This is a genomic window from Lactiplantibacillus garii, from assembly GCF_003885105.1.
Taxonomy (GTDB): domain Bacteria; phylum Bacillota; class Bacilli; order Lactobacillales; family Lactobacillaceae; genus Lactiplantibacillus; species Lactiplantibacillus garii.
The window spans coordinates 1-57,671 of record NZ_QWZQ01000008.1 but is presented as its reverse complement, the minus strand read 5'-3'; the positions used below and the strand labels follow the sequence as shown (position 1 = coordinate 57,671).

The following is a 57,671-nucleotide window of genomic DNA, read 5'->3' as shown; positions in this document are numbered from 1 at the left end:
GACGGAACTTGCACGCGCAAGGGGCGCGGAACCGGATAAGTATTTGATTGGGATTGGGCAGGCCCAAATGGCGGCCATCCCGCCGAGTCAAGACATCGTGACACTTGCTGCCAACGCGGCGTACCCGATGCTGACGGCGGAAGATATTCAGGCCATTGACCTATTGGTTGTGGCAACTGAATCGGGTATTGATAATTCAAAGGCCAGTGCAATTTACGTTGCGCACCTGCTCGGACTAAACCGTCGAACCCGAACAATTGAAATGAAGGAAGCTTGTTACGCTGGAACGGCGGGAGTTCAGCTCGCACAGGAACACGTCCGGGTACACCCGGATAAAAAAGCCCTCGTTATCGGCGCGGACATTGCCCGGTACGGACTGAACACCCCCGGCGAACCAACCCAGGGTGGCGGCGCCGTTGCGATGCTAATCAGTGCTGATCCGCAAATTTTAGCGTTGGGAACGGAATCAACGTTACTGAGTGAGGACGTCATGGACTTTTGGCGGCCACTGTACCATACAGAAGCGTTGGTTGACGGTAAATTCTCTTCAAATATTTATATTGATTACTTTCAAGACGTCTTTAAGGGTTACCTTGAGTCAACGGGGACTAGTGCCAGCGATTTGACCGCCTTAGTGTTTCACTTGCCCTATACAAAAATGGGACTTAAGGCGTTGCGGAGCGCCTTGCCATTAGTCAGTGAAACGCAGCAGGAGTCCTGGGTCGCCCATTTTGAATGTGCGCGGAAACTAAACCGGTACGTGGGTAACTTGTACACGGGCTCACTCTATTTAAGCTTATTGTCACAGTTGTTGACGGATCCGAAGCTTGAAGCCGGCGATCGGCTAGGTCTGTTTAGCTACGGATCTGGCGCCGAAGGGGAATTTTATACCGGAGTCCTTCAGGCTGACTATGCCAACGGGTTAGATACCGGGTTACCGCAATGCTTAGCGCGACGTCAACGGGTCAGTGTTACCGAGTACGAGCAGTTGTTCAAGTCACAATTAGCTTGGAAGGCGGATGATCAGGAATTGGACTACGCCAGCGACCCGCACCGTTTCGTATTAACGGGTCAACACGATGAACAACGACAATACCTAGATAAATGGGCATAACAAAAAAGCTTGGTCATACCAATAAGTTGGTATAATCAAGCTTTTTATTATTTGTTTAAGTTGTTGGTAATCACGTTGCCGTCCTTCAGACTGATTAAAGTGCGGTCAGTTTTTCCGGGTTCTAACAACCGGATCGTGTAACCGGCAGCTAGGTTTTTCTTTAAGGATTTGGACAGGGATTTAAAATTGGACGTAATGGTGGTAATGGCTTTTTGATTATCGTCCGGGTGTGCTTTGATGATCTTTAACGATTTGACGTATTTTTTACCAGTAGGCGTGATCGTAAAGGTCTTAGTCTTTTTATCAAAGGCAACGGTCCCAATGTCCTTATAGTTGGTCTGCAACTGTTTAAGAATATTTTCTTCTTTGAGCTTCGTGGTCGCAGCCGTCCGTTTTTGACTGTCTTCGTTAAAGATGGCCTGTGAAGAGCCTAGCTTGGCACTGCTGCTTGACTTGACACTCGAACTAGCAGTGCTGGAAGTCGTTTTTTTAGCAGTGGAAGTTGCTGACTGGTTATACGGCCAGTAGGGTAACTTGATGATGGCGTAGCCGGTGACTAGCACACTGACGACCGCGACTCCCGTTAGAAATTTCCACCCCCCGCCGTTTTGCCGAGCAGAGATGACGGAAAAGAGCGCGAGTAAAAAAACAATGAGGCCAATAATGGCTAAAAATAACATGAGACCAACTCCTGATGTTTGAAATAGTATAATCATTATACCATTGAACCATTCGCTCTCCGGTAACGATTTAGAAAATATCTGGTAAAATCGTAAAAAGTTAAAGACGGGTGGGGTGGCTGTGAACTTTACGGGTCACTATCAAAAAAAGACGCCCAATCCAAGGTAGATTGGGCGTTAAATAATCAAGTTTAGTAGAGCATATCACGGTAAAGGCCAACGACCTTACCTAGAACGGCAACGTTATTTAAAATGATTGGTGCCATCGTATCGTTTTCTGGTTGCAACCGGTAATGGTCGGCTTCTTTAAAGAATCGCTTACACGTGGCTTCGTTTTCGTCGGTCATGGCAATAATGATATCACCGTTGTCCGCCGAACTTTGGCGGCGCACGATGACCTGGTCACCATTTAAAATACCGATGTTAATCATACTTTCACCCCGAATGGTGAGCATGAACAAGTCACCCCCAAAGGATTCTAAATCCTTTGGAATCGGGAAATAGTCGGTGGCTTCTTGCACGGCAAGAATTGGCTGCCCCGCAGCGACGGTCCCTAATACTGGAATTTGGTGGGGCGTGGTTTCAACGCCTAAGGCTTCGAAACCGGCAGCGGTCACTTCAATGGCCCGTGGTTTTGTGGGATCCTTTTGGATAAAGCCCTTTTTTTCTAACCGTGCAATGTGTCCATGGACGGTGGAAGTCGAAGATAAGTCAACGGCTTCGCCAATTTCGCGAACGGTTGGCGGGTATCCTTTTTCATTGACACGTTCATAAATAAAACGCAGAACGGCCATTTGTTTGCTTTCCGATGTTTTACTCATCTTGGCACCTCATTTATTATTTTCATTAATTATTTAACCCAATTGTAGCATAGCTTTTCACGGCTTTCAAACAAATGTTCGGTTGACAAAATCTTTTGTTTGATTTAGGGTCATTTTTCGTGTATTCTATTCTTGTTTTGAAGGGAGCTGTTGAATTGATTTCAAAAGAATTACTTGATCGAATCAATGAACTAGCTCATAAGGCGAAAGCCGAAGGGCTAACTGAATTAGAAGAAATTGAACGTAAGGACTTACGGCAAAAGTACTTAAAAGAGTTTCGGGCTGGATTCCGTCAACAAGTGGAATCGTTGCAAGTCTTTGATAAGCAAGGTAACGAAGTAACGCCGGAAAAAGTTCGCCGCGTTCAACGCGAACGGGGATTACGGAACGATTAACCGGTTTCAGGAAAATTTGTCAATCGACAAATTTTCCTTTTCTTTTATTATTAATTTGTGTAGACTAGTTTATTGAAGACTGTAATAAGGGAGGGGAATGACTGTGTCTACTGGTATTTGGATCTTAATCGTGATCGTGGGTGTCTTAGTTGGCTTAACCGGTGGTTTCTTTGGTGCGCGGCACTACATGCAAAACTACTTAAAGCAAAACCCACCAATCAGCGAAGAGATGTTGCGCAGCATGATGATGCAAATGGGTCAACGCCCATCCGAAAAGAAATTGCACCAAATGTTAAATTCCATGAAAGCTGCTTCACGTAACGACAGCAAGTAGGGTAACGTTTTAAATAAAAAAAGTGCCGGAAATTATTTTCCGGCACTTTTTTTATTTAAAGCAAATTTAAGCTTGATTTCTACTATAATAATGACGTACTTTTTCTAAAGTTTATAAAGCACGGCACTTAGTGTGATTGCTTTTGACTAGCTGGATCCACGTATTTAAAACTGGGATCAATCTGTCGATCAAGTTCGTCAAATGCGGCCAGCATCTGAGTTTCAATCACTTTTTGGCCCGCCTCGTCTAGTTTGAGCTTACGGTCAATGTAGATTGGCTTGCCAAAACGGACGGTGATTTTTTGCCGGCTAAAAAGTCGCTTAAAGGTTAAGGGACCCTGGTAGACCGTGGGTACTAGCGGAACACCGGCCATTTTAGCAATGACGGTGGCGCCACCCTTAAGTTGTTGGGAATGCCGGGTACCGGACGGAAACATGATCAAGGACAACTCGCCCTTACGCAGAAATTTAACCGGGGTCTTGATTGCGGAGGGGCCGGGATGTTTCCGGTCGACCGGAAACGCGTTGGCGTGTTTTAAGATGAAACGTAACACGGGGTTCTTAAACAGCTCCTCCTTCGCCATAAAACTAAATTTCATGGGACTTCCGGCTAAGGCGTAGTAGAGCGGATCAAACCAAGTACGGTGCGGTCCCACGAGGATGTACGTGCCTTCGGGGAGATTTTCGCGACCCTGATAGCGGGGACGTCCATTAATGATGGTGATGATCAGCCGAACGAGGCCGCGCATAAATGAATAAAACATCACGATCTTCCTTTCGTTAAATAACTGCTCACAGTATGACGAAATTTTATGAATTCTGCAAGTAGATTGTATGGTATGCTTGCAGGGACGTTATAGAGAGGTGGCGGCAAATGGCCGAAATTACGTTAAACGCCGATGAGCGTATTGATCAACTATATAGTAAAAACATTCAAATCATTCAAAGTCCACACGTGTTTGCTTTTTCACTGGACGCCGTTTTGTTAGGGGCTTTTTCCCAGGTTGCCAGGGCCGCTAGCAGCCAAATCGTGGACTTATGTGCCGGTAACGGTGCGGTCGGCCTGTTTGTTAGTGAGCAAACTCGGGGACACATTACCGCGGTTGAACTGCAGCCCCGGCTGGCGGACATGGCTAAACGGAGCGTCCAGTTAAACCACTTGGAACAGCAAATGACGGTATTAAACACTGACTTATTAAACTTAACGGACAAACTTGCCAAAGATTCGGTGGATACGGTTCTGTGTAATCCGCCGTACTTTAAAAATCAACCGCAAAGTGTCAAAAATCCCAATCCCCATTTAGCGATTGCCCGCCACGAAGGAACGGCGAGTCTTGACCAAATTATGGCGGTCACCAGTGACCTGCTGAAGATGAATGGGAAGGCCTACTTTGTTCACCGGCCAGAACGGCTTGACGACTTGTTCCAGACGATGAAAACGCACCGCTTAGCGCCCAAGCGTATTCGGTTCGTACACCCTAAGGCCGACCGCGAAGCAAACATGGTCTTACTCGAAATGATCAAAGATGGTAAACCCAACGGTGTGCGGATCATGCCGCCCTTAACGGTTTATCAGGCGGACGGAACGTACGGAAAAGAGGTGCACCAGCTCCTCTATGGCAACTAAAACAACGACGTCTAAACCGTACTATTTTTACGTGCTACTGTGTGCCGACAACACTTTGTACGGTGGCTTTACGGACAATCTTCAGCGCCGTCTCGCAACCCATAACGCGGGGAAGGGGGCGAAGTATACCCGTCCCAAGACCCGCCGACCTTTACAATTAATTTATCATGAAGTTTTCAGTGACAAGTCTTCAGCCTTGAAAGCTGAATATGCCTTTAAACATCAGACTAGAGCTGCCAAGCTAAAATACTTGGCAGTTCACAATGTGAAAATTTAGCAAAGTTTTCACGATTTTGCATACTTTTTCTGATATTTACTGTTATAATATCTAATGTATCAATATATAGGAGGAATTCTTGTAATGAAAATTATTGCATATGCTGTACGTGATGACGAACGTCCTTTCTTCGACACTTGGATGAAAGAAAACCCAGACGTTGAAGTAAAATTAGTTCCAGACTTACTTACTGAAGAAACTGCCGAATTAGCTAAGGGCTTTGACGGTGCCGATGTATACCAACAAAAGGATTACACCGCCGCAGTTTTAAACAAATTAGCTGACGAAGGTGTTAAGAACATCTCACTTCGTAACGTTGGTGTCGACAACGTCGACGTCCCAACTGTTAAGGAACGTGGGTTGAAGATTTCTAACGTACCTGCATATTCACCAAATGCGATTGCTGAATTGTCAGTAACCCAATTGATGCAATTATTACGTCAAACGCCAAAATTCAACAAGAAGTTAGCTAAGCAAGACTTCCGTTGGGCACCAAACATTTCCAAAGAATTAAACACGATGACTGTTGGTGTTATTGGTACTGGCCGGATCGGTCGCGCCGCTATTGACATCTTCAAGGGCTTCGGTGCTAAGGTCATCGGTTACGATGTTTACCGTAACGCTGAACTTGACAAAGAAGGTATGTACGTTGATACCTTGGACGAATTATACGCCCAAGCTGACGTCATTACTTTACACGTTCCTGCTTTGAAGGATAACTACCACATGTTAAATGCGGACGCCTTCAGCAAGATGAAAGATGGTGCTTACATCTTGAACTTTGCCCGTGGGACGCTCATCGATTCAGAAGACTTGATCAAGGCCTTAGACTCTGGCAAGGTTGCCGGTGCCGCCCTTGACACTTATGAATACGAAACTAAGATCTTCAACAAGGACCTTGAAGGTCAAACCATTGATGACAAGGTCTTCATGAACTTGTTCGAACGTGACAACGTTTTGATTACACCACATACTGCGTTCTACACGGAACCAGCCGTTCACAACATGGTGCACATCTCAATGGACAACAACAAACAATTCATCGAAACTGGTAAAGCTGACACCCAAGTTAAGTTTGACTAATTTCTGATAAAATTAAGTTGAAAGTACCGCTATCGGTTAGGTAGCGGTACTTTTTTTGCCCAAAAACGCCCCGACATAACCAAATGACTGGCGTCGGGGCGTTCGGTGTCCATGTTAAAATAAATACAAATGGGTAAATATTTCGTGAATTACAGGGTCGCCGCTTGAACTAAAGCAAGTAATAATTCGTTAAGTTCCGCGGGACTCTGGATGATTTGGTCGGGAATCACCGTTGGTTTGACCTGATCATTTTGACGGTGATTAAACCAAAACGTTTGCCAACCGGCGTGTTTAGCGCTCGTCATGTCGAGCGAGGCGTTATCACCAACGTACACGGCTTCGTTGGCTTTGATTCCAACTTGGTGTGCCCAGGTGGTGAAAATTGACGGGTCCGGTTTGGCGATGCCCAATTCTTCGGAAATGAAGATGTGGTCGGGGTGGACGTAGTGCTGAATTTGTAGCTGGCGTAGTTTGTCGCGCTGAATTTGGGCCGGCCCGTTAGTAATGATGCCGATTTCAAAACAGCGACTGAGCCGAGTCAATGTGCCTGGCAGGCCGCTAAACAGTTGAATATGTTTTAGCGCGGTTTGGTAGGCCATTTCAAATTGGATTGCCCAATCGGTACTGATGGTGTCCGTGGTTAACTTAGCTAACGCGTGTCTAACACGGGCAGTTTGCCAAGCTTCGAGACTGAGTTCTTGATTTTTGACCTGGTTAAAAGTTTGATCGTTAAAATCATGAAACCGTTTAAAAACTTGTGCCGCTTCGTCGGTCGTCAATGTCCGGGAAAAAGTTTGGGACAGGGCGGCCACGAAGGGCGATTTTTGATCGTACAACGTATCGTCAAGATCAAAAATGATGGCTTTTATCATGTTGAGTTGAGCCTCCTATGCGAAATAGTATTTTATCACACTTCGGCCAAATCACAAATTCCCGGTAAAATAGCTTGCAAGGGCCCCGAATATTCGTTATACTAATTTTCGGTGTTAAAACCAATTTCACACCCAGCGTGATGGTTGCGGTTGTGCCCGGGAGGGTTCCGTAACCAAGTGAGCGGTGGGGATGAGCAAAACAAATTTTTGGAGGAACATTTATCATGGCTGTTATTTCTATGAAACAATTGCTTGAAGCCGGTGTCCACTTTGGTCACCAAACTCGTCGCTGGAACCCTAAGATGAAGCCTTACATCTTTACGGAACGTAACGGGATCTACATCATTGACTTACAAAAGACGGTTAAGATGATCGATTCAGCTTACAACTTCGTTAAGGATGCTGCGGCTGACGATGGTGTTATTCTTTTCGTTGGGACTAAGAAACAAGCCCAAGACTCAATCGAAGAAGAAGCTACCCGTGCCGGTCAATACTACGTTAACCACCGTTGGTTAGGTGGGACTTTGACCAACTGGAACACCATCCAAACTCGGATCAAGCGTCTTAAAGATTTAAAGAAGATGGAAGAAGACGGTACTTTCGATCGTTTACCTAAGAAGGAAGTTTCATTATTGATGAAACAACGGGCTAAGCTCGAAAAATTCCTTGGCGGTATCGAAGACATGCCTCGGATTCCAGACGTTATCTTTATCGTTGACCCTCGCAAGGAACAAATCGCGGTTAAGGAAGCTCAAAAGTTGAACATTCCGATCGTGGCGATGGTTGATACCAACACTGATCCAGATGACATCGACGTTATCATCCCATCAAACGATGACGCTATCCGTGCCGTTCGTTTGATTACTTCTAAGATGGCTGACGCTGTCATCGAAGGTCGTCAGGGTGAAGACGAAGACGTTACCGAAGACTCATTCAAGGGTGACAAGGACGCAAAGTCTGCTGACTCATTGGAAGACATCGTTGAAGCCGTTGAAGGCGACAATGACAAAAAGTCTGACAAATAATTAATTCGAAATAATTAGGCTGTCTTAAAAATCGCGGACCTTATCGGCCTGATTTTGAGGGCAGCCTTTTATCTAAAAAATGAGCTACTCAAAGGAGAGTAAACTATGGCAAAGATTTCTGCAGCACAAGTTAAAGAACTCCGTGACAAAACCGGTGTTGGTATGATGGACGCCAAGAAGGCGTTAGTTGAAACTGAAGGCGACATGGAAAAAGCCGTTGACGTCTTACGTGAAAAGGGCGTTGCCAAAGCTGAAAAGAAGAGCGGCCGCGTTGCTGCCGAAGGGATGACTGCCGTTGCCATTAAGGGTAATAAAGCTGCCATCGTGGAAGTTAACTGTGAAACCGACTCCGTTGCTTCAACTGATAAGTTCAAGGCTTTAGTTGCTGAACTTGCCGACAAAATTGCCACCGAAGAACCAAAGTCCGTTGACGACGCGTTAGCTTTAAAGACGGCTAACGGTACGGTGAAGGATGACATCATCGAAACGACCCAAGTGACTGGTGAAAAGATCAGTCTCCGGCGTTTCCACGTGGTTGAAAAGGGTGACGACCAAAACTTTGGCTCATACCTGCACAATGGCGGCCAAATCGGTGTCTTGGTAGTCTTAGACGGTGCTGACGAAGCAACTGCCAAGGACGTTGCTATGCACGTCGCTGCCATCAACCCAGAATACGTCAACCGTTCACAAGTGCCTGCTGAAACGTTAGCACACGAAAAGGACGTGTTAGTTAAGGAAGCCTTAAACGAAGGTAAGCCTGAAAAGATCGTTGAAAAGATGGTCGAAGGCCGTTTGAACAAGTGGCTCTCAGAAATTAGCTTGGACGATCAAGAATTCGTTAAGGATTCTGACCAAACCGTTTCACACTTTGTTGAATCAAAGGGTGGTAAGGTCAACACCTTCATTCGTTTTGAAGTTGGTGAAGGAATCGAAAAGAAGGCTGATAACTTCGTCGACGAAGTTATGGGTCAAATCAAAGACTAATTAACACACTGAAGGGGGATTATGGTGAAGCCTTGCCATGGTCCCTTTTTTTGTGAATACGGTTAATTTTTACCAGTCGTGCCGTGCGGTGCTATAACGGTTATTAATAATATGGTAAAATGGAGTCAGATAATTTCGAGGAGGACAAAACGATGTCGGAAGTTAAATATAAGCGCGTGATCCTAAAACTTAGTGGTGAGGCCTTAGCCGGTGAAAAGGGTTTTGGAATCAACCCGCCGGTAATCAAAACGGTCGCAGAAGAATTAAAGGACGTCTATGATATGGGCGTACAAATTGCCATCGTCGTTGGTGGTGGTAACATGTGGCGTGGTGAAGCCGGTGCCCAAATGGGAATGGAGCGAGCACAGGCCGATTATATCGGTATGTTAGCGACCATTATGAACGCCCTCGCACTCCAAGATAACTTGGAATCGATCGGTGTCCCGACCCGGGTCCAAACGTCCATTGAAATGCGGCAGATCGCTGAACCATACATTCGGCGCAAAGCCATGCGGCATTTGGAAAAACGCCGGATCGTAATTTTTGCCGGTGGAACGGGTAGCCCGTACTTCTCAACCGATACCACCGCTGCTTTACGGGCCGCTGAAATTAACGCGGACGCCATCTTGATGGCTAAAAACGGCGTGGACGGGGTCTACTCCGCTGATCCTAACAAGGATAAGAGTGCCGTTAAGTTCGACACCTTAACACACCTTGATATTATCAACAAGGGCTTACAAGTGATGGACACTACCGCTAGTTCATTATCGATGGATAATGATATTCCGGTTGTCGTTTTCAACTTGAATAAGCCTGGTAACATTCGTAAAGTCGTTGCCGGTGAACACATCGGTACGACGGTCAGGGGGAAATAACATGGCAGTGACAGAACCAATTTTAAAAGATGCACAGGAACGGATGAAAAAAGCGGAAGCCGCTTTGCAACGCGAACTCGGTAATATTCGGGCTGGTCGTGCCAACGCTTCCTTACTGAACCGAATCACGGCGGACTACTACGGCGCGCAGACGCCTTTGAACCAGATGGCCGCCATCACCGTACCCGAACCACGGGTTTTAATGGTCACACCGTTTGATAAGAGTGCCTTAAAGGAAATCGAAAAAGCCATTTTAGCTTCCGACTTAGGCATTAGTCCTGCCAACGACGGGACCGCTATTCGGTTAGTGATTCCACAATTAACGGAAGAACGCCGTAAGGAGCTTGCTAAGGACGTTAAGGCCGAAGGTGAACGGGCTAAGGTTGCCGTACGGAATGTCCGTCGTGACGCCATGGAAGCCTTAAAGAAGGGTAACAAGGATGGTCAGTTTACCGATGACCAGTTACACCAATTAGAAGAACAAAACCAAAAGATTACCGACCAAGCTGGTAAAGCGGTGGATAGCATCGTTGCTGACAAGGAAAAGGAAATCTTGGAAGGCTAATTCACTAGCCCTATTAATAAAAGCCCCATCCGCGGCCTTGAGCGGATGGGGCTTTATTTGATGGTGAGTTACCAAATTAGTTGGTAGCCACCCACGTTAGCGGTTAGTGCGAAGTCGGTGAACCAGTGATGTGCATCAAACTCGCTCTTGATTTTAGCGGCAACTAGTTTGCCAATAAATTTATCGGGTAATCCGCGACTGATGCCAAGCTGAGTTGCCATTGCGGAACGGGACAGGCCCACTTTACCGTGGGGTGTTTGCTGATTAGCAATAAACAGGTAGGTCAGCTGAGTATGGCGGGATTCCAATTCTCGCCACGGCGCACTGGCAAAGGCTTCAAAGGTCCGTTTGACCCAGGCGAACGCCAGCAACGCGGCCGGAGCCACTTCGATCGTTATTTGGCCCCGTGCGGCGTCGTAGTTTAAGTTTGCCAGCGCCGTTACCGTGGCGTGGCTGCCATCAAAATCAGTCGTTAAACGGAGCGCACGTAGTTGGTGTGCAGCCTGGTCAACTTCTTCCTTAATTTTAGCCATATCCTGAAATTGGTGTTCAACGGCTTCGATTGCAACCGTGATGACCGGACTATTTTTGGCGTTCAAAGTTTCGACCACCATCGACAGTAGGCTGGCTTCGAGCGGCAGCACGCTGGCAATGTAAGTTGAAAATGATTGGCCGTCCCACTGGGTCGCGCTGACCGGACCGGCCAACGTATCGGTTGAAGTGTAGCTTAATTCTTGCATGTTTGACATCCTTTAATCGTGATTTTGATCATACTGGTGTGGTTGGTTAACACACCCGCGTAACTTCGATTTTAGCATAATTGCCACGGCTGGTCACCGCCCGCGCTGGTTATAGCGCGCAACTCGTGCCCGGGCGGTGTACAATTAGCGTAACATTACGTTAAAATTACCTTTAAATTACGAGAAAGCCGGGCCTTTTTTAGCAGAAGATAGTTAAATCAGACTTTTTTTGGTAAAATAGTGCTTAGTTAAGCTATTTTTGTGGAGGTGCGATTTGTTCGCTTTTTTTAATAAAAATGATCCCGCGGATAAGACCGACGTGCAACTAGACCCCCAGCGGGTGCCTGCGCACGTTGCGATTATTATGGATGGGAATGGGCGTTGGGCCAAGGCGCGGCATTTGCCACGAATTGCGGGCCACAAGGAAGGCATGAACACCGTTAAAAAAATTACGGTGGCGGCCAGTGACCTCGGGGTTAAAGTGTTAACGTTATACGCTTTTTCAACGGAAAACTGGAAGCGGCCGAGTGACGAAGTCAATTACTTGATGCAACTTCCCGTTAACTTTTTTGACACCTTCGTGCCGGATCTGATTAAAAATAACGTCCGCGTAGCCGTCATGGGTTATACGGATAAACTGCCAGCTGCGACCCAAAAGGCAGTTCACGATGCAATCGAAGACACGAAGGACTGTGACGGGATGGTGCTTAATTTTGCACTGAACTACGGTTCCCGTGCTGAAATGGTCACCGGAGTGCAAAAGATTGCGCGGGCCGTCGCGGAGGGGCAATTGCAACCCGCCGATATTACGGAAAAAACGGTCGATCAAGCTTTGATGACGGCACCACTTGCACCATACAACGATCCGGATTTGCTGATTCGGACGAGTGGTGAGGAACGCATCTCAAACTTTTTGCTTTGGCAAATTGCGTACAGTGAACTGGTTTTCACGGACGTTAAGTGGCCAGATTTTACAGCGGCAACTTTACAAGCGTGCATCGCGGATTTTCAGAGCCGTGACCGCCGTTTTGGTGGGTTGACGGATAAAAAATAAGGGAGTTTTGTAGGATGAAACAACGGGTCATTACGGCGGTTATCGCTTTGATTCTTTTTATCCCGGTAATCTTTATCGGGGGCGTGACGCTGGATATCGTCGCGATGTTTTTAGGGGCAGTTGCCATGAGTGAACTGCTAATTATGCGCAAGAAACTGCTGATTTCATTTGAAGCCATTGTCAGCATGTTAGCGGTCATGATTCAAATTGCTCCTAACAAGTGGTTTAACGGGTTACCCGCACAGCTCAATAAAGAGTACGTGGTGTACTTCTTAGTGATCTTGTTACTATTGCACACGGTGTGGTCACGCAATCGCTTTTCGTTTGACGACGCCGGGGTGTTAACGTTAGGAATGTTGTACATCGGCATGGGCTTTAACTATTTCACGGCGGCCCGTGGCGTAAGTGTTTATATGTTACTTTTCCTAATGTTCATCGTGTGGGCGACTGATAGTGGGGCTTACATGGTTGGGCGTAAGCTTGGTAAGCACAAAGTTACGCCAATCAGTCCCAATAAGACCTGGGAAGGCTGCATTGGTGGTAGTATCATTGGTGTGGTTATTGCCGGGGCGTTTGCCATCGGTTTTCACGTGGGTTACGCTAACGCGTTCAGTATGATTTTAATTACCATTGTCTTGTCAATCGTTGGGCAATTTGGTGACTTAGTTGAATCGGCTTTGAAACGTTATTACGGTGTCAAGGATTCGGGGAAGATCTTACCCGGACACGGTGGTATCTTAGACCGTTTTGATAGTATGTTGCTGGTTTTCCCCATCGCACATTTATTCGGCCTCTTTTAACGCTGAACACCCCCAGTCATCCTGGGAGAAAGGAGCGTTTATTTGATAGTTACAATTATTACGTTCATTATCGTTTTCGGGATTCTAGTCATCGTCCATGAATTCGGCCACTTTTACTTTGCAAAACGGTCCGGTATCCTGGTCCGGGAATTTTCCGTTGGGATGGGGCCGAAAGCGGTCGCGTTTCGGCGCAATGCTACGACGTACACGTTACGGTTCCTCCCAATTGGGGGGTATGTGCGGATGGCCGGGGTGGCCGACGACGAAGATGAAGAATTAAAACCCGGTACCCCGGTCAGTTTAATGATTGGTGACGATGGGTTGGTCCACTCGATCAATGCCAGTAAAAAAACGACCTTGTTCAACGGCATTCCGCTCTCGGTAACCGCTAGTGACCTGGAAAAAGGCTTATGGATCGAAGGTTACGAGAACGGTGACGAAAGCGAAGTTAAACGTTACCAAGTCGACCACGACGCTACCATCATTGAAAGTGACGGCACCGAGGTGCAAATTGCACCGGTCGACGTTCAGTTTCAATCGGCAAAACTTTGGCAGCGGATGTTGACCAACTTTGCCGGGCCGATGAATAACTTCATTCTGGCCATCATTACGTTCGCCATCCTGGCCTTTATGCAGGGGGGCGTCACCACCGTTACAACCAACGTGGCTAGTACCACGGCTAACTCGGTAGCCCGTAAGGCCGGCATTCAGGCGGGGGACCAGATTACCGCGGTCAACGGTAAAAAGATGACCAGTGCGCAATCCATTTCAATCCTGATTCAGGATAGTCCCAAGCAAAAGATGGACTTGACGGTCAAGCGGCACGGCCAGGCCAAGACGGTGGCCGTCACACCAGCGGCTAAAACGGTTTCTGGTAATCGCATTGGTCAAATCGGAGTCGTGTGGGACACCACGACCAATAAGAGTTTGGGCGCGAAGTTGGCGTACGGCTTTACCGGATCGTGGGGCATCACCAAGCAAATTTTCCAAGTGTTGGGACGAATGGTGACCCATGGATTTAGTTTGAACGATTTAGGTGGCCCAGTCGCAATTTTTGCGACGACGTCACAGGCCGCCAAATCGGGGGTCCGCCAGGTGATCTACTTGCTGGCAGTCCTCTCAATCAACCTTGGAATTGTTAACTTGTTGCCAATTCCGGCCCTTGATGGTGGTAAACTATTACTGAACATTGTGGAGGGTATCCGTGGCAAACCGCTGCGGGTTGAAACCGAAAGTGTCATTACCCTGATTGGTTTTGGCCTATTAATGTTATTAATGATCTTAGTTACTTGGAATGATATTCAACGTTATTTTTTCTGAGTCACTGATTAAAATGGAACTATAAGGAGACGTTTAGTAGATGAAACAATCGAAACTATTAATCCCAACTTTAAAGGAAGTGCCGAATGACGCCGAAGCGCTTAGTCATCAAATGATGCTCCGTGCCGGCTACATTCGCCAGATTTCTGCTGGGATGTACGCTTATTTACCGTTAGCCTACCGGGTGTTAACGAATATTGAAAAAATTATTCGGGAAGAAATGGAAAAAATCGACGCGGCTGAAATGCTCGTACCCGCGGTTATTCCTGCTGAACTCTGGAAGGCGACCGGCCGTTACGACACGTACGGTCCGGAACTATTTAAGCTTAAGAATCGTCACGACCGTGAATTCATCCTGGGCCCAACCCACGAAGAAACCTTCACGTCCATTATTCGTGACGAAGTGAAGTCTTACAAACGCTTGCCTTTAACGTTGTACCAAATTCAAGCGAAGTACCGTGATGAAGACCGTCCGCGCTACGGGTTACTCCGGGGACGTGAGTTTATCATGAAGGACGCCTACTCCTTCCACGCCGATGAAAGCTCCTTAGACGATACGTTCCAAGACATGGCACAGGCTTACCAAAACATTTTTGAACGTTGCGGGTTACAATTCCGTTCAATTATTGGTGACGGTGGTGCGATGGGTGGGAAGGATTCCCGTGAATATTCCGCCATTGCGCCGGTCGGTGAAGACACGATCGTTTATTCCGATGCGAGCGACTACGCGGCTAACCTTGAAATGGCCCGGAGCCTCTACGTACCGAAGAAGTCGCACGCTTCATTAAAAGACATGGAAAAAATTGACACCCCCGGAGTCGGAACGATTGACGAACTTGCCGACTTTTTGAAGGTCGGTGCTGACCAACTCGTTAAGAGTATTTTGTTCATGGCCGACGACCAACCCGTAATGGCGTTGGTTCGTGGGGACCACGAAGTGAACGACGTTAAGTTGAAGAACTACCTGGGGGCCGACTTCTTGGAAATGGCAACGCCGGAACAAGCACAGGAATACCTAGGCGCCAGCTTTGGTTCACTGGGTCCGGTCAACGTGAGTGATGACGTTAAAATCGTTGCCGACGTGTACGTTAAGGACATGGTCAACATTACCGTTGGGGCCAATGAAGACGGTCACCACTTCACCAACGTTAATCCTGAACGTGATTTCCACGCCGAAGACTACGTGGACATTCGCTTCGCGCAGGAAGGTGAATTGTCACCAGACGGTGCCGGGGTCCTCAAGTTTACGAAGGGGATCGAAATTGGGCACATCTTTAAGTTGGGGACCCGTTACTCCAAGGACTTGCACGCCGAAGTCTTGGACCAAAACGGACGCAGTATTCCGGTAATCATGGGTTGTTACGGTATCGGGGTTTCCCGGTTATTGTCCGCCATCGCCGAACAAAAGGCCGATGAAAACGGCTTGATCTGGCCAAAAGCCATCGCCCCGTTTGACGTGCACGTGATTCCGGTCAACCCTAAGAAAACCGACCAAGTGGAAGTAGCTGACCAAGTTGAAAAGCAACTCGAAGCGGCCGGCTATAAAGTGCTTTACGATGACCGTAAGGAACGTCCCGGCGTTAAGTTTGCCGATTCGGATCTGATGGGGATTCCTGCCCGGATCACCATCGGTAAAAAGGCTAGCGAAGGAATCGTGGAAATTAAACTCCGTGAAACCGGCGAAACCTTGGAAGTTAAGACCGAAGAAATCGCCAATAACTTGGCTGTTTTACTTAAAAATATCGATTAGTCACCGCACCCTAAGCGTTGCATGTTGACTAAAAAATGCGTACACTTAATCTTTAGTGGATGCGGAAATCACCTAGTTTCGGCAACTTAGAAACTAGGTGATTTTAGTTAGGTAGTTGAAACAAAGGAGGAGCACGTGTGAGCTTAAATCAGCAGGAAATGTTTGAGAAACTCCTCGAACAAATTGAGATGCCCAAGGAAGCAGCGTTTGAAGACGCCGCCGTCACTAAGCTGACCGTTCACCAGGCCTCAAAAGTTTGGGAATTTCATTTGCATTTCCAACACGTATTGCCATATACCGAATTTATGACGTTTCAAAATAAATTACGGATGGCGTTTAAAGACATAGCCAACGTTACCATGGTCTTTACGACCGATGACCAGGAATTGAATGCGCGGGCGTTAGCCGATTATTGGGAGTGGATCGTTCAAAATAGTGGGATTTCTTCACCCCTAGTCCAATCCCTGTGTAATAGCAACGTTCCCACGTTAGACGACGGCCGGGTGATTCTGTTAGCCGAAAATGAAGTGATCCAGAACTTCTTGACCAACCAGGCGCTTGGCCCCATCGAAAGTACGTATCAACAACTCGGTTTTCCGAAGTTTTCGATTCATACGATGATCGACGAAACCGCGTCACAGGCTAAAATTCAGGAATTTCACGCTCAAAAGGCCAAGTCGGATCAGGAACTGGCTAAAAAGGCCGAAGCCGCCATTAAAAAAGCTAATGAAAAGCGGGCCAAGCAGGCGGATAATCCGGCACCCGTTGACGGTCCGGTCCAGTTAGGAAAACAAATCAACCCACAGGAACCGGCAAAACAACTGATTCAAATTACGGAAGAAGAACGGTCAGTCATCGTTGAAGGTTACGTCTTTGACATGGAAGTCCGGACGCTGCGGTCGCAACGGCAGCTGTTAATTTTAAAGATTACCGACTATAGTTCGTCAATGGTGGTTAAGAAATTCTCCAGAAACGCCGACGACGAAGCCCAATTTGCCGCGCTTAATACCGGTATGTGGGTCCGGGTCCGGGGGTCGGTTCAAGAAGATAGTTTCATGCGGGACCTGACCATTAACGCTTATGACATCAACGAAACGAGTCACGCGAGTCGCCAAGATAAGGCGCCCGCCGATGATAAACGGGTCGAACTGCACGTGCATTCCAATATGAGTACCATGGATGCGACTAACAGTATCAGCGACTACGTTAAACAAGCGGGCAAGTGGGGGATGCCGGCCATTGCAATCACCGATCACGCCGGTGCCCAGGCTTTCCCCGAAGCGTTTGCGGCTGGTGAGAAGAACCACGTTAAGATCTTGTACGGGGTTGAAGCCAACATGGTCGATGATGGGGTACCGATTGCTTATAACGACGCGCCGGTCGACCTGAAAAATTCGACTTACGTCATTTTTGATACCGAAACGACCGGGTTATCCGCGATTTACGACCGGGTCATTGAACTATCAGCTGTTAAGATGGAAAAGGGGAACGTCGTTGATCAGTTTGAAGAGTTTATTGATCCCGGGTTCCACCTTTCCGCGCAGACAACTAATTTGACCAGTATTACCGACGAAATGGTCCGGGGGTCTAAATCGGAAGAAGAGGTTTTCCGGTTATTCCGTGAATTTTACGGCGACGCCATCATCGTCGGGCACAACGTTACTTTTGATATGGGCTTTATGAATACCGGTTACGCCCGGCACCACATGGACCCAATCACGAACCCCATCATCGACACCTTGACGTTGGCCCGCTGGTTATACCCGGATTTTCGGCGTTACACGCTGGACTCACTGTCCAAGAAGTTTAACGTTAATTTGGAGCACCATCACCGAGCGATTTACGATGCCGAGTCAACGGGGCACTTAAACCACATTTTCCTCAAGGACGCCGAGGACCGTTACGGAGTGCAACGGCATAATCAGTTGAATGATCACATGAGTGAAAACGGCGCGTATAAACACGCCCGACCGTTTCATGCCACCCTGTACGCGACGACGCAGGCCGGGCTAAAAAACTTATTTAAAATCGTCTCGTTGTCCAACGTTGAATACTTTGCCGGAGTGCCACGGGTACCGCGAAGCGTGCTGAACAAGTACCGTGATGGTCTACTAGTGGGTTCCGGTTGTCATAACGGGGAAGTTTTTACCGCGATGATGCAAAAGGGCCGCGCCGAGGCCAAACAAAAAGCCAGCTATTACGACTTTTTAGAAGTTCAGCCGAAGGGTGTTTACGCCGATTTAGTCGAAAGCGGCTTAATTGCGGATAACCAACACCTTGAAGAAATTATTAAGAACATGGTCGATTTAGGCCACGAACTACACATTCCGGTCGCGGCGACCGGTGACGTGCACTACTTGAATAAAGAAGATAAGATCTACCGAACCGTTTTGATCAAGTCCCAGCCTAAAATTGCTTTAGGGCGCAAGCGGACCGAGTGGCCGGATGTGCATTTCCGCACTACGGACGAAATGTTAGCCGATTTTCGGTTCTTGGGTGAAGCAACCGCCCACGAGATCGTCGTTGAAACACCGCGGGCCATTGCCGACCAGTTTGAGTTTGTGCGCCCCGTTAAGGACAAACTGTATACGCCCCGGATGGCCGGTGCCGAAGCTGAAATCAAGAAGCTGACGATGGACCGGGCCCACGCCTGGTACGGTGATCCGTTACCCGAGATCGTTCAGGCCCGGGTCGATAAGGAACTAAAGAGTATTATCGGTAACGGGTTCTCGGTTATTTACCTGATTGCCCAACGATTAGTGTTTAAGAGTAATAAGGACGGGTACTTAGTTGGTTCCCGGGGATCGGTCGGGTCCAGTTTGGTCGCGACTTTATCCGGGATCACCGAAGTTAACCCGATGCCACCACACTACCGCTGTCCAAACTGCCAGTATTCGAAATTTTATACCAATAACGAGTACGGTTCCGGTTACGATTTACCGCCGAAGGACTGCCCGGAGTGCGGCACGAACATGGTACGTGACGGTCAAAACATTCCCTTCGAAACGTTCTTAGGGTTTTATGGGAACAAGGTCCCCGATATTGATTTGAACTTCTCCGGGGACTACCAACCAATCGCCCACAATTATACTAAGGTACTGTTCGGTGAAAAGAACGTGTACCGGGCGGGGACGATTGGTACGGTGGCCGACAAGACCGGTTATGGTTATGTTAAGGGGTATGAACGGGATACCGAGCAAAACATTCGCACGGCCGAAATTGACCGGTTGGCGAAGGGAATGACCGGGGTCAAACGGACGACCGGTCAACACCCGGCGGGGATCATCGTTGTGCCGGACTACATGGATATTTACGACTTTACGCCGGTCCAGTACCCGGCCGATGACCAGACCGCCGCTTGGCAAACGACCCACTTTGATTTCCACTCGATCCATGACAACATTTTGAAAATCGATATTCTGGGGCACGATGACCCGACGATGATCCGGATGTTACAAGACCTTTCCGGTATCAAGCCGGAAAGTATTCCGCCGGTTGATCCCAACGTTATGAAGATCTTCTCCAGCCCCGAAGTTTTGGGGGTGACGGAAGACCAGATCTTTTCGAAGACTGGGACCCTTGGTATTCCGGAATTTGGGACCCGGTTTGTGCGCGGAATGTTGGAAGAAACCCACCCGTCGACCTTTAACGAATTGCTTCAAATTTCGGGGTTGTCCCACGGGACCGACGTGTGGTTGGGCAACGCTGAAGAACTGATCAAGGACGGCACGGTTACACTGGCCGAAGTTATTGGTTGTCGGGATAACATCATGACCGACTTGATCCACTACGGAATGGAATCCGACATGTCCTTCCAAATTATGGAACACGTGCGGAAGGGTCGTGGGATCCCCGACGAATGGCAACAGGCTATGAAGGACGCTAACGTGCCCGACTGGTACATCGAATCGTGCTTAAAAATCAAGTACATGTTCCCGCGGGCCCACGCCGCCGCCTACATTTTGATGGCGTTGCGGGTGGCCTACTTCAAAGTGTACTTCCCACTGGTTTATTATTCCGCGTACTTCTCCGTACGGGCCGACGACTTTGACCTAGTTGCCATGGCTAACGGTAAGGACGCGACTAAGGACGCAATGAAAGTCATTACCGATAAGGGGATGGACGCTTCCGCGAAGGAAAAGAACCTGCTAACGGTTTTGGAACTGGCCAACGAAATGTTGGAACGCGGGTTTAAATTCAAGATGGTCGACCTGTATAAGTCGGACGCGTCGGACTGGCTGATTGACGGTGATACGTTAATTGCGCCGTTCCGGGCCGTCCCTGGTCTAGGGTTGAACGTTGCCAAGCAGATTGTCGCTGCCCGGGCCGATAAGCCGTTTTTGTCTAAGGAAGACTTGTCTAAACGGGGCAAGGTTTCTCAAACGCTGATCGATTTCATGACCGAAAACGGCGTGTTAAACGACCTTCCTGATGAGAACCAGTTGTCACTATTCTAAAATTTTAAAGTCGTGTCATTACGGGTAACCGTCGAAGCTCAGTCGAGTTTCAGCGGTGACCCGTTTTTAGTTACCGGATTTTTGGGACGTGATTAACTGGTTCCGTACTAGTCAGAACTGAGCGTGACCCGGTGAGTTAAAATCATTTTTAGTCATTATTGATGACGACGGGTCAAAATTAACGCTGGTTTTTCATTAATTTTTGCTAAAATAACGGGAGTAAACGGCGTAAAGTTGCGGTTTTGCCATAATTATGCTAATATATAAATGTAATTTAAAACTCGTTAACGAGTGAGCAGCGATGCTCACTCTTTTTATTGGACTAATCTGGACAGGAGGCGCAATCTTGAGCAATAACGTTGTTGAGACGATTCAGCCGATCGCACAGGCGATCGTCACTGCTCACCAATTTGAACTCGTTGATGTAGAATTTGTTCGTGAGGGCCAGAGTTGGTACCTGCGAATTTATATCGATAAACCAGGCGGCATTAACATTGAAGAATGTGCAATGGTTAGTGATGAATTAAGTGAAAAATTAGATACGATGGATCCGGACCCGATTCCCCAGGCCTACTTCTTGGAAGTTTCTTCACCTGGCGCGGAACGGCCGTTAAAAAGGGAAGCCGATTATGAAAATGCCGTGGGCCAATACGTCCACATCGGTTTATACCAAAAAGTTGACGGTAAAAAGGTTTTTGAGGGCGACTTAAAGGAAGTTACGCCGGAAACCTTAACGCTTGATTACTTAGATAAAACCCGGCACAAGACCATTACGGTTGACCGGAAACAAATCTCACAAGCCCGCTTAGCGGTGAAGTTCTAATTTAGTAAAGGAGTCTACTCATGAGTAAGGAATTATTAGGGGCCTTAGACACCCTTGAATCAGAAAAAGGCATCAAAAAAGAAGTCGTGATCGATGCTTTGGAAGCCGCGCTGGTCTCCGCCTACAAACGGAATTACGGCCAGGCGCAAAACGTGGAAGTTGACTTTGACCAAGTTAAGGGTAATATTCACGTTTACGCGGTTAAAGAAGTTGTTGAAGACGTCTTTGACTCCCGGTTGGAAGTTAGTTTGCAAGATGCGTTGGCCATTAACAAAGCTTACGAAATTGGTGATGACATTCGCTTTGAAGTAACGCCAAAGAACTTTGGGCGAATCGCTGCCCAAACGGCTAAGCAGGTCATCATGCAGCGGGTGCGTGAAGCCGAACGCGGGATCATCTACGACGAATACAGCCAGTACGAAAATGAAATCGTGACTGGGGAAGTGGAACGGCAGGACAACCGCTTCGTGTACGTGAGTTTAGGAAAGGTCGAAGCCGTCATGGGACGCTCCGATCAGTTACCAGGTGAAACTTATCGGATTCACGATAAAATCAAGGTTTACGTTTCTAAAGTTGAAAACGCAACGAAGGGGCCGCAAGTGTTCGTTTCACGGACCGCACCGGACTTGTTGAAACGGTTGTTTGAACAAGAAGTTCCTGAAATTTTTGACGGCATCGTCGAAATTGTTTCGATTGCGCGTGAAGCGGGGGACCGGGCCAAGGTAGCCGTTCGTTCGAATAACCCTAACGTGGACCCCGTGGGAACCTGCGTGGGACCAAAGGGGCAACGGGTGCAAACCATCGTTAACGAACTTCACGGTGAAAACATGGACATCGTTGAATGGACGGATGATACGGCGGTCTTCATCGCGAACGCGTTGAACCCGGCTGAAGTTTTGGACGTTATCTTTGATCCCGAAAACGAACGCGGTTGTACCGTCGTCGTTCCCGATTACCAATTATCGTTAGCCATCGGCAAGCGGGGCCAAAACGCCCGCTTAGCCGCTAAGTTGACCGGATTTAAGATCGATATTAAATCGGAAACCGAAGCTTCTGATATAATGGAAGCAAACCCTGATAACGTTGCGGCGGCTGAAACTGGGAACGACTCCCAGGTTGAAGACGACGCACCGGTCTCAGAAGCAGTTGACGCAACCACTGACAGTGAGGGTGCCGATACACCAGCCGCTTCAACGGAAGCAGCCGACGACGCAGCCGCATCTGCCAGTGATGACGAATAAGTAAGCAAAGTAACTAAAGGAGGTCTGGGATATGAAAAAAAGAAAAGTGCCGTTACGCAAGGACATCGTAACGGGTGAGATGCATCCCAAGAAAGACTTAGTCCGGGTTGTTAAGAACAAGCAGGATGAGGTGTCCGTTGACCCAACCGGTAAAAAGCCGGGTCGCGGGGCTTACATTGCCTTAGACGTGGAAGTCGCTAAGCGTGCCCAAAAGGAAAAGACCTTTGATAAGGCCTTTGGTATTAAGGTTAACGCGGACTTTTACGAGGAGTTAGTGGCCTATGTTGATCATCAACAGGCCCGAAAGGAACTTTTCGGCAATGACGCCTAATCAAGCTTGTTTAAACCTACTGGGCCTGTCTCGGCGTGCCAAAAAGCAGATAGCTGGTGAAGGGTTGACCCTAGCCGCCATCCGTAACCAGTCGGCCAAGCTCGTGTTTATCGCGAGTGATGCCGGTCCCACGACTGCCAAAAAGTTTCATGATAAGGCCCAATCTTATGACGTTCCAGTGATCGATACTTTTACCAAAGCGGAATTAAACGCGGCGGCCGGCAATAAACGGACGGTGTACGCAATCACCGACCGGGGGTTTGCCGAGAAAATGGTGGCGATCATGACGCACTAAAGGAGGGTGAAGATATGGGGAAAAAGCGAATTTATGAATTAGCGAAGGAGCTCAACGTCCCAAGTAAGCAGTTGATTGCACGCGCACAACAATTGGGATTCTCCGTCAAAAATCATATGTCGACACTCGGTGACAACGAAGCCCGGCAATTAAAAATGCCCGCTTCGGCGGTTACCCATCCTAAATCTAACACGGCTAGTCAGACTAGCCACGCTGCCCAATCCGCAGCCAAAACTGTGACACGAACTGCTAACCAGCAGCAATCCAACTCGCGTCATCAACAGAGTGGTGATTCTTTGAATAATAATCGTAATAATAACAATCAGAGTCGTTCGAATAATAGTCAAAGCCGTTCCAATAACGGCAACCGGTCCAACAATACTAACCGTACCAACGGTGGTAACCGGACGACGAATAGTACTCGGAGTAACGGTAGCAATAATTCTCGCAACAACAATGCTAACCGTTCTAATAACAGCAGTCGGCCGAATAATAACCGTTCCAATAACGGTCAAAACCGGAGTAACGGAGCGCAAAACCGTTCCAACAATGGTGGCCAAAACCGCTCTAACAATTCCAATAACCAAAACCGTTCAAACAACGGCAATGGTAACCGGACAACCAACAGTTCCCGGAATGGGAGCGGTCGTTTTGGCGGTAGCTTAAGCAGTAACAATAACGGTGGCGGCGGTCGTTACCGTGGCGGCAACAATAATCGCCGTCGGAATAACCGCAACAACCGGAATAACCGCAATAATAAGAACCAACGGATCCGACAAGTGAATAACAAGCCGGCACCGGTGCGTAAGGATAAGCCGTTGCCAGAAAAACTGGTTTACACGGTCGGCATGAACGCCCAAGATTTGGGTAAGATTTTGCACCGTGAACCAGCCGAAATCATCAAAAAGTTATTCATGCTGGGTGTGGCAGTCAACCAAAACCAATCCTTGGACAAGGAAACCATTGAAGTCTTAGCGGCCGATTACGGGATTGACGCTGAGGAAAAGGTGACGGTCGACGTGACCGACTTGGACAAGTTCTTTGATGATGAAAACAAAAACACCGAAAACTTGGAACCACGGGCACCGGTCGTTACCGTCATGGGGCACGTTGACCATGGGAAGACGACCCTGCTTGATAAGTTACGGCATACCCACGTGACAGCCGGTGAAGCTGGTGGGATCACGCAAGCTATCGGGGCTTATCAAGTTAAGCACGACGGCAAGACAATCACCTTCCTGGATACCCCGGGACACGCGGCCTTTACCGAAATGCGGGCCCGTGGTGCGGACATTACCGACATTACCGTCTTAGTCGTTGCGGCTGATGACGGGGTTATGCCACAAACTATCGAAGCCATCAACCATGCCAAGGCGGCCAAGGTACCAATTATCGTAGCGGTTAATAAGATCGATAAGCCGGGTGCCAACCCGAACCACGTCATGGAACAATTAACTGAATACGGTTTGATTCCTGAAGACTGGGGTGGCGACACGATTTTTGTTCAAATTTCTGCTAAATTTGGTAAGAACTTAGACGAATTATTGGACATGATCTTGTTACAAGCCGAAGTGTTGGAATTAAAGGCGAACCCGAAGCAAAACGCTGCTGGTTCCGTTTTGGAAGCTAGTTTGGACCGTGGGAAGGGTTCCACTGCCACCTTACTCGTTCAACAAGGAACGATGCACGTTGGTGATCCAATCGTCGTTGGGAATACCTATGGTAAAGTCCGGACGATGACGAACGATCACGGGAAGCGGATCAAAGAAGCCGTACCGTCAACGCCAATTGAAATTACTGGTTTAAACGACGTGCCAGATGCCGGGGACCGTTTCGTGGTCTTTGACGACGAAAAGACGGCCCGCGAAGCCGGTGAACAACGGGCTAAACAGGCTCTGATGGACGAACGGAAAGCTACGGCCCACGTGACCTTGGACAACCTGTTTGATTCCATGAAGCAGGGTGAACTGAAGGAAGTTGACGTGATCATCAAGGCCGACGTTCAAGGTTCCGTAGAAGCCTTAGCGGGTAGTTTACGGAAGATCGACGTTGAAGGCGTGCGGGTCAACATCATTCACACGGCCGTTGGTGCCATTAACGAAAGTGACGTGGCCTTAGCGGAAGCAAGTAACGCCATTATCATCGGATTCAACGTTCGCCCAACGCCGCAAGCCAAATCACAAGCGGATACCGACGACGTTGACATTCGTTTACACCAAGTCATCTACAACGCAATTGATGAAATCGAAAGCGCGATGAAGGGGATGCTCGAACCGAAGTACGAAGAACAGATCACTGGTCAAGTTGAAATTCGTGAAATCTACAAGGTTTCGAAGGTCGGCACGATCGGTGGTGGGATGGTCACTGATGGTGTCATCCACCGCGATTCCGGTGTCCGGGTCATTCGTGACGGTGTCGTGATCTATGACGGGAAACTTGCCAGCTTACGGCGCTTCAAAGATGACGTTAAGGAAGTTAAACAAGGCTTTGAACTTGGTTTACGGATCGAAGACTACAACGATATCAAGGTCAACGACGTCATTGAAGCTTACGTTATGAAGGAAGTTCCGATTGAATAAACACCTTAATTGGAGGTAAACTAGATGGCACAACATTATCGAGTTGGTCGGCTAGAACAGGAAATTCAACGTGAAGTTGATGATATCTTGTTAAAGCGTGTTCGCGATCCGCGGGTTGCGGGCCTCACCATCACTGGTGTGACCGTAACGGGCGATTTGCAACAAGCCACCATTTACTACAGTATCCTGTCCGATAAAGCGTCGGACGGTGAAAAAACGGCTGCTGGGCTTGAAAAAGCGAAGGGCTTGATCCGGAGTGAACTTGGGTCACGCTTAAGCATTTACAAGACGCCAGAACTCACTTTTGAACGGGATCAGTCTGTTCAATACGGGAGCCGGATCGATGAACTGATCAATAACTTAAAACGTCAGGAATAGTTGCTGACGAACTTAGTCCCCACGATTTTTCGTGGGGACTTTTTCGGCCGGTTAAAATAATTTTAACGGTGACTGAATCCCGGTCCGGCGGCGGTAACGGACCGGGTGAAGAAAAATCATAACGTTAAAAATAGATTAGAGGTTGACGGATTAAAATGAGAATGCTTTAATATAACCAATCACTTAAACGGAAAGGAAAGATAATGATGACGCAACGACAATTACCAACCAACGCGTATTATTTCGGCTTAGTTTACTTTAGGTAGCGTCCGCATCGCACTGTAGATACGGACGGCACACACGTCCGTGTCTAAGGTTAGCGAAGTCATCTTTGTCTTGGCCAGCTAGACACGCAAAGGTCTAGCTGGAATTAATCACCGCATTAAAGACGTCTTAATGTGAGCCAGTTAGATTCTTTGAATCTAGCTGGCTTTTTTTATTCCCGTTTACACATTAAAGGAGTCTGAGAAAATGAATCGAAAAACACTCTCACTAAGCTTGTACTTAAACTACTTCGTGCATGGATTAGGGTTATTGATCCTCGCACAAAATATGCAGTCGTTAAGCCAACACTGGCAAACACCCCTGGCAACCGTTTCTTACGTCGTTTCTGGGGTGGGAATCGGTCGGTTATTAGCTTACTTTATTCTCGGTAATTTATCGGACCACTTTGGTCGTAAGATTTTTTGCAACGTTGGGATGTTCAGTTACTTTGTTTTCTTCGTGGGAATGGCGTTCGTCACCAACATTCAAGTCGCATACGGATTAGCCATCTTGGCTGGCGTTGCCAATTCAGCGCTCGATGCCGGAACGTACACCACTTTTATCGAGATGGGCGGACGCCAAGGCTCGGCAAACGTCTTATTAAAAGCTTTCATTTCCGCTGGGGAATTTCTCTTGCCGTTACTAGTGGCGTTGTTGGATTCCAACGGCTGGTGGTACGGTTGGTCCTTCCTAGTTGCCGCCGCAGTTTTGCTTGTTAACGCCGTCTTGTTGAACCGGCAGACTTTTCCACCGCGTAATCAGTCGGATCCTAGTTTAATGGCTAAGCAGCAGCAGCTTTCCAAACCGCGGCGCTTAATTGCGGCAATCGGACTGGCGGGGTACGGTTACACCTCAATGGCGCTAATGATTTTGTACACCCAGTGGATCAGTTTATTTGTCACTAAAACTTTTGGGTTCAGTCCAGTTTTAGCCCACGGATTGTTGTCGCTTTACAGTGTTGGCTCGATTTGCGGGGTGTTCGTTCTTTTTTGGTTGTTACGCCGGGGCGTGGCTGAAACGAAATTGATGGTGGAAATGAACGTTGGTTCCCTCGTTGCCCTGCTAATTGTTAGTTACAGTTCACTGAGCTGGTTATCGATGCTGGCCGCCCTGATCTTTGGGTTTACCGCGGCCGGGGGCGTGATGCAAGTTGGGTTGAACTTGTTCATTAAGTTATACCCCCACGTGAAGGGTGGTGTGACCGGATTGTACTTCACCTTTGGGAGTATCGCTTCGTTTACGATCCCGTTGATCACCGGCTGGTTATCTAAACAAAGCTTGGCCGCCGCGTTACGGTTCGACTTGGTGATTGGGTTGGCGGGTGTTTTGCTCGTACTAATGACCGCGCTGGCACTGCGCCCGCAAAGCTCATTAGTTCAGCAACGACAACGAATCAATCAAATTGATTCACAAATTGTCGCACTACTAAACGAACGCTTTGATACCGTGACTGCCATTGGTCAATTAAAAATGCGGGAGCAGTTGCCCATCTTGGATCAGCAGCGGGAGGCCAGGGTCTTGTCCCAAGTGGCTCAACGTAGTCAGCGAATGGCACACACCCCGTACTTACAAGCAATCTATCAAGCCATTATGACGAATTCACGGGCTTATCAAGCCCAGCTGCACGGAAAGGAAGAGGAACATGATTAATTACGTCACTGCCGGGGAGTCCCACGGCCCCCAATTGACCGGGATCCTGACTGGGCTCCCGGCCGGACTAGAAATTGATATTGACGCTGTCAACGCCAACTTAGCTGCACGTCAGGGAGGCTTTGGTCGGGGCAACCGTCAGCAGATCGAACACGATCAAGTGACGGTGACCGGGGGCCTGCGTCACGGGGTGACTTTGGGCTCACCGTTAGCACTCACGATTAAAAACCGCGACCACGCGCATTGGTCGGCCATTATGGATCCGGTTAGTCCGGCGACCGCCGAGAACACCTTGCGCAAGGTGACCCGGCCACGGCCCGGTCACGCCGACCTGGTGGGTGGGATGAAGTACGGACAGCGCGACCTGCGCAACGTTTTGGAACGGTCTTCCGCCCGCGAAACGGCGATGCGGGTGGCCATTGGCAGTATTTGCCAGCAGCTCTTAGCACAATTTGACATTCACCTGGTTGGTTACGTTCAACAGGTTGGCCAGCTACCAGCGGACTCGGAATTGGGCTTGGACGTCGCAGCCCTTCAAAAACGAATCACCGCTAACGACTTGCGCATTACGGATCAGAGTCAGGTCCAATCGATCCACGACTTGATTACGGCTACTAAGAAGGCCGGCGATACGCTGGGGGGTGTGATCCGGGTGGTTGCCGAAAACGTTCCCGCCGGGTTAGGAAGTTACACCAATTGGGATACCAAGTTTGACGGACAATTGGCCGCGGCGGTCATGGGCGTGAACGCCATGAAGGGCGTTGAGATCGGTGACGGCTTTGAAGCTGCCAAGCGTTTGGGTAGTCAGGTCATGGATGAGATCGATTGGAACGCGACGGACGGTTGGTCCCGGTTAAGTAACCACTTAGGTGGCTTTGAAGGCGGAATGACCAACGGGATGCCGATTATTGTTAAGGCGGCAATGAAGCCGATTCCCACGCTTTATAAGCCGTTACAAAGTGTTGACGTTCAAACCAAGGTCGTTCAAAAAGCGAGCGTGGAACGTTCCGATACCACCGCCATCGTACCAGCATCACTGGTTGTCCAAAGTGTTGTCGCAATCGAATTAGCGAAAGCGTTGACCGCGACCTTTGACGGTAGTAACCTAGACCGCCTGCGGTTACAAGTTGCCACGTACCGCGACGAACTGCGGCAGTATTAGGTGGCCGCGATGGTGATCCACACGTTAGGGCCGGCGGCGACCGATAGCTTTGCCGCCGCCGAGCATTATAACCAGGTAAAGTACGCGGGCCAAGCAACCGTGTGCGGGCATCCCAGCTTTGAGGAAATTTTGACGACGTTAGCCGGTTATCACGGTGACGAGTTAGTCATCCCGGCGGCCTTTAAATCATCAACGTTAAAGGCTGGTTGGGGCGACATCCACTACGCGTTGCTTGAACAGTTAACGTTACGGGACTGTTTTATGACCGTGCTGGACCCGATCGTCGTGGTCCAGCGTATCGGGGCCGATAACCGGATTGGTTACACGCACGCGGCCACGGCGCAGTTGTTAGAACGGGTCGTCAGTCACGTCAGTGTCCAAACTTGTGCCAGTAAATACTTGGCGTACTAAGCTTATCGGCAAAACGGGGCCGCTTACGTTTTGACCAACGAAAAAAATGTGACCCTGCAGACGAATGAAAAAATCATTAAGCGTTTCACACCGTCGATGGTGTGGTGCCTTTATCAAATTAATTAGGTGATTAAAATGAAAATTAAGTTAAATACGCGCCCGTTCAACGGGCTACACGGTCGGCTCACGGTACCGGGGGATAAGAGCATTTCCCACCGCGGACTAATGCTCGGTGCAATCAGCTCCGGGCAGACGGTCCTGAAGCACTTCTTGACCGCGGACGATTGTTTATCGACGTTAAACGCGTTAAGGTCCCTCGGGGTGCCAATCACGCGTCAAGGTACGACCGTCACGGTAACTGGTCGGGAGCGTCACGGCCTGACTGCCGCCACGGTCCCCCTCGACATGGGCAACGCCGGCACGGCGACCCGGTTACTGACCGGACTATTAGCTGGTCAGCCGTTTGACTCGACGTTGGTCGGTGACCCTTCTTTGAGTCAACGGCCAATGGCCCGCGTCAGTGAGCCGTTAGCGACGATGGGGGCGGCAATTGAGCTAACGGCCGGTCACTTGCCCTTAACGATCCACGGCCGGCCGTTACACGCAACCAACGTTCAAATGACCGTGGCGAGTGCCCAGGTTAAGAGTGCGTTGATCTTAGCCGCACTATCCGCGGACGGCCCCAGTACCATCGTGGAAAAATTGCCGACCCGCGACCATACTGAACGGCTGTTACGCGTTTTTGGCGGACAACTTGAAACGGCCGCCGATGGCCGTACGATCACGGTTCAACCGCACCCGCAACTAGTTGGTCAAACGCTCACGGTACCCGGGGATTTGTCATCAGCAGCATTTTTCATGGCGGCGGCTAGTATCGTGCCGGGTTCGCGGATCCGCTTGGAACGTGTCGGGTTAAATCCGACCCGCAGTGGTTTCTTGACGGTCTTAAAACGGATGGGCGGGGACGTTAGCGTTGAACGGCTGACTAACCCGGGTGAACCACTGGGAAACGTTGAGATTGCCTTTTCCACTTTAAAGCCGATTCGATTAACGGCCAAGGACGTTCCGGCGGTGATCGATGAATTACCGCTGGTCGCGCTGTTGGCGGCGACCGCCGATGGCATCAGCGTGATCAGCGGTGCCGAAGAACTGCGGGTCAAGGAGACCGACCGAATCGCGACCATTGTGACGGAACTATCCAAGTTGGGGGTTCAGATTACCGAGCAACCAGACGGCTTTGTGATCGATGGTCGACCAGCGTGGCAGTTACAAACGCCAAACTTTGATAGTCATGGGGACCACCGAATTGGCATGATGATGGCAATTGCCGCCCTGAGGTTATCGACACCCACGACGCTATCCGGAGCGGAAGCAATCAACATCTCGTACCCCGGATTCTTTGCCGACCTGCAGCGACTGTTACCCAGCGGGGAGGCGGTGTCATGACCCGGGTTTTGATCAAGGGGCTGGGCCTGATTGGGAGTTCGCTGGCCTTAGCCATCCGCGCCGCTCACCCGGCGGTATACCTAGTGGGGTGTGACGTCAACGCGGCCAGCTTAAACTACGCGCGGCAACAAACGATCGTTGATGAAGTGAGTCACGATTTCTCAAAAAGTGCACGGAGCGCCGACGTGATCATCTTAGCCGGACCAGTGAGTGTGATCTGCGCTGACCTTAGGCAACTCGCGACCCTGACTTTAAAGCTGAACGTTATTGTGACCGACGTTGGCAGTACGAAACGGACCGTCATGGCGGCGAGTCGCGAACTCGGACAACGGGGCGTGACCTTCATCGGTGGGCACCCGATGGCGGGGTCCCATAAGTCCGGGGTGACCGCGGGGCGGGCGGATCTGTTTGAAAACGCCTTTTATTTTCTCGTCCCGGGATTGGCGGCTGCGGACGCGGTCGCACAATTACAAACCCTATTAGCGGGTACGCGGGTTAAATGGCTAACGGTCACGCCCAGACAACACGACCGGATCGTCGGTCAACTTAGTCACGTCCCACACGTTGTGGCCGCGGCGTTGGTCAACCAGACCCATACCGCGTTAGCCGACTCACCGCTAGGGTTACGGCTCGCTGCGGGGGGCTTCAAAAGTATGACGCGGATCGCAAGTTCGGACCCGACCATGTGGACGGCGATCTTACTGGCAAACGGCCAACTCGTAACCCACCAATTACAGGATTATATTGATAAATTACGGGAGATTCAAACGGCGATCAGTGCTGGTGATGCGCCCGCAATCAAGCAATTTTTTACGGCGGCAAAGGTGACCCGCGACCACTTGGGACCGGAACACCTCGGCAGCTTACCTAATTTTTTTGACCTGTTTTTGAACGTTCCCGACCGGGTCGGGGCAATTGCCGACGTCACCAAACGCCTGGCCAGTGCCCAACTGAGTTTAGTCAATATTCATATTTTAGAGATCCGCGAAGAAGTTGACGGCGTTTTACAGGTCACGTTTGGTAACGCCGACACGCGGGATTCGGCGGCCGAATTACTGCGGTCAGCCGGTTACGAGATCGTTAGGAGGAATTAAGATGCGAGCAATTTTAATTGGGTTCATGGGTAGTGGGAAAACAACGGTCGGGCGGTTATTAGCCGCGGCCTTAGCAACAAAACACGCGGATCTGGACGACCTGATCGTTCAACGGGCCGGCCAACCAATCACGGCAATCTTTGACCAGCACGGGGAGGCTTATTTTCGTCAACTTGAACAGCGAACACTAGCCAATGCGATCCACCAACCGGGAATTTTATCAACGGGTGGCGGAACACCGACAATCGATAGTAATGCCGCCATTCTGACGGCAAGTCCGGTACCGGTGATTTGGCTAGAAGCGAGTGATCAAACGATTTTACAACGGGTCCAAAACGACGATCAACGGCCATTAGTCAACGAGCTGGATACGCAGGCATTGCTGGCTTTAAAACAACGGCGGGCCGCGTTATACGCCCGGGCTGCTGACCTGGTGATCCAAACGGACCAGTTAGCGCCCCAGCAGATCGTGACGCGGATTCAAACGTGGTTAGGTGAACGGCGGGTTGCCGCGCAGGCTTAAAATAATGGGTAACTGAATATCAATAATCGCTTAGCACTGGTCACGCTGAGTTAGACCTTGCTCCGCCGAGTGGTTCCCATGAGGGGGCGCGGCGGAGCTTTTGGTGTTCAAGTGAACGCTGCGGCTTTTTGCATATTTAAGCGCTTGCAATTGGGGCTGATGTGGTATACTGAAAAACGTTTGGAATAATGAATCATTACCGAATATGGGTCTAGGAATTATCAGGACTACTAATATAGAAGAAACTAGAACTAGTTAAAAAGGAGTTTTTAATGACAGACGGAATTTTACCACTTTATAAACCCCGCGGGATGACCAGTTTTGATTGTGTCGCAAAGGTCCGCAAGCTTTATCAAACGCGCAAGGTGGGGCATTCGGGAACGTTGGATCCCAACGTAGACGGGGTGTTGCCCATCTGTATCGGTAACGCCACGAAGGTCGTTCAATTTTTAGTGGCGTCCGGCAAACGGTATCAGGGGAGCATTACGCTGGGCTTTGCAACCACCACCGAGGATCTTGATGGTGAAGAAGTTGAGCGTCAACCAATCACCACACCGTTCAGCAAAGAACGGATCGACGCGGTTCTGACGCAGATGACGGGCGAATTGACGCAGATTCCACCAATGTTTTCGGCCGTTAAAGTCAATGGTCGGCGCCTCTACGATTACGCGCGCAACGGTGAAACCGTTGAACGGCCGGTGCGGCACGTGACGATTACCAGTTTTAAGCAACGCCAGCCGGCGACGTACGATTCAGAACACCAGACCCAGACGATTTACTTTACGGTCGATTGCAGTAAGGGAACCTACGTCCGGACGTTAGCGGTTGACGCTGGCAAGGCGTTAGGAGTGCCAGCGGTAATGAGTGACTTGACCCGGCTAAAGAGCGGGGGCTTCACGTTAGACGAAACCGTGACCTTTGAACAGATTACCGACCACGTTGCTAACGGGACCGCGGGTGATTTACTTAAACCGATCGACCAGGCGCTGCGCCAGTATCCCCGGGTCGTTATTAATGCCGCCATCTGGGCCAAAGTTAAAAACGGGGTGTGGCTGACCGCGGCGGATCTGCAGCTTAGTGATCCCGCTGCGAGCCCAATGGTTGCGTTAATTTACCAAGACAGCCTAAAATGTCTATATAGTTACCGACCAGACGAACGACGGTATAAACCGTTTAAAATGTTCTCGGTCAATTAAGGAGTTCTTTTCATGCAGGTGATTAATTTACAGTACCCGGTGGATCGACGTTTGATTCCGGCGGGACCAAGTGTTTTGGCCCTCGGCTTCTTTGACGGTGTGCACCGCGGCCATCAGCAAGTCGTTGCGGCTGCTCGTAAAGCGGCGCGAGCTAAACACGCCCAACTGGCCGTGATGACTTTTGATCAACACCCGTCCGTCGTTTTTAAACGGGCGGATCCCGACCACGTGCGGTACCTCACGACGGTCGCACAAAAAACGGCGCTCATGGCGGAAATGGGAGTCGATTTACTGTACGTGTTGCACTTTGACGCAGCCGTGGGGGCGTTACCCCCACAAACGTTCGTGGACGAGCTGATTGTTGATCTCCACGCCCAGACGGTCGTTGCGGGGTTCGACTACACGTACGGACCGGCGGATACGGCCAATATGCAAAAACTCGGCGGCTATGCTCGCGGCCGCTTTGACATCATCGAGGTCCCTAAAGCGGTCTTGGGTGCACAAAAGATTAGTTCAACCCGGATCAGAACGGCACTCGATACGGGTGACGTTGATTTAGCCGATGAGTTACTGGGTTACCAGTACGAAACGGCCGGGAAAGTGGTCCACGGTGAAGCGCGCGGACGCACCCTCGGTTTTCCCACGGCTAACGTGGCCCACAGTAGTAATACCCGGGTGCCGGGCATTGGTATTTACGCGACCATGGTCCAAGTTGGGACGCGGTGGGTGATGGGGATGGCCTCGGTTGGTCGTAACGTAACGTTTGGCGACGACCGGCCCATTACCATTGAAATTAACCTACTCGATTTTAGCGGGGATATTTACGGGCAGACCGTTACGGTGCGGTGGGCTCACCGGATGCGTGGCGAGGTCAAATTTGCCGGTGCCGACGAACTGGTTGCACAGTTAAAACGTGACGAACAGGGGACCCGGGACTACTACGCGGCTCACCCGTTTACCGCGGAGCCCCGGTTAGTCACGCTCGCAGGAAAAAATTCAACTAAAACGGAGGAAGCGTAATGGCAACGACGGATACGATTTTTCAGCACGGAACGTTAGGGTTATTAGTGCCCGGTTTATTTGACGGCACAATTACGGCTGGTGAGTTACTAAGCCACGGTGATACCGGGATCGGCACGCTTGACGGCCTGAACGGTGAAGTGATTATTTTAGACGGGCACGCCTACCAGGCGCGAGAAGACGGTCAAGTGCGTGAAATTGAAGCGCACGAAACGTTGCCGTTTGCGTCGGTGCATTTTGAAAAGCCCGACGTGAGCGCGCCGTTAACGGACGTGGCCCAGGCCGACTTTGAAACGCAAGTTGTCAAGGATTACCGGTTAAAGAACGTCTTTGCGGCGATCCGTGTCGACGGAACGTTTAAACACATTAAGACCCGCGTTGCTCCCCGTCAACAACCGCCGTACAAGACCCTGGTTCAGGCAACCGCTACGCAGCCCGAATTTAGTGGTGATAACGTAAAGGGGACCATCATTGGCTACTACGCGCCACACCTCTTTCAGGGCGCCACGGTGGGTGGGTTTCACCTGCACTTTCTAAGTCAGGATCACCAGCTCGGCGGACACTTGTTAGCGTTTGACGTGGATCAGGCCGTTTTAAAAGTTCAGCACTTTGCGGACTTTCACGTGCACTTACCGATTGATAACGAAGCCTATTTACAAGAAGAATTTGATAATGAAACGATCGACCACGCCATTAATAAGGCGGAACGGTAATTATCGAGCGTGGAACAAAGTGATTTTTGGTCCCCGTTTGGACACCGTTGTAACGGAAAGATAAGCCGCGTAAATTGCTCAGTTTATTTTGAGTAATTTACGCGGCTTATCGTTTTGTTCCAATTGTTTTTACGGTCAGCGCGTTTATCATTAGCACTCTGATGATAAGAGTGCTAATATATAGGTTGTGCGAAAGGATGAGCGGGACAGGGTTGAAAGTTGATTGCTTCCTAAAAATACTTTGTCCTTCCTTGACTTTCATTCGAAGGGTTGTTATATTAGTAACTGTGTTAGCACTCCATTATGTTAAGTGCTAAAAAGAGGTGATGATCACGTTAACTGAACGACAAAGCCTAATTTTAAAGGCGATTGTCCGTGACTATACCGAAGGCGGTAACCCCGTTGGTTCCAAGTCCCTCGTTCAAGAGTTGCCAATGAAAGTCAGCTCCGCGACCATCCGTAACGAGATGGCCCGACTCGAGGATCTGGGGTTGATCGTTAAAACGCACCTATCTTCAGGTCGAATTCCGTCCATCAAGGGGTACCGGTACTACGTTGACCATATCCTGAAACCTGAAAAGGTTGATGGTCAGGACCTGAAAGTCATTCAACATTCGTTGGGTGGTGAATTTCATAAGATCGACGAAATCGTGGCGCAATCCGCCGATATCTTGTCACAATTGACAAGTTACACGACGTTTACGCTGCGGCCCGAGTTAAAGGACAGTCGGTTGAGTGGTTTTCGCCTAGTTCCACTAGGTAATCACCAGGTGATGGCGATTCTCGTGACGAATAACGGGGACGTTGAAAACCAAACGTTTACGATTCCTAATGACTTGACCGGTGACGAATTGGAACCGGTCGTGCGGTTCATTGATGATCAGTTGATTGGGCTGCCGTTACAAGACGTCCTGCGAAAATTACAGAAAGAAATTCCGTTAAAACTCGCAAAGTATTTGCAAGATCCTGACGGGTTCCTTGATATTTTTGGCAGTGTATTGTCCAAGGCAGCTTCCGAGCGGTTTTACGTGGGTGGTAAATTGAACTTATTCAATTATACCAATCAGCAGAACCCTAAGGAATTACAGTCATTGTACTCGTTGCTCGACCAAACGGATAGCCTAGCGAACGTGATTGGCCCACCAGGCCAACACATTCAGGTTCGTATCGGTAATGAGATCACCAACGATTTGTTAAAGGATTATAGTTTGATCACCGCGACTTACGACGTTGACCGGCACGGTAAAGGGATGATTGCCATCCTGGGGCCGACCGCCATGCCGTATTCCCGGATGATTGGACTGATGGGCGCGTTCCAGCGGGAACTTGCCCGCAAATTATTAGATTATTACCGGTACTTTGACGAGTGACGGACAGGGAGATGAAAGCATTGGCTAAAGAAACAAAGAGTGCTGAAGCGGCTGAAGAACAAACTTCAACGGCAACCAGTACGACTAGTGAAGCTAGTCAAGCCGCAACTTCGACTGCCAGTGAAACAGCATCGAGTGCAGCGGATAAACAAACGGCTAAAGATCCGCGTGATGAGCAGATCCAAAGCTTAAAGGACCAACTTGATCAAAAGGATGACCAACTACTTCGAGCGCAAGCGGAAATTGTGAACATGCAAAACCGCAACAAGAAGGAGCAGGCCGCCATCCTTAAATACGACGGTCAATCGTTGGCCAAAGACGTCCTACCCGTTTTAGATAACTTGGAACGGGCGTTAGCGACCCAGGCGGACGATGAGGCGGCGCAACAACTTAAGAAGGGTGTTGAAATGGTTTACGGCCATTTACAAGACGCTTTGAAGAAGCACGCCGTTACCGAAGTTCCCGCTGACGGTGAAAAGTTTGATCCCAACGTTCACCAAGCGGTTCAAACGGTTCCCGCTGACAAGGACCATCCGGCTGACACGGTCGTTCAAGTTCTGCAAAAGGGTTACCTTTTCAAGGACCGGACGTTACGCGCGGCGATGGTCGTTGTGGCACAATAACTTTGAAATCAAATATTAAATAAAAGAGGTTTGTTAATTTATGGCAAGTAATAAAATTATCGGTATCGACCTCGGAACGACTAACTCAGCAGTTGCCGTTCTTGAAGGTAATGAACCTAAAATTATCACGACTCCTGAAGGTGGCCGGACGGTCCCATCAGTCGTTGCGTTTAAAGATGGTGAAACGCAGGTTGGTGAAGTTGCCAAGCGGCAAGCCATCACGAACCCGAACACCGTTTCTTCAATCAAGCGTCACATGGGTGAAGCGGGCTACAAAGTAGACATTGATGGTAAGGACTACACGCCGCAACAAATTTCCGCGATGATTTTACAATACATCAAGGGCTTTGCTGAAGATTACTTAGGCGACACGGTTGAAAAGGCCGTTGTGACCGTTCCGGCGTACTTTAACGATGCCCAACGGCAAGCAACTAAGGATGCTGGTAAGATTGCCGGCTTAAACATTGAACGGATCATCAACGAACCAACGGCTGCTGCGTTAGCCTATGGTTTGGATAAGACCGATAAAGATGAAAAAATCTTAGTCTATGACCTTGGTGGTGGGACTTTTGATGTTTCCATCCTGGAATTAGGCGACGGAGTCTTTGAAGTGTTATCAACTAATGGTGATACTCACCTTGGTGGTGACGACTTTGACCAAAAGATCATTGACTGGTTAGTAGCCGGCTTTAAAGCCGATAACGGTGTTGACTTGTCACAAGACAAGATGGCCTTGCAACGGTTAAAGGACGCTGCTGAAAAGGCTAAGAAGGACCTCTCCGGGGTTTCTGAAGCTCAAATCAGCTTGCCATTTATCTCCGCTGGTGCTAACGGCCCGTTACACTTGGAAACCACGTTGACCCGTGCTAAGTTTAACGAATTGACCGAAGACTTGGTTGAAAAGACCCGGATTCCGGTTGAAAACGCCTTGAAAGATGCTAACTTACAAGCTAGTGACTTAGACGTTGTGATCTTAAACGGTGGGTCTACTCGGATTCCAGCCGTGCAAGACGCCGTTGAAAAGTGGACTGGTAAAGAATCCAACCACTCAATCAACCCTGACGAAGCGGTTGCTTTAGGGGCCGCCGTTCAAGGTGGGGTCATTACCGGTGACGTTAAGGACGTTGTGTTACTTGACGTTACGCCACTTTCCCTTGGGATTGAAACCATGGGTGGGGTCTTCACGAAGTTGATTGATCGCAATACGACCATCCCAACTAGCAAGTCCCAAGTCTTTAGTACCGCTGCGGATAACCAACCAGCCGTTGATATCCACGTCTTACAAGGTGAACGGCCAATGGCTGCTGACAACAAGACGCTGGGTCGTTTCCAATTAACGGATATTCCAGCTGCTCCTCGTGGGGTTCCTCAAATCGAAGTTAAGTTCGATATTGATAAGAACGGGATCGTGAACGTTTCCGCTAAGGATATGGGCACGAACAAGGAACAAAAGATTACCATCAAGAGTTCATCGGGTCTTTCCGACGAAGAAATTGATCAAATGGTCAAGGAAGCCAAGGAAAACGAAGACGCCGATAAGAAGCGTAAAGAAGAAGTTGACTTGAAGAACGAAGTTGACCAATTGATCTTTACGACCGACAAGACGTTGAAGGAACTCAAAGGCAAAGTTTCTGACGAAGAAGTCAAGAAGGCGCAAGACGCCCGCGATGCTTTGAAGAAAGCTCAAGATGACAACAACGTTGATGAAATGAAGGCCAAAAAGGATGACTTGAACAAGATCGTGCAAGACTTATCCGTTAAACTTTATCAACAAACGCAACAGGCCCAAGGTTCTCAAGCGGGAGCCGACGGTCAAACTGCGGGTAACGCTGATGATAATAAGGGTGACGACAACACGGTTGACGGCGACTTCGAAGACTTAGATAAAGATAAGGACAAGAAGTAAACCCGTTTAAACAAAAAGGCCAGGGCCGCGGGGTCTTGGCCTTTTTGTGTTAAATATGCTAGTATTAATGAGACTTTAAAGGGATCATTAGGAGGTTACGATGGCAGAACAAGACTTATATAAGGTTCTGGGCGTTGAAAAGGACGCTAGTCAGGATGAAATCAAGAAAGCGTACCGCAAGCTTTCCAAAAAGTACCATCCCGATTTGAACCACGAACCCGGCGCGGAGGACAAGTTTAAGGCTGTCAACGAAGCGTACGAAACGTTAGGTGATCCGCAAAAACGGGCGCAGTATGATCAGTTTGGGTCAGCCGGCCAACAACAAGGCTTCGGTGGCGGTGCCGGCGGTTTTGGCGGTCAAGGCTTTGGCGGTTTTGGCGGCGGTGGCGGCGGTTTCGACGACATTTTCAGTCAATTCTTTGGCGGTGGCGGCGGTACTCGCCGGCCCAACCCAACGGCACCCCAACAGGGCCGGGATTTACAATATGAAATGACGTTGAAGTTTGAGGATGCGATCTTTGGTAAGAAGACCAATATCACGTATAACCGTGAGGAACAGTGTGAAACTTGTGGCGGTTCCGGTGCCAAGCCGGGAACGTCCCCGGTGACCTGTTCAAAGTGTCACGGCAGTGGGTACATTCAAGTTCAAACGAATACGCCTTTGGGTCGTATGATGAGCCAACAAGTCTGTGACGTTTGTCACGGGACCGGGAAAGAAATCAAGGAAAAGTGCGCGACCTGTGGTGGTTCTGGTCATACTGAACAGAGTCACTCCATCAAGGTCACCGTACCGGCCGGGGTTGAAGAAGGGCAGCAAATGCGCCTTCAAAACCAGGGTGAAGCCGGGGCTAACGGTGGTCCTTACGGGGACTTGTTCATTATTTTCCGGGTGGAACCAAGCAACGAATTTGAACGGGACGGTGCGACCATCTACTTCAAATTACCAATCGACTTTGTGCAAGCCGCGTTAGGTGACGAAGTGCAAGTTAAGACCGTGCACGGTGACGTTAAGCTCAAGATTCCGGCTGGGACGCAGACCGGAACCACTTTCCGTTTGCGCGGCAAGGGTGCGCCACGTTTGCGCGGTAATGGTAACGGTGACGAACGGGTCACGGTGACCATTGAAACGCCGACCCACTTAAATAAGGGACAAAAAGAAGCGTTAAAGACGTTTGCGAAGGCGAGTGGTAAAACGGTCGCTGGTAACGGTAAAAGTTCCTTATTTGATAAATTACGGGGCGTTTAAGATTTCCTTAAGCTTTCCAGTTATGTACACGACTTAATTTAAATTAGGAACCGTCTAATTGCAACGTAGCAGTTAGACGGTTCTTTTTTGTGCTGACGAACGTAAAGCGAACGCGCCCGTTTATTAACTAACTTTTCTGGGTAGTTGAATTGTCATAAAGTGTTTCGTTCTGCTGTATCTAGGCTTTGGACCAGTGCTAGAATTAGTCAAGGAGGTCAATAAACGCTGAATTTTCGTGGGGGGATGATTTGACGGTTATGTTACAAAATCGTTACAGTGGCGTTGCCATTTCGGGCGCAAGTGCAGGTTTTTGTACTTTTCAAGTGAAAGTTGGGGATTCGTGGGAATGATTGTTAAAATTATTCTTGAACTTAGCGTACTCGTCACGCACCTGGGTACGGGTCAACGCAGTCCGTGATTAACAAACTAGTGGGGAAGTTAAAAATTTGAAAATAAACAAGGGTTTAATGGTGGTCTTGCTAGGGCTACTCGTGCTTGGGGGTGCTGGAACGTGGTATGTTCGACACCACTCCCGCACGGCACGGATTGAACAAGCACAACGTAAGCATAAAAAAACGGCGCGGGCCGTCGCTAGGAAGAATTCGCAACTTAGTCGAAAAGTAAACCGGACAGAATTTTTAACGGCCAAGTCACCAAAGCAACAAATTACTAAGACGTTAAAGTTGAGTCACTTTGTAGGGACGGCTCTGGTGGTCAAGGATAACCGCGTGATTTATCACAAGGGATTTGGTTACGCGAATCGTGCTAACGAAGTAAAAAACGGCCCGGCTTCTAAATACCAGATTCTATCCATTCAAAAATCACTAACGGCGGTTGGGATTATGCAACTGGTCCAGGCTGGGAAAGTTAAGCTTAGTGATCCCATCACAAAGTATTACCCGACGGTGGCAATTGGCCGGCAGACGACGATTCGCCAAATGTTAGATATGACGACCGGGTACTGGCTGGAGACGGGTTCTACCAAACCGTTATCGGAAGCGAAAACGGTGACGTACGCACTGAATCATATGGTTTACCGCAAGCAAAAGGTTGGTATTTTCAACTATTCGGCGGTTAATTACGTCTTATTGGCTGGAATTATTCGCAAAGAAACCGGGCAATCCTACCAACATTTTGTTAAGTCAAATATTATCCATAAACTTGGTCTGAAGCAAACCGGCTTCGTGATCGACGGGATGGGGACCGGTGCGACGATCGGTTACAAGGCGAGTGCTAAACAGGTCGTTCCAAAGTATCAGCACCGAATGCCTGAAACGAAGGCGCAGATGCATAACGAACTGGGGACCGGCCAGATTTATATGAGTGCGGCCGACCTATTTAAGGTTGAAAGTGCCATTTTGAAGGGAAAACTAATTACCAAACCCAACGTCCTGACGTTGCATACCCGGACGGCCACCGGCGAATACGGTGGTGGGGTCTACAACATCAGTAACGGCATCCGGTCGCACGGTCTCGGCTACGGTTATGAATCCGACGTGCACCTCTCGGCGGATGGGAAGACCGGGGTCGTTTTACTCAGTAATTACCGGCGGCGTTCCGCTAGTATCGAGTTTGCGGCCAATAAAATTTTTAGTGAGTTAATGAACGGTGGCTTATAACCACAATTGGGACGAATGATTTGAGGAGGTGAAGGCATGTTCGCAAAATTGAAAAGCTGGTTTCAACGTCCGGTCGTTCAATTCATTGCGCTAACAGTATTCTATTTTGCTGTCATGCTGGCTCTGGTTTACCTATACGGGTACAGTGGGATTAACCAAGCCAAGTTCATTTACAATGAATTTTAGTAGGTGGACGCGTTAATTTATTGTTTGGGGGAAATTACTAATGATTAAAGATATCATCAAAACAATCGATGATTATGCACGGACACAACCATCTAAGGTGGTTTACGACGTGCAGGGTGTTCAGCACACTTATGCTGACTTAAAAGCTTATTCAGACGCGCTAGCAGCGCACTTAGACACGCTAGATTTACCGGCTAAGGCACCAATCATTGTGTTTGGGGGTCAAACCTTTGAAATGATTGCGACGTTCCTGGGCGTGGTCAAGTCTGGTCGGGCCTACATTCCAATCGACACGCATTCGCCAAACGAACGCCTGACGATGATCAATGAAATTGCGCAACCGGCCGCGGCCATTGCGGTCGTTGACCTGCCAACTGGCGTGGGAACGACTCCGGTCATTACGCCGGATCAGTTGATGACGATCTTTAACACGCCGGTTGACTACCAGGCGGACCACGCGGCGGAAGGTGACGATGATTACTACATTATTTTCACTTCCGGAACGACCGGGAAGCCGAAGGGTGTGGAAATCAGTCACGCTAACCTATTAAGTTACGTAAACTGGATGCTGGGTGACGATTTTGGGCTACCAAAGCAACCTAATTCACTCTCACAACCACCGTATTCCTTTGACTTATCCGTCATGGACCTTTACCCGACGTTAGCCATGGGTGGGACACTCTACGCGTTACCAAAAGCGGTAACCGACGATTTTAAACAATTGTTCGCCGCGTTGCCAACCTTACCGATCAACGTGTGGGTTTCGACCCCGTCCTTTATGGACATCTGCTTATTGGAACCGAAGTTTGACGCCGAACATTTACCGAGCTTAACGCACTTCTTATTCTGTGGGGAAGAGTTGACCCATAAAACGGCGGCAACGCTGAAGCAACGTTTCCCAGACGCCCGCATCTTTAATACGTACGGTCCCACCGAAACTTGCGTGGCCGTTACCCAAGTTGAAATTACCACCGCCGCGTTGGCGAAGTTTGACCGGTTACCCATTGGTTATGCTAAGGCCGACACCAAGATGATGGTCGTGGACGAAGCTGGCAAAGAGGTTGCTAACGGTACCGAGGGTGAATTGATTATCTCCGGACCAAGCGTTTCAAAGGGCTACTTGCATAACCCCGAGAAGACGGCCAAGGCTTTCTTTACGTTAGACGGTCAGCGGGCCTACCATTCCGGTGATATTGGGACGATGGACGCGGACGGGTTATTCCGGTACCGTGGCCGGGTCGATTTCCAAATCAAAATGAACGGTTACCGAATTGAATTAGAAGAAGTTGACCACTTCTTAGGCTCCCAGCAGCACATTAAACAGGCTGTGGCGGTACCAAAGTATAATAAAGAGCATAAAGTGACACAAATGATTGCCTACGTCGTGCCGAAGCCGAACGATTTTGAAAGTGACTTCGCCCTCACTAAGGCCATCAAGAAGGACTTGCAGGGAATGATGATGGAATACATGATTCCCCAACGGTTCGTTTACAAAGAGAGCTTGCCATTAACGCCTAACGGTAAAATTGATGTCAAGTCGATCATTAAAGAGGTTAACCCAGAATGATGTCTTTTGACCCATACGGTAACCCAACGTACTTTGTACTGCTCTTTATTGCGTTGTTACCGTTGATGATTGGTTTACTCTACGGTCGGCGATCGCACGTTTATGAATCAATCATCTCATTCGTGTTCCTATTGCTAACCTTCGGGGGTGTCAAGTGGCATACCGGGATCGCATTGATCTGCTACTTGATTTACCAGATCACGTTGGTGTGGCTGTATTCCAAGTATCGCCAGCGACCGGATTCACCCAATAAGGGTTGGGTCTTTGTCGTGAGTGTCATTTTGGCGATTGCGCCGTTGGCCGTGGTTAAAATTACGCCGGCGGTCAGCCACGGAGCCAGCTCGATCATTGGCTTCTTAGGGATTTCCTACCTGACTTTTAAAGTGGTTCAAACCATCATGGAAACGCGTGATGGTGTGATCAAAGAGTTCCACCCGGTACTGTTTGGTCAGTTCTTACTGTTTTTCCCAACCATTTCATCCGGGCCCATCGACCGCTACCGGCGTTTCGTTAAAGACTACGATAGTGTGCCGACCCGTGAAAAGTACTTGGGCTTAGTTGAGAAGGGTGTGCGCTACATTTTCTTGGGGTTCTTTTACAAGTTTATCTTGGCGTACATTTTTGGGACGCGGATGTTACCCGTTGTGGAACACGCCGCACTGCAGGCTCACGGCACGGTTTCGTGGGCGCTGCTAGGTGTGATGTACGTTTACAGTATGGACCTGTTCTTTGACTTTGCCGGCTACAGTTTGTTCGCCGTCGGGGTCAGTTATTTAATGGGGGTTGAAACGCCAATGAACTTCAACCAACCCTTTAAGTCTAAGAACATTAAGGATTTCTGGAATCGCTGGCACATGACGCTGTCATTCTGGTTCCGGGACTTTATCTACATGCGGATGGTATTCTTTGCCATGAAGCATAAGATCTTCAAGAGCCGGATCACGACGGCCAACGTCTGTTACGTGATCAACATGCTGATTATGGGGTTCTGGCACGGGGAAACGTGGTACTACATCGTTTACGGTCTTTTCCATGGGTTTGCCATGGTGATCAACGATGCCTGGCTACGCTACAAGAAGAAGCACAAGGAACAGATTCCGTCCAATAAGTTTACGGAATACTTTGCCATCTTCTTAACGTTTAACGTGGTTTGCTTTAGTTTCCTGATTTTCTCAGGATTCCTGGACACGTTATTCTTCGCGCCCCGGCCATAAAATTTAATTAAGGGAGTAATTTACCATGGATGATACAAAAGCAACGGTCTTATCAATCTTACAAGATTTAACTGGTGAAGACGTGTCCGGCAACATGGACACCAACTTATTTGACGAAGGAATCCTCGATTCAATGGGTTCCGTTCAACTCTTATTGGAATTACAAAATCAATTAGGTATTGAAGTGCCGGTCTCAGAATTCGAACGGTCAGAATGGGACACACCGGCTAAAATTGTTGCTAAGGTCGAGAGTATGCAATGAGTGTTTCCAAACGCCTTTTTAAGATTTTTGGGCCAATTATTTTGGCGGCAATCTTATTACTGGCCGTTCTGTTATCACCGTTCTCATTCGGATTAAACCACGTGTCCAAGGATACCGAAGAAAAGGCGGCGGTCTCGTTATCCGCTAACGTTTTGAAGGGCCGACAAATCAAACGTCAGTCCCTGGAAGACGGTTACGTGCCGTTCTTTGGTTCCTCCGAATGGTCCCGGTTCGACCCGATGCACCCGTCCGTATTGGCAGAAAAGTATCACCGTAATTACCGGCCGTTCTTGCTGGGATCACGGGGAACCCAATCTTTGACGCAGTACTTCGTGATGCAATCGGTAAAAAAACAGATTACAAATAAGAAGGCCGTCTTCGTAATTTCGCCCCAGTGGTTTGTTCCCCAGGGGACGCGGAAAGACGCGTTTGCTTACTACTATTCACCACTTCAAACGACCGACTGGTTACAAACGGAGAAAAATACTGAGATGGACCGTTACGCGGCCAAACGTTTGTTACAAATGCCTTCCGGTTCGTCCGATAAGACTTTAGCGGATGCTCTGGCGCGCGTAGCCGCTGGGTTTAGACCCACAAGTGCGCAAATGGCCTACATCAACTACAAGGCGCGGGTGTTAGGTAGTGAAGATGAATTCTTCTCCCGGTTCGGGATTGCAAGTAAAAACTTGAATACCGTTAATCAGCAGGCACAACAATTGCCGTCTACTTATAACTACAATAAGCTAGATGCTTTAGCCGGCAAGATTGGGAAAGCCCAAACCACTTCCAACAGCTTAGAGATCAGTAATCAATTTTGGAAGACCCAGTTAAAACGTAATTATAAGCGTTTAAAGGGGTCGCAAACGCATTTGAACTACACGAAGTCGCCCGAATTTGCCGATTTCCAGTTAGTCTTAAACCAGTTTGCCCAGACGCATACCGACGTCCTATTCATCATTCCACCAATCAACCAACGGTGGTCGGACTACACCGGGTTGTCAATGGACATGATCGCTAAGTTTGATCAGAAGATCCGTTACCAATTAACCAGCCAAGGATTTAACAACATTGTTGACCTAACGCAGGACGGTAACCAGGATTACTTCATGACCGATACGATTCACTTAGGCTGGCGTGGGTGGTTAGCGGTTGATCAAAAGGTCAACCCGTTCTTAAGCAAGGCCAACACCACTAAGCCGAAGTACAAGATCAACGATAAATTCTATTCGACCAAGTGGCAACAGTTGGATCCGGATGAATTAGGTTCGTTTGAAACTAAATAGTAACCATCAATCGCACTGGCCACTGGTCGGTGCGATTTTGGGTTTAACGGATAAATTGTGATTCGGCGCTTTAGTTGGTATAATTGTAAGGATTAGGAATTAGGAAGAAAGTAGGAAAATCAATGGATAAAGCGACAATGCAGGATCGACAAAAACACATCCGTAATTTTTCAATCGTCGCCCATATTGATCATGGTAAATCAACATTGGCGGATCGGATTCTTGAATTAACGGATACCATCTCTAAACGTGAAATGCAGGACCAAGTGCTGGACTCAATGGATCTGGAACGGGAACGTGGAATCACCATTAAGTTAAACGCGGTTGAATTGCATTACCAGGCCAAGGACGGGGAAACCTATATTTTTCACTTGATCGATACGCCTGGACACGTCGACTTTACGTACGAAGTGTCTAGAAGTTTAGCGGCTTGTGAAGGGGCCGTGTTGGTCGTGGACGCGGCGCAGGGGGTTGAAGCCCAAACCTTAGCGAACGTTTATTTAGCGATTGACGATGACTTGGAAATTGTCCCGGTTATTAACAAGATTGACTTGCCGTCCGCGGAACCCGAAAAGGTCCGTAAAGAAATTGAGGACGACATTGGCATCGACGCTTCCGACGCCGTGTTGGCTTCCGCTAAGGCCGGTATTGGGATCGAAGAACTACTGGAACAAATCGTTCACAAGGTACCGGCACCGCAGGGTGATTTAGACGCACCGTTGAAGGCCTTAGTCTTTGACTCGGTCTACGATGATTATCGCGGTGTGGTTTTAAGTGTTCGGATTCACGAGGGCATTGTCCGCCCCGGTGATAAGATTCGGTTAATGAACAGTGGCAGTGAGTACGAAGTGACCGAAGTGGGAGTCAACTCACCCAAACCGTTGTCTCGCGACTTTTTAATGGCCGGTGACGTTGGTTACATTACCGCCAGCATCAAGGACATTCAGGATACCCGGGTCGGGGATACCGTGACTAACGCGGACCGGCCGGCGGAGAAAGCCTTGTCCGGTTACCGGGAAATGAACCCGATGGTCTACGCCGGAATCTACCCAACCGATAACGCCAAGTTCACGGATCTACGGGAAGCTTTGGAAAAATTAAAGCTCAACGACGCCGCCCTTGAATTTGAGGCCGAATCTTCCCAAGCGCTGGGATTTGGCTTCCGTTGTGGGTTCTTAGGATTACTACACATGGACGTGATTCAGGAACGGCTCGAACGGGAGTTCAACCTTGACTTGATTACGACCGCGCCGTCGGTCACTTACCACGTCATGATGACCGATGGGAGTGAAAAGGACGTTGAGAACCCGGCCGAAATGCCGGAAGCGTCGTCCATCAAAGAAATCCGTGAACCGTACGTGAAGGCGCAGATCATGGTGCCAAACGAATACGTTGGGGCCGTCATGGAACTGGCTCAGCGTAAACGGGGCGAGTTTGACACGATGGAATACTTGGATAATAACCGGGTCAACGTGATTTACTACCTTCCGTTATCCGAAATTATCTTTGATTTCTTCGATAAGTTGAAGTCCAACACTCGCGGTTACGCGTCACTCGATTACGATATCGATGGTTACCGGGCAAGTGACTTAGTCAAAATCGACATCCTCTTAAACGGGGACCAGGTCGACGCGTTGAGTTTCATTGCGCACCGGGACTTCGCGGCGGCCCGTGGTCGGGAGATTGCTTCCAAGTTGAAGACCATTATTCCCCGGCAAAACTTTGAAATTCCCGTCCAAGCCACGATTGGTTCGAAGGTCATTGCCCGGACGAACATCAAGGCTTACCGGAAGGACGTTACCGCCCACTTATACGGTGGTGACCGAACTCGGCGGATGAAGCTGTTAGAGAAACAAAAGGCCGGTAAAAAACGGATGAAGGCGGTCGGTCGGGTTGAGATCCCGCAAGAAGCGTTTATGGCCGTTTTAAAAACCGACGAAGAAGAAAAGCCGTCGTAATAGGGTTCCGCGCAAGCGGAGCTCTTTTATTTTGCCAATTTGCCAACATTTTGCCAACATTGAACCTGAATTGTTGGCAAATAATACATATTTCAAATATTTGTCTATCATCTTTTTAACCGTTATTTTTAAGCATATTTTCGAAGATGTCGACGGTGTCCCGCTTCATTTTCTTAGTGACGTGGGAGTAGGTATCAAGTGTCGTGGAAATTCGCGAGTGGCCTAACCGCTGCTGAATTTCCTTATACTTAGCCCCGTTTTCAAGTAGCATGGTTGCGTGTGTGTGCCGTAAAGAATGAAAGTTGAACGGGAAGTCCAATTTATCGGATAACTTTCCGGTGTAGTATTTAATCACGTTCGGGGTGATGGGCTTACCGTTTGCCTTAGTGCAGACGAACGCACTGTCGTAATAATAGGGGCCATATTTAACCTTGTTTTCTTTCTGATACGTGTGGAATCGCTTCAGGGTGGTTAATAATGTGGATCCAACCGCAATGGTTCGATAGCTGGCCTTGGTCTTGGGTGAAGTAATGTCAAACGTATTCTTTTTCATGATCATCTGTTTGTTGACCGTGAGGGTCTTATTGTCAAAGTCAATATTATCCCAGGTAAGCCCGGACACTTCACCGCGACGAAGACCAGTATTAAAGCTGATGATCAATGGTAAATAAAGTGGATTGGATTCGGGAACTAATTTCAGGATAGTTTTGAACTGATCCATTGTAATAATCTTTAACTTGTCCCGGGCGGCCTGCGCGGTGATTTCATCATCATTGTTATTGGTTGGTTTTACAACGTAGTTAGCAGGGTTCTCTCGAATCAGTTGATAGGGGAAAACTGCCATTTTAAAGCCTTTGCGCAATACAGAAACGATGATCTCAATGGTGTGCTTTGAAAGTTTATCAGTTGGCAGCTCATTGATAAATTTTTGAATGGCCGCGGGTCCGATTGACTTCATGCGATACATGCCAATCCCAGGTTTTATATAGTTGTTGATGATGTTTCGATAATTAGTTTGAGTGTTATATTTTAGTGTTTTTACAACGAAGTTCTCATGCCAATAATCGAAGTAGTCGGCAACGCTCATCTCTGTAAGATTGGTAGCTACACCGCCGCGCTCAAATTCATCAATAGCCTTGTGTAAAGCGCGCTCAGCCTCATCACGGGTGCTACCACCGACGTGCTCAATTCGTTGCCGTTTTCCGTCAATGGTTGGGCCTTCATAAGCGTAATACCAACGGTTACCACGTCTACGTACTGATCCTCTCATAGAATTACTTCCTTTCTAATTTAGTTATAGCAGGGTATTGCATACAACACCAAACGTATGTTCTTTTAACGATCTAAATAAAAGCCCGATTAGGGGCGGATTATAAATTTATTTTAATAATCCCGTATCCAAGCGCCGTTCTTCTTAGTCCAGGTATCGGTGGCTAATGAACCGCCTTTAGTACGAACTGATTTAAACCAATACTTTGCCTTAGACGTCTTATCACCGTGTTTTATTACAATTTTTGATTTTGAACTAGGTGAATAGGGCGAGTATATGATTTTGCCTTCACGCCAGGAATTGTAGGTCTGGATTCCTGGTGTATCCTTGGCAAAGTAGGCTTTGCCATTTACGCGAACACGGTCATAGTTGTCGTCTTTTTTATCCCAACGCGCGGAATATTTTTTATAAAGACTGCTGATGGTAATGGTTGAGCCTTGTTTTTTCTTTGCGTTCGCAAGACTAGTGTAAAGTGTCATCGGACCATAATCAGCCTGTAAGTACGCTGTCCGATACTTGGAGTGTGAAAAGTCGTTACTTTTAGCCGTTTTAAACGGAACAACGGGTTGCTTAGCAATTTTTTTAGTTTTGTAATAGTACTTAGTAGGGCCACCAACATCTTCGGCGGTAGCAGGACGACTGGCGCGTAACGTTGCATGACCATTGTGCATGACTTTTTTCCAAAGTGGTCCGCCATCAGTGCCAAATTTTCCGACAAGGTATGCTCCATGATACTTTTTAGTAGCCATTTGTGGATACCCAAAGTTGCCTTTAGGGAACTTTTTACCGGATAACTTATGCCAACTAACGCCGGTAGCTCCGCGAGTATAAAAGTGGTATTTAGTTGCTTTCACCTGGTCATATAATCCGTAGGTAGAATTATAGTGATACCAATGACCCCGAAGTGAAGTAGGGACCGTAGTAGCGTGATGCTTAGCGCTAGCAGTTGTTTCGTAAGTTAACATTGTAATACCTAGTGTTGCGGTTACTACCGCTAGCCAATTAATACTCTTTTTCATTTGTAACTCCTCCAATTATTCCCATTCCCCAATAAGAATGATCCCTCATAATACGCCTAACTCGTACTGACCATTTTGTTGAGCAAGTATGAGTTTTAATCCAAACCTGCATCTTCCAATTGGCCTTGAACCCAAGCGTCTGGAGTACCATCAGGATTGGCTCCCGGTGCATGATTTGTTCCAGGCATGTTGGACTGACGTGTGCGGTATTTAGTTGATGATTGGGTCTGGCTGGATTGACGCGGCGTAGCATTGGTTTGACTAGTGGATTTTGTACTAGATTGTTGAGTTGTTGACTGTTGCGCATTATTTTGCTGTGTCTGTGCACTTTGGCTAGCGGCAACAGAACTAGAGTAGGCCGCTGCGTTGGACGAAGAAACGGATTGAGAGTAGGCAACGGACCGTGAAATTGAAATGCTGGAAGCTTTTTCTTTACTTTCAGAAGATGCCTTTGCTCTACTCTCGGACTCTGCCTTTACTTTACTTACCGAAATGGCTTTGGCTTTGCTTTCAGATTTGGCCCGCTTTTTAGATGACTCTTTGGCTCGTTTCTTCTTGGCAACCAAACTGCTACTATTCGTTTTAGATTCCGTGTTTTGTTTAGAGCCATTTCCACAACCCACCAATAAAAACAGCGATGCGACAACAGCAGCCCCCGCGATTACCTTTTTCATAGAAAACTCCTCCAGTTAGAAAAAAGTCCCCACTTTTTTAATAACATTTATTTAATGATTCCCGATTTAAAACCTAACGCCCGTCTTTTAACGACTTCCGGAGGTCGTAGTTAATCAGACTTTTACACTTAACCCGAAGATTGTTGTTATAGGCTATGAAATTTATAAGTAATCTAAAATAGTTTGATAACTATTTAAAACAATCTCATGTTATTATACCAAAAAAGCTCACCATAATATTTATAATATTATGACAAGCATCTTTTTAATAAAACTGTGTAAACTATGATTTCATCCACGGTAACCACGGTCGTAACCCGCGTAGCAGCCAGTAAAAAGCTTGGCTGGCTAACAGGGTGACGCCGACGGTCCAGAAGAAGTTATTAAGTGATAAAAATTGGAGACTGATAACGCCTTGCAAAATGAACGAGCCCCCGAAAAACGCAATCACGGACGATGCGAGTAGTACCGTCCGGAAGGCGTTGAAGGGGTAGCAGGCTTTGGCCAACGCGTACAGGGTGACCCAACCAGTGTAGAAGAACATTAAACTAGTGGTTTGAGTACTGCTAATACCAGTCCACTGCGCAACGCCGTACGTGATGACGAGGCCAACCGTAATCATGATGGCGAAGTTGATGGCCCGTTTTAACGCCCAGATAATGGAACGGTTGCCCAGTTTGTGGTTGTTGACCTCGAACTGGAGGAAGAAGGTTGGGTAGCCTTCGACCAGCGCGTCGATCATTGAAATCTGGATCGGTAAAAACGGAAACGGCATGTTGATCAGTAGGCAAAAAATTGACAGGGCGATTGAATACAAACACTTTACAAAGAAAATGCTCCCGACCCGCGTCAAGTTATTAATCACGCGCCGGCCTTCCTTGATGATGTGTGGTAACACCTTAAAGTTTGAATCCAGTAAAACGACCTGGGCAACGTGTTTGGCGGCGGAACTGCCACTATTCATGGCAATGCTGCCAGCAGCTTCCTTAAGTGCTAACACGTCATTGACCCCGTCACCCACCATCGTGACCTTGTGGCCCTGAGACTGCATGGCTTGGATCAACCGTTTCTTCTGGGAAGGAGTGGCCCGGCCAAAAATCGCGTATTTGGTGGCCACCGCTTCCAACTCCGCTTCACTCGTAATCTGGGACATGTCAACGTACTCTTGGTACTGCTGAATACCCGCCTGCTTAGCAATTTGCGAGACGGCAATCGGGTTATCGCCCGAAATAATCTTAACGGCGATGTCTTCACTGTCGAAGTAGGCGAAGGTGTCGGCTACGTCCTTACGAATAATGTCTTCCAAAACGAGGGCGGCTACGATGCGGTTATTCGGTAACTGGTTATTTGCCGGCGTCGTTTCGGCGTACGCCATGCAGAGTACCCGTTTGCCAGCTTTTTCCGCCGTTGTCACTTCTGGCGGTAATTGGTCTAAATGGTGTTGTACCAGTACTTCCGGCGCTCCAAAAATTAGAGTACCGTTACCCCTGAACGTGACCGAACTCCATTTTCGTTCCGAGGAAAACGGGGTGGTGGCGGTGACCGTTAAGTTGGGGTCAGAAGCGGCCCCAAAGTATTGGTGCAGCGCGGTAAAGGTGGCGTTGTTATCCTCGGTGGCTGCCAAAAAGGCCTGGATGCCAGTCGTTAAATCAAACGGCAAGCTGGCATCCACGACGGTCATTGATTGTACCGAGATGCGTCCCTCGGTGATCGTACCGGTTTTGTCCAAACAAACGATGTCGGTACGGGCTAAGTTTTCTAACGAGTACAAGTTTTGGACTAAGACTTTGCGCTGGGATAGCAACACCTGACCAGAGATGAACGAGACACTGATCAATAATTCCATCCCCATGGGAAGAATGCCTAATAGGGCGGTCGCGGTACTAACCACGGTGTAGGTGGTCGTTTGATCCCGTAGAAAGAGGGCCTCTAAAACTAATAAAATTCCGATTGGAAAGACGAGGTAACTGGTGATCCGAATGATTTTACGTATGGTACGCATAATTTCAGAAGCCACCCCGTCACTTTTTTGCGCCGTAATCGAAATGCCAGCCACAAAACTATCCTTACCAACTTTGGTGGCCTGGGTCAATGCCTTACCACTGACCACAAAACTGCCAGATAATAAATCGTCGCCGGGATGTTTCATGATGGGATCGGCTTCACCGGTAAGAAGGGATTCGTTCACTTCCACGTTGCCGGTGAGGACGGTGGCGTCGGCGATAATTTGATTACCGGCCGTGAGCTGAATCACGTCGTCTAATACGACGTCGGTGAACTGAATTTCTGAAAACTGCCCGTCACGCAAAACGACCGTCGTTTTATTGGATAAAATTGATAACTCGTCAATTAATTTTTTGGCGTGCAACTCTTGGTGGATGTCGATTACCAGGTTGATCGTGATAATAACCAGGTAGAGTAAGTTGGTATACGCTCGGACGCTGATCAGCCCGACGGCGACAATCAGGTAAAACAGGTTGATCCAGCTAAACAGGTTTCGTTTAATAATGGCAGCGGTCGTCGGGGTCTCGGGACTATTATAGCGGTTGACTTGACCGCGGTTGACCCGATTTTGAACCTCGGCCGTGCTGAGTCCCGTTTGGGAAATGGACGATTGCTGAGAATTAGCTTCCAATATAGTTAACACCTCCGAGCTAGTTCAATTGAACGACATTTTACTGGAATTTTACCAGCAAGCGGGAAGTCCGGTAACCCGCTACGGTCAGAAAACGACCGAGTTTGGTGGGAATGTAGGTCCAAGCACTGACGGAGTGCAGGCGTAAGCGCCAGTATAGTCGTTTGTCCAGTTTTTTAACGTATTGCCACATGTCGTGCCGTTTTTCTAAAGCCTCTTCGGTCCCCATCAGGAGTAAATGTACGGATGAAACGGCTAACATGACGGAGACACTCCGCACGAGGTAGGTCCGTAATTTGGGAGACGGGTTGTCGTTATGCTGCGTACAGTCCGCCACCAGTTTCGTGACCCGAATTTGTTGGTCGATCCGACTGATCATGACGTCTTCACTGATGGACTGGTCCGCGCGGCCGATAAAGTAGCGGTACAGGTCTAAATCTAAGTAGCAAATCTTATGGACAAGTGGTAATGGTTTGTCGGCAAACAGGTTGTCCACGTAAAAGGTGTGTTCGGGCAGTTGTACGCCGCTGCGCCGTAAAATATTGGTTTTAAAAATCAGCGAATGCATGATGAGATACTGGGTCACACCGAAACGCTTGGTGTCATCCCAACCACAAATTTGATCGGTTGGGAAAACGTGGCGGTAGTTAACGACAAAGCTCTTATGTTGGTAAAAGTTTTCGTAAACGTAGTTGCAAACGAGCATGTCCACGTTTTGACCGTGCTTATCCCAGCTCTCAAGGTGGTCCAGTACGGATTGAAGGGCCTTTTCATCCAACCAGTCGTCGGAATCAACAACTTTGAAGTATTTTCCGCTGGCGTGGGCGAGCCCGTTGTTAACGGCACCCCCGTGGCCGGCGTTTTTTTGGTGAATCGCTTTCACAATATTTGGATACTGGGCCGCGTAATTATCGGCAATCGTGGCGGTTTGATCAGTCGATCCGTCGTCAATGATTAGAATTTCGACCCTGTCACCACCCTTGAGCAATGAATCCACGCAGCGCTGAAGGTAATCCTCGGAGTTGTAGCTCGGAATGGCAAACGTTAGGTACTTCATGGCTAATGTCCTCTCTGTGTTCAATAATAGGAAATTGGTTTGGCTAATTTATCAAATGTAACGTCGATACGTTAAGTACACCCTTTCCATTATATATGAAATTACGTATAAATATTATTAAACAATGATAAATACTTGAAAAAAGAACCCACTCCGTAATAAAAAGGCGTTTCCGATTGCCGGAAACGCAGTGGTCAGACTTAATTTAAATGACGGGGTTCGTTTCGACAAACGTAATCGCGTCAAGTCGGACTAAGTACCGTGAGGAGCTACTAGAAGATTCGCATTCAGCCGTTGCAGCATCCACGGGAGTGATTGTGCGAATATCCAGTGATTGGCCGGTCACGAGGTGCAGGTCACGGATAGGTTGTGATTTAAAGCTTGCGTTGCGTAAGTTAACAATGTTGTCATCTCCATTCACTATATTATGACACAAGGTGAGTGTGATGGTGCAACGGGCCCCCTTTGACGGGTACATTGATAGTTTAATTGACAACTTGTAAATACATAACTGGTAAAGAACGGTTGAACGATGACGGTTATTAAGGAGAGTATGAAATGGACTTTGTTTTTGATATTGATGGGACCCTTAGTTTTAACGACACGCTGAGCATAGTGGGGAGGGCAATTTCGACATCACGGCGTTTGGGTCACCAGTCAACCCGGACTAGCTGTTTCGGCTGATGCGCAAACGTGCGCGGCAAACCCGGCAGCGTTAGCTAAGTGTTTGGCAACGTGGGCCTAAAAAAGCAGTTACCCGCATGGTGGGCAACTGCTGACGGTGGATCATTTAAATCGCGGGTGGCATTTTAGCCCCAGACGTTTTCCATGTGCGGCAACTGTAAGAGGCCGTCGGTGGCGGGGGCGGTAGTCCCAATTGTCTTGAGGTGCCACGTGCCGGTATCATCTTTTTCGGCCACGACTTTTTTACGTTTGCCCTCGGCGTTTTTATAAAAACAATTTTCGTGATCAGCACCGATTTCACGTGCTAATATTTGGTTGGGTGTGATGTAACCGTCGTTTGTTTGAAACTTTTCAATTTGATCCACGCTGGATAGCGTTTCGTGACCGCGACGATAAATTTTTTCAATTAAAATCATGTTTAAGTTCCCCCTGAGTATTAACCTGACACCGTGGTAATCTTAACATACATCACTGGAGTTTTGCATCCGGTAACGTAACTTTAGTAAATCTTCAAGCTTTAGCTGCGGCTTTGTTGCTTATCTGGCCGTCTATTGGTACAATATATGTTTAAAATCTGGTATAATTAACTCAGATATGAATAAAATGTTCGTAAGGAATTAATTTATCATTTAATCAATTTCACGTTGTGAAGGAGAGATCACCGACATGTTAAAACGCACGAAACAGTTTCTGCGATCGCAGCATTATGAGTACGATAAAACATATATCCGACCGCTGATGGTGCCAGACAGCGTTTACGTGTTGAAATTCGGTAAGGACCATCGGAATAATCGCGTGGTCGTAAAGTATAGTCATACTTGGACAGGTCGCGTCAAAATCAATGAGATCGCCGTGCGACTGCATAAGCAGAAACACCCACGAATTTTTAAGCACGAAGCGGATATGGTCAAGTATTTAAATAAACATTTATCTAAACGGACGCCTGATTAGGGGCTCTTGGGGTAAGTGTCGTTATCTTTGTAAAAGTGATGCTATTTTAGGATAGCATCATTTTTTATGGCTTGGTTTTAGAATTAATCATTGGACGGCGAGCTTTGTTTAAGAATTAGCACACTGGTTAACGTGTAAAATAGTTGAACCCATATAAAAATAACTGGGCTTATTAATAAAATTGTGCTATACTAATTTAAGTTTTAGGGGATTAGACGTAGACAAATCACGCGAACGCTGGAGTTAGTG

At 48.4% G+C, this 57,671-nt stretch carries 53 protein-coding genes (1 of these 53 running past the window's edge); 42 read left to right on the top strand and 11 right to left on the bottom strand.

Annotation, left to right across the window (positions count from 1 at the left end; all coding sequences use genetic code 11):
* A protein-coding gene (locus D1831_RS03735) for a hydroxymethylglutaryl-CoA synthase (protein WP_125071590.1) crosses the window boundary here: on the top strand, positions 1 to 1,114 show its 3' portion. Its footprint begins 56 nt before the window's first position; the window shows 1,114 of its 1,170 coding nt (coding positions 57-1,170); its start codon lies beyond the left edge, outside the window; the stop codon is at positions 1,112 to 1,114.
* A gap of 47 nt (positions 1,115 to 1,161) precedes the next feature.
* Here D1831_RS03735 and D1831_RS03730 read toward each other — a convergent pair whose 3' ends face one another.
* Positions 1,162 to 1,794: a hypothetical protein gene (locus D1831_RS03730; protein ID WP_125071589.1), complete on the bottom strand. Its 633-nt coding sequence runs from the start codon at positions 1,792 to 1,794 to the stop codon at positions 1,162 to 1,164.
* Positions 1,795 to 1,985: 191 nt separating this feature from the next.
* Positions 1,986 to 2,615, bottom strand: a complete 630-nt coding sequence (lexA, locus tag D1831_RS03725) for a transcriptional repressor LexA (RefSeq protein ID WP_125071588.1) — start codon at positions 2,613 to 2,615, stop codon at positions 1,986 to 1,988.
* 155 nt (positions 2,616 to 2,770) lie between these two features.
* On the opposite strand from lexA, the gene D1831_RS03720 reads away from it, so the two are divergent.
* On the top strand, positions 2,771 to 3,010 hold the full coding sequence (locus D1831_RS03720; protein WP_125071587.1) for a DUF896 domain-containing protein: 240 nt from the start codon (positions 2,771 to 2,773) through the stop codon (positions 3,008 to 3,010).
* Between the two features lie 97 nt (positions 3,011 to 3,107).
* A complete protein-coding gene (locus tag D1831_RS03715) occupies positions 3,108 to 3,344 on the top strand; it encodes a YneF family protein (RefSeq protein ID WP_125071586.1) in 237 nt (78 codons plus the stop codon).
* A gap of 127 nt (positions 3,345 to 3,471) precedes the next feature.
* Here D1831_RS03715 and D1831_RS03710 read toward each other — a convergent pair whose 3' ends face one another.
* Positions 3,472 to 4,107, bottom strand: coding sequence for a lysophospholipid acyltransferase family protein (locus tag D1831_RS03710; RefSeq protein ID WP_125071585.1), 636 nt, complete (start codon positions 4,105 to 4,107; stop codon positions 3,472 to 3,474).
* 110 nt (positions 4,108 to 4,217) lie between these two features.
* Here D1831_RS03710 and D1831_RS03705 point away from each other — a divergent pair, with 110 nt between their 5' ends.
* From D1831_RS03705 to D1831_RS03695, 3 genes are all read left to right on the top strand, one after another.
* Positions 4,218 to 4,970: a tRNA1(Val) (adenine(37)-N6)-methyltransferase gene (locus D1831_RS03705; protein ID WP_125071584.1), complete on the top strand. Its 753-nt coding sequence runs from the start codon at positions 4,218 to 4,220 to the stop codon at positions 4,968 to 4,970.
* Positions 4,960 to 5,247 (top strand): GIY-YIG nuclease family protein, encoded by a 288-nt coding sequence (locus D1831_RS03700; protein ID WP_125071583.1) that lies wholly within the window; start codon positions 4,960 to 4,962, stop codon positions 5,245 to 5,247. The genes D1831_RS03705 and D1831_RS03700 overlap by 11 nt, the downstream gene beginning before the upstream one ends.
* An 84-nt stretch (positions 5,248 to 5,331) precedes the next feature.
* Complete coding sequence (locus D1831_RS03695; protein WP_125071582.1) at positions 5,332 to 6,330, top strand: D-2-hydroxyacid dehydrogenase; 999 nt, start codon at positions 5,332 to 5,334, stop codon at positions 6,328 to 6,330.
* Between the two features lie 149 nt (positions 6,331 to 6,479).
* On the opposite strand, the gene D1831_RS03690 is transcribed toward D1831_RS03695, so the two are convergent.
* Positions 6,480 to 7,202, bottom strand: a complete 723-nt coding sequence (locus D1831_RS03690; protein WP_125071581.1) for an HAD family hydrolase — start codon at positions 7,200 to 7,202, stop codon at positions 6,480 to 6,482.
* A gap of 224 nt (positions 7,203 to 7,426) precedes the next feature.
* Between D1831_RS03690 and rpsB the strand changes: the two genes are divergently transcribed.
* The 4 genes from rpsB (at position 7,427) to frr (ending at position 10,651) form a co-directional block, all read left to right on the top strand.
* Positions 7,427 to 8,227: a 30S ribosomal protein S2 gene (gene rpsB / locus D1831_RS03685; protein ID WP_125071580.1), complete on the top strand. Its 801-nt coding sequence runs from the start codon at positions 7,427 to 7,429 to the stop codon at positions 8,225 to 8,227.
* Positions 8,228 to 8,332: 105 nt separating this feature from the next.
* Complete coding sequence (gene tsf, locus D1831_RS03680; RefSeq protein WP_125071579.1) at positions 8,333 to 9,211, top strand: translation elongation factor Ts; 879 nt, start codon at positions 8,333 to 8,335, stop codon at positions 9,209 to 9,211.
* Positions 9,212 to 9,363: 152 nt separating this feature from the next.
* Positions 9,364 to 10,086 (top strand): UMP kinase, encoded by a 723-nt coding sequence (gene pyrH / locus D1831_RS03675; protein ID WP_057707297.1) that lies wholly within the window; start codon positions 9,364 to 9,366, stop codon positions 10,084 to 10,086.
* 1 nt (position 10,087) lies between these two features.
* Positions 10,088 to 10,651, top strand: a complete 564-nt coding sequence (gene frr / locus D1831_RS03670; RefSeq protein ID WP_125071577.1) for a ribosome recycling factor — start codon at positions 10,088 to 10,090, stop codon at positions 10,649 to 10,651.
* A gap of 68 nt (positions 10,652 to 10,719) precedes the next feature.
* On the opposite strand, the gene D1831_RS03665 is transcribed toward frr, so the two are convergent.
* Complete coding sequence (locus D1831_RS03665) at positions 10,720 to 11,391, bottom strand: hypothetical protein (protein ID WP_125071576.1); 672 nt, start codon at positions 11,389 to 11,391, stop codon at positions 10,720 to 10,722.
* 274 nt (positions 11,392 to 11,665) lie between these two features.
* Here D1831_RS03665 and D1831_RS03660 point away from each other — a divergent pair, with 274 nt between their 5' ends.
* From D1831_RS03660 to lepA, 31 genes are all read left to right on the top strand, one after another.
* Entirely contained in the window at positions 11,666 to 12,445 is a 780-nt protein-coding gene (locus tag D1831_RS03660; protein WP_125071575.1) for an isoprenyl transferase, read from the top strand.
* A gap of 14 nt (positions 12,446 to 12,459) precedes the next feature.
* A complete protein-coding gene (locus tag D1831_RS03655) occupies positions 12,460 to 13,245 on the top strand; it encodes a phosphatidate cytidylyltransferase (protein ID WP_125071574.1) in 786 nt (261 codons plus the stop codon).
* 42 nt (positions 13,246 to 13,287) lie between these two features.
* A complete protein-coding gene (rseP, locus tag D1831_RS03650) occupies positions 13,288 to 14,565 on the top strand; it encodes an RIP metalloprotease RseP (protein ID WP_125071573.1) in 1,278 nt (425 codons plus the stop codon).
* 40 nt (positions 14,566 to 14,605) lie between these two features.
* Complete coding sequence (locus D1831_RS03645; RefSeq protein WP_125071572.1) at positions 14,606 to 16,315, top strand: proline--tRNA ligase; 1,710 nt, start codon at positions 14,606 to 14,608, stop codon at positions 16,313 to 16,315.
* 137 nt (positions 16,316 to 16,452) lie between these two features.
* Positions 16,453 to 20,772: a PolC-type DNA polymerase III gene (locus D1831_RS03640; RefSeq protein WP_125071571.1), complete on the top strand. Its 4,320-nt coding sequence runs from the start codon at positions 16,453 to 16,455 to the stop codon at positions 20,770 to 20,772.
* A 301-nt stretch (positions 20,773 to 21,073) separates the two neighbouring features.
* Entirely contained in the window at positions 21,074 to 21,595 is a 522-nt protein-coding gene (rimP, locus tag D1831_RS03635; RefSeq protein ID WP_179950285.1) for a ribosome maturation factor RimP, read from the top strand.
* Positions 21,596 to 21,615: 20 nt separating this feature from the next.
* Positions 21,616 to 22,836, top strand: a complete 1,221-nt coding sequence (gene nusA / locus D1831_RS03630; protein ID WP_125071569.1) for a transcription termination factor NusA — start codon at positions 21,616 to 21,618, stop codon at positions 22,834 to 22,836.
* A gap of 31 nt (positions 22,837 to 22,867) precedes the next feature.
* Positions 22,868 to 23,167: an RNase P modulator RnpM gene (gene rnpM / locus D1831_RS03625; protein ID WP_125071568.1), complete on the top strand. Its 300-nt coding sequence runs from the start codon at positions 22,868 to 22,870 to the stop codon at positions 23,165 to 23,167.
* A complete protein-coding gene (locus D1831_RS03620) occupies positions 23,157 to 23,462 on the top strand; it encodes a L7Ae/L30e/S12e/Gadd45 family ribosomal protein (protein ID WP_125071567.1) in 306 nt (101 codons plus the stop codon). The genes rnpM and D1831_RS03620 overlap by 11 nt, the downstream gene beginning before the upstream one ends.
* 14 nt (positions 23,463 to 23,476) lie before the next feature.
* Positions 23,477 to 26,041 (top strand): translation initiation factor IF-2, encoded by a 2,565-nt coding sequence (infB, locus tag D1831_RS03615; RefSeq protein WP_125071566.1) that lies wholly within the window; start codon positions 23,477 to 23,479, stop codon positions 26,039 to 26,041.
* A 24-nt stretch (positions 26,042 to 26,065) separates the two neighbouring features.
* Entirely contained in the window at positions 26,066 to 26,419 is a 354-nt protein-coding gene (gene rbfA / locus D1831_RS03610) for a 30S ribosome-binding factor RbfA (RefSeq protein WP_125071565.1), read from the top strand.
* Positions 26,420 to 26,890: 471 nt separating this feature from the next.
* Positions 26,891 to 28,333 (top strand): MFS transporter, encoded by a 1,443-nt coding sequence (locus D1831_RS03605; RefSeq protein WP_125071564.1) that lies wholly within the window; start codon positions 26,891 to 26,893, stop codon positions 28,331 to 28,333.
* Positions 28,326 to 29,495, top strand: a complete 1,170-nt coding sequence (gene aroC, locus D1831_RS03600) for a chorismate synthase (protein ID WP_125071563.1) — start codon at positions 28,326 to 28,328, stop codon at positions 29,493 to 29,495. Before D1831_RS03605 ends, aroC begins: the two co-directional genes overlap by 8 nt.
* 9 nt (positions 29,496 to 29,504) lie before the next feature.
* Positions 29,505 to 29,906: an amino acid biosynthesis protein gene (locus tag D1831_RS03595; RefSeq protein ID WP_225422761.1), complete on the top strand. Its 402-nt coding sequence runs from the start codon at positions 29,505 to 29,507 to the stop codon at positions 29,904 to 29,906.
* Positions 29,907 to 30,041: 135 nt separating this feature from the next.
* A complete protein-coding gene (gene aroA, locus D1831_RS03590) occupies positions 30,042 to 31,352 on the top strand; it encodes a 3-phosphoshikimate 1-carboxyvinyltransferase (RefSeq protein ID WP_125071562.1) in 1,311 nt (436 codons plus the stop codon).
* Positions 31,349 to 32,446: a prephenate dehydrogenase gene (locus D1831_RS03585; RefSeq protein WP_125071561.1), complete on the top strand. Its 1,098-nt coding sequence runs from the start codon at positions 31,349 to 31,351 to the stop codon at positions 32,444 to 32,446. Before aroA ends, D1831_RS03585 begins: the two co-directional genes overlap by 4 nt.
* 1 nt (position 32,447) lies before the next feature.
* Positions 32,448 to 32,969, top strand: a complete 522-nt coding sequence (locus D1831_RS03580) for a shikimate kinase (RefSeq protein WP_125071560.1) — start codon at positions 32,448 to 32,450, stop codon at positions 32,967 to 32,969.
* A gap of 272 nt (positions 32,970 to 33,241) precedes the next feature.
* A complete protein-coding gene (gene truB, locus D1831_RS03575; protein WP_125071559.1) occupies positions 33,242 to 34,165 on the top strand; it encodes a tRNA pseudouridine(55) synthase TruB in 924 nt (307 codons plus the stop codon).
* Positions 34,166 to 34,177: 12 nt separating this feature from the next.
* Positions 34,178 to 35,185, top strand: coding sequence for a riboflavin biosynthesis protein RibF (ribF, locus tag D1831_RS03570; RefSeq protein ID WP_125071558.1), 1,008 nt, complete (start codon positions 34,178 to 34,180; stop codon positions 35,183 to 35,185).
* Positions 35,185 to 35,898 (top strand): acetolactate decarboxylase, encoded by a 714-nt coding sequence (gene budA / locus D1831_RS03565; protein ID WP_125071557.1) that lies wholly within the window; start codon positions 35,185 to 35,187, stop codon positions 35,896 to 35,898. The genes ribF and budA overlap by 1 nt, the downstream gene beginning before the upstream one ends.
* Positions 35,899 to 36,224: 326 nt before the next feature.
* A complete protein-coding gene (gene hrcA / locus D1831_RS03560; RefSeq protein ID WP_125071556.1) occupies positions 36,225 to 37,268 on the top strand; it encodes a heat-inducible transcriptional repressor HrcA in 1,044 nt (347 codons plus the stop codon).
* Between the two features lie 11 nt (positions 37,269 to 37,279).
* On the top strand, positions 37,280 to 37,891 hold the full coding sequence (gene grpE / locus D1831_RS03555) for a nucleotide exchange factor GrpE (protein WP_125071555.1): 612 nt from the start codon (positions 37,280 to 37,282) through the stop codon (positions 37,889 to 37,891).
* A 40-nt stretch (positions 37,892 to 37,931) separates the two neighbouring features.
* Entirely contained in the window at positions 37,932 to 39,797 is a 1,866-nt protein-coding gene (dnaK, locus tag D1831_RS03550; protein ID WP_125071554.1) for a molecular chaperone DnaK, read from the top strand.
* Positions 39,798 to 39,897: 100 nt separating this feature from the next.
* Complete coding sequence (gene dnaJ, locus D1831_RS03545) at positions 39,898 to 41,043, top strand: molecular chaperone DnaJ (RefSeq protein ID WP_125071553.1); 1,146 nt, start codon at positions 39,898 to 39,900, stop codon at positions 41,041 to 41,043.
* 446 nt (positions 41,044 to 41,489) lie between these two features.
* The gene (locus D1831_RS03540) at positions 41,490 to 42,662 is read left to right on the top strand and encodes a serine hydrolase domain-containing protein (RefSeq protein WP_125071552.1); all 1,173 of its coding nucleotides are present in this window, start codon (positions 41,490 to 41,492) and stop codon (positions 42,660 to 42,662) included.
* A 36-nt stretch (positions 42,663 to 42,698) separates the two neighbouring features.
* Positions 42,699 to 42,848 carry a teichoic acid D-Ala incorporation-associated protein DltX gene (locus D1831_RS03535; RefSeq protein WP_003640708.1) on the top strand — a complete coding sequence of 50 codons (150 nt, stop codon included), beginning with the start codon at positions 42,699 to 42,701 and terminating at the stop codon, positions 42,846 to 42,848.
* 40 nt (positions 42,849 to 42,888) lie between these two features.
* The gene (gene dltA, locus D1831_RS03530) at positions 42,889 to 44,415 is read left to right on the top strand and encodes a D-alanine--poly(phosphoribitol) ligase subunit DltA (RefSeq protein WP_125071551.1); all 1,527 of its coding nucleotides are present in this window, start codon (positions 42,889 to 42,891) and stop codon (positions 44,413 to 44,415) included.
* Positions 44,412 to 45,629, top strand: coding sequence for a D-alanyl-lipoteichoic acid biosynthesis protein DltB (dltB, locus tag D1831_RS03525; protein WP_125071550.1), 1,218 nt, complete (start codon positions 44,412 to 44,414; stop codon positions 45,627 to 45,629). Before dltA ends, dltB begins: the two co-directional genes overlap by 4 nt.
* 25 nt (positions 45,630 to 45,654) lie before the next feature.
* A complete protein-coding gene (gene dltC, locus D1831_RS03520) occupies positions 45,655 to 45,891 on the top strand; it encodes a D-alanine--poly(phosphoribitol) ligase subunit DltC (protein ID WP_057707272.1) in 237 nt (78 codons plus the stop codon).
* Positions 45,888 to 47,174 carry a D-alanyl-lipoteichoic acid biosynthesis protein DltD gene (dltD, locus tag D1831_RS03515; RefSeq protein WP_125071549.1) on the top strand — a complete coding sequence of 429 codons (1,287 nt, stop codon included), beginning with the start codon at positions 45,888 to 45,890 and terminating at the stop codon, positions 47,172 to 47,174. The genes dltC and dltD overlap by 4 nt, the downstream gene beginning before the upstream one ends.
* Positions 47,175 to 47,296: 122 nt before the next feature.
* Complete coding sequence (gene lepA, locus D1831_RS03510; protein ID WP_125071548.1) at positions 47,297 to 49,132, top strand: translation elongation factor 4; 1,836 nt, start codon at positions 47,297 to 47,299, stop codon at positions 49,130 to 49,132.
* A 115-nt stretch (positions 49,133 to 49,247) separates the two neighbouring features.
* Here lepA and D1831_RS03505 read toward each other — a convergent pair whose 3' ends face one another.
* The 6 genes from D1831_RS03505 to D1831_RS03480 all read right to left on the bottom strand — a co-directional run bounded on the left by D1831_RS03505 (position 49,248) and on the right by D1831_RS03480 (position 56,887).
* Positions 49,248 to 50,402 (bottom strand): tyrosine-type recombinase/integrase, encoded by a 1,155-nt coding sequence (locus D1831_RS03505; protein ID WP_125071547.1) that lies wholly within the window; start codon positions 50,400 to 50,402, stop codon positions 49,248 to 49,250.
* 113 nt (positions 50,403 to 50,515) lie between these two features.
* The gene (locus D1831_RS03500; RefSeq protein WP_125071546.1) at positions 50,516 to 51,421 is read right to left on the bottom strand and encodes a hypothetical protein; all 906 of its coding nucleotides are present in this window, start codon (positions 51,419 to 51,421) and stop codon (positions 50,516 to 50,518) included.
* 95 nt (positions 51,422 to 51,516) lie between these two features.
* Positions 51,517 to 52,095, bottom strand: coding sequence for a hypothetical protein (locus tag D1831_RS03495; RefSeq protein WP_125071545.1), 579 nt, complete (start codon positions 52,093 to 52,095; stop codon positions 51,517 to 51,519).
* A 283-nt stretch (positions 52,096 to 52,378) separates the two neighbouring features.
* A complete protein-coding gene (locus D1831_RS03490) occupies positions 52,379 to 54,730 on the bottom strand; it encodes an HAD-IC family P-type ATPase (protein WP_158610635.1) in 2,352 nt (783 codons plus the stop codon).
* Positions 54,731 to 54,770: 40 nt separating this feature from the next.
* A complete protein-coding gene (locus D1831_RS03485) occupies positions 54,771 to 55,787 on the bottom strand; it encodes a glycosyltransferase family 2 protein (RefSeq protein ID WP_125071543.1) in 1,017 nt (338 codons plus the stop codon).
* A gap of 809 nt (positions 55,788 to 56,596) precedes the next feature.
* Complete coding sequence (locus tag D1831_RS03480; RefSeq protein WP_125071542.1) at positions 56,597 to 56,887, bottom strand: hypothetical protein; 291 nt, start codon at positions 56,885 to 56,887, stop codon at positions 56,597 to 56,599.
* Positions 56,888 to 57,137: 250 nt separating this feature from the next.
* Between D1831_RS03480 and D1831_RS14590 the strand changes: the two genes are divergently transcribed.
* The gene (locus D1831_RS14590) at positions 57,138 to 57,422 is read left to right on the top strand and encodes a hypothetical protein (protein WP_125071541.1); all 285 of its coding nucleotides are present in this window, start codon (positions 57,138 to 57,140) and stop codon (positions 57,420 to 57,422) included.
* Positions 57,423 to 57,671 lie beyond the last annotated feature (249 nt).

Excerpts from the sequence above, each read along its gene's own strand:
- D1831_RS03485 (WP_125071543.1), bottom strand. The coding sequence starts at position 55,787 with ATGAAGTACCTAACGTTTGCCATTCCGAGCTACAACTCCGAGGATTAC.
- D1831_RS03495 (WP_125071545.1), bottom strand. The coding sequence starts at position 52,095 with ATGAAAAAGGTAATCGCGGGGGCTGCTGTTGTCGCATCGCTGTTTTTA.
- D1831_RS03700 (WP_125071583.1), top strand. The coding sequence starts at position 4,960 with ATGGCAACTAAAACAACGACGTCTAAACCGTACTATTTTTACGTGCTA.
- aroA (WP_125071562.1), top strand. The coding sequence starts at position 30,042 with ATGAAAATTAAGTTAAATACGCGCCCGTTCAACGGGCTACACGGTCGG.
- D1831_RS03695 (WP_125071582.1), top strand. The coding sequence starts at position 5,332 with ATGAAAATTATTGCATATGCTGTACGTGATGACGAACGTCCTTTCTTC.
- D1831_RS03595 (WP_225422761.1), top strand. The coding sequence starts at position 29,505 with ATGGTGATCCACACGTTAGGGCCGGCGGCGACCGATAGCTTTGCCGCC.
- dltC (WP_057707272.1), top strand. The coding sequence starts at position 45,655 with ATGGATGATACAAAAGCAACGGTCTTATCAATCTTACAAGATTTAACT.
- lepA (WP_125071548.1), top strand. The coding sequence starts at position 47,297 with ATGGATAAAGCGACAATGCAGGATCGACAAAAACACATCCGTAATTTT.
- pyrH (WP_057707297.1), top strand. The coding sequence starts at position 9,364 with ATGTCGGAAGTTAAATATAAGCGCGTGATCCTAAAACTTAGTGGTGAG.
- nusA (WP_125071569.1), top strand. The coding sequence starts at position 21,616 with ATGAGTAAGGAATTATTAGGGGCCTTAGACACCCTTGAATCAGAAAAA.
- aroC (WP_125071563.1), top strand. The coding sequence starts at position 28,326 with ATGATTAATTACGTCACTGCCGGGGAGTCCCACGGCCCCCAATTGACC.
- rnpM (WP_125071568.1), top strand. The coding sequence starts at position 22,868 with ATGAAAAAAAGAAAAGTGCCGTTACGCAAGGACATCGTAACGGGTGAG.
- rbfA (WP_125071565.1), top strand. The coding sequence starts at position 26,066 with ATGGCACAACATTATCGAGTTGGTCGGCTAGAACAGGAAATTCAACGT.
- D1831_RS03645 (WP_125071572.1), top strand. The coding sequence starts at position 14,606 with ATGAAACAATCGAAACTATTAATCCCAACTTTAAAGGAAGTGCCGAAT.
- D1831_RS03505 (WP_125071547.1), bottom strand. The coding sequence starts at position 50,402 with ATGAGAGGATCAGTACGTAGACGTGGTAACCGTTGGTATTACGCTTAT.
- D1831_RS03710 (WP_125071585.1), bottom strand. The coding sequence starts at position 4,107 with ATGTTTTATTCATTTATGCGCGGCCTCGTTCGGCTGATCATCACCATC.
- ribF (WP_125071558.1), top strand. The coding sequence starts at position 34,178 with ATGCAGGTGATTAATTTACAGTACCCGGTGGATCGACGTTTGATTCCG.
- D1831_RS03690 (WP_125071581.1), bottom strand. The coding sequence starts at position 7,202 with ATGATAAAAGCCATCATTTTTGATCTTGACGATACGTTGTACGATCAA.
- D1831_RS03655 (WP_125071574.1), top strand. The coding sequence starts at position 12,460 with ATGAAACAACGGGTCATTACGGCGGTTATCGCTTTGATTCTTTTTATC.
- D1831_RS03730 (WP_125071589.1), bottom strand. The coding sequence starts at position 1,794 with ATGTTATTTTTAGCCATTATTGGCCTCATTGTTTTTTTACTCGCGCTC.
- truB (WP_125071559.1), top strand. The coding sequence starts at position 33,242 with ATGACAGACGGAATTTTACCACTTTATAAACCCCGCGGGATGACCAGT.
- grpE (WP_125071555.1), top strand. The coding sequence starts at position 37,280 with ATGAAAGCATTGGCTAAAGAAACAAAGAGTGCTGAAGCGGCTGAAGAA.
- D1831_RS03480 (WP_125071542.1), bottom strand. The coding sequence starts at position 56,887 with ATGATTTTAATTGAAAAAATTTATCGTCGCGGTCACGAAACGCTATCC.
- D1831_RS03715 (WP_125071586.1), top strand. The coding sequence starts at position 3,108 with ATGACTGTGTCTACTGGTATTTGGATCTTAATCGTGATCGTGGGTGTC.
- infB (WP_125071566.1), top strand. The coding sequence starts at position 23,477 with ATGGGGAAAAAGCGAATTTATGAATTAGCGAAGGAGCTCAACGTCCCA.
- rimP (WP_179950285.1), top strand. The coding sequence starts at position 21,074 with ATGCTCACTCTTTTTATTGGACTAATCTGGACAGGAGGCGCAATCTTG.
- tsf (WP_125071579.1), top strand. The coding sequence starts at position 8,333 with ATGGCAAAGATTTCTGCAGCACAAGTTAAAGAACTCCGTGACAAAACC.
- D1831_RS03605 (WP_125071564.1), top strand. The coding sequence starts at position 26,891 with ATGAATCGAAAAACACTCTCACTAAGCTTGTACTTAAACTACTTCGTG.
- D1831_RS03585 (WP_125071561.1), top strand. The coding sequence starts at position 31,349 with ATGACCCGGGTTTTGATCAAGGGGCTGGGCCTGATTGGGAGTTCGCTG.
- lexA (WP_125071588.1), bottom strand. The coding sequence starts at position 2,615 with ATGAGTAAAACATCGGAAAGCAAACAAATGGCCGTTCTGCGTTTTATT.
- budA (WP_125071557.1), top strand. The coding sequence starts at position 35,185 with ATGGCAACGACGGATACGATTTTTCAGCACGGAACGTTAGGGTTATTA.
- dnaJ (WP_125071553.1), top strand. The coding sequence starts at position 39,898 with ATGGCAGAACAAGACTTATATAAGGTTCTGGGCGTTGAAAAGGACGCT.
- D1831_RS03620 (WP_125071567.1), top strand. The coding sequence starts at position 23,157 with ATGACGCCTAATCAAGCTTGTTTAAACCTACTGGGCCTGTCTCGGCGT.
- D1831_RS14590 (WP_125071541.1), top strand. The coding sequence starts at position 57,138 with ATGTTAAAACGCACGAAACAGTTTCTGCGATCGCAGCATTATGAGTAC.
- dltA (WP_125071551.1), top strand. The coding sequence starts at position 42,889 with ATGATTAAAGATATCATCAAAACAATCGATGATTATGCACGGACACAA.
- D1831_RS03665 (WP_125071576.1), bottom strand. The coding sequence starts at position 11,391 with ATGCAAGAATTAAGCTACACTTCAACCGATACGTTGGCCGGTCCGGTC.
- dnaK (WP_125071554.1), top strand. The coding sequence starts at position 37,932 with ATGGCAAGTAATAAAATTATCGGTATCGACCTCGGAACGACTAACTCA.
- D1831_RS03705 (WP_125071584.1), top strand. The coding sequence starts at position 4,218 with ATGGCCGAAATTACGTTAAACGCCGATGAGCGTATTGATCAACTATAT.
- D1831_RS03500 (WP_125071546.1), bottom strand. The coding sequence starts at position 51,421 with ATGAAAAAGAGTATTAATTGGCTAGCGGTAGTAACCGCAACACTAGGT.
- rpsB (WP_125071580.1), top strand. The coding sequence starts at position 7,427 with ATGGCTGTTATTTCTATGAAACAATTGCTTGAAGCCGGTGTCCACTTT.
- frr (WP_125071577.1), top strand. The coding sequence starts at position 10,088 with ATGGCAGTGACAGAACCAATTTTAAAAGATGCACAGGAACGGATGAAA.
- D1831_RS03580 (WP_125071560.1), top strand. The coding sequence starts at position 32,448 with ATGCGAGCAATTTTAATTGGGTTCATGGGTAGTGGGAAAACAACGGTC.
- dltB (WP_125071550.1), top strand. The coding sequence starts at position 44,412 with ATGATGTCTTTTGACCCATACGGTAACCCAACGTACTTTGTACTGCTC.
- hrcA (WP_125071556.1), top strand. The coding sequence starts at position 36,225 with ATGATCACGTTAACTGAACGACAAAGCCTAATTTTAAAGGCGATTGTC.
- D1831_RS03535 (WP_003640708.1), top strand. The coding sequence starts at position 42,699 with ATGTTCGCAAAATTGAAAAGCTGGTTTCAACGTCCGGTCGTTCAATTC.
- dltD (WP_125071549.1), top strand. The coding sequence starts at position 45,888 with ATGAGTGTTTCCAAACGCCTTTTTAAGATTTTTGGGCCAATTATTTTG.